The organism is Paenibacillus alvei DSM 29, from assembly GCF_000293805.1.
In the GTDB taxonomy this organism is placed as follows: Bacteria; Bacillota; Bacilli; order Paenibacillales; family Paenibacillaceae; genus Paenibacillus_B; species Paenibacillus_B alvei.
This window is the reverse complement of record NZ_AMBZ01000002.1, coordinates 652,501-710,171: the sequence shown is the minus strand read 5'-3', so window position 1 is coordinate 710,171 and position 57,671 is coordinate 652,501. Positions and strand designations below refer to the sequence as shown.

58 protein-coding genes, 2 rRNA genes, 2 pseudogenes and 2 riboswitches (2 of these 64 only partly in view) are annotated in these 57,671 nt (G+C 47.6%); of the genes and pseudogenes, 2 read left to right on the top strand and 60 right to left on the bottom strand.

Features of this window, described 5'->3' with window-relative positions; genetic code table 11:
• The 48 genes from folP to PAV_RS09415 form a co-directional block, all read right to left on the bottom strand.
• Positions 1 to 322 carry the beginning of a dihydropteroate synthase gene (gene folP / locus PAV_RS09635; protein ID WP_005545591.1) on the bottom strand. The gene continues 545 nt to the left of window position 1, outside the view, so 322 of the gene's 867 nt are visible here — the first part of the coding sequence; the start codon lies at positions 320 to 322; its stop codon lies beyond the left edge, outside the window.
• A 110-nt stretch (positions 323 to 432) separates the two neighbouring features.
• On the bottom strand, positions 433 to 1,326 hold the full coding sequence (locus PAV_RS09630; protein WP_005545589.1) for an aminotransferase class IV: 894 nt from the start codon (positions 1,324 to 1,326) through the stop codon (positions 433 to 435).
• Entirely contained in the window at positions 1,327 to 1,902 is a 576-nt protein-coding gene (gene pabA, locus PAV_RS09625; RefSeq protein WP_005545587.1) for an aminodeoxychorismate/anthranilate synthase component II, read from the bottom strand. It abuts the gene before it with no gap.
• 49 nt (positions 1,903 to 1,951) lie between these two features.
• Positions 1,952 to 3,592 carry an anthranilate synthase component I family protein gene (locus tag PAV_RS09620; protein ID WP_005545582.1) on the bottom strand — a complete coding sequence of 547 codons (1,641 nt, stop codon included), beginning with the start codon at positions 3,590 to 3,592 and terminating at the stop codon, positions 1,952 to 1,954.
• A 227-nt stretch (positions 3,593 to 3,819) separates the two neighbouring features.
• The gene (gene cysK / locus PAV_RS09615) at positions 3,820 to 4,758 is read right to left on the bottom strand and encodes a cysteine synthase A (RefSeq protein WP_005545580.1); all 939 of its coding nucleotides are present in this window, start codon (positions 4,756 to 4,758) and stop codon (positions 3,820 to 3,822) included.
• A 200-nt stretch (positions 4,759 to 4,958) separates the two neighbouring features.
• Positions 4,959 to 5,900: a SurA N-terminal domain-containing protein gene (locus tag PAV_RS09610; protein WP_005545578.1), complete on the bottom strand. Its 942-nt coding sequence runs from the start codon at positions 5,898 to 5,900 to the stop codon at positions 4,959 to 4,961.
• A gap of 56 nt (positions 5,901 to 5,956) precedes the next feature.
• A complete protein-coding gene (gene hslO / locus PAV_RS09605; protein WP_005545576.1) occupies positions 5,957 to 6,886 on the bottom strand; it encodes an Hsp33 family molecular chaperone HslO in 930 nt (309 codons plus the stop codon).
• A 61-nt stretch (positions 6,887 to 6,947) separates the two neighbouring features.
• A complete protein-coding gene (locus PAV_RS09600; RefSeq protein ID WP_005545574.1) occupies positions 6,948 to 7,718 on the bottom strand; it encodes a type III pantothenate kinase in 771 nt (256 codons plus the stop codon).
• A 4-nt stretch (positions 7,719 to 7,722) separates the two neighbouring features.
• On the bottom strand, positions 7,723 to 7,860 hold the full coding sequence (locus tag PAV_RS34560) for a hypothetical protein (protein ID WP_157266715.1): 138 nt from the start codon (positions 7,858 to 7,860) through the stop codon (positions 7,723 to 7,725).
• Between the two features lie 365 nt (positions 7,861 to 8,225).
• Positions 8,226 to 10,379 (bottom strand): ATP-dependent zinc metalloprotease FtsH, encoded by a 2,154-nt coding sequence (gene ftsH, locus PAV_RS09595; RefSeq protein ID WP_005545572.1) that lies wholly within the window; start codon positions 10,377 to 10,379, stop codon positions 8,226 to 8,228.
• Positions 10,380 to 10,470: 91 nt separating this feature from the next.
• On the bottom strand, positions 10,471 to 11,016 hold the full coding sequence (hpt, locus tag PAV_RS09590; RefSeq protein ID WP_005545570.1) for a hypoxanthine phosphoribosyltransferase: 546 nt from the start codon (positions 11,014 to 11,016) through the stop codon (positions 10,471 to 10,473).
• A gap of 90 nt (positions 11,017 to 11,106) precedes the next feature.
• Positions 11,107 to 12,702 (bottom strand): tRNA lysidine(34) synthetase TilS, encoded by a 1,596-nt coding sequence (gene tilS, locus PAV_RS09585; RefSeq protein ID WP_005545569.1) that lies wholly within the window; start codon positions 12,700 to 12,702, stop codon positions 11,107 to 11,109.
• 312 nt (positions 12,703 to 13,014) lie between these two features.
• On the bottom strand, positions 13,015 to 13,734 hold the full coding sequence (locus PAV_RS09580; RefSeq protein ID WP_005545568.1) for a serine/threonine-protein kinase: 720 nt from the start codon (positions 13,732 to 13,734) through the stop codon (positions 13,015 to 13,017).
• 83 nt (positions 13,735 to 13,817) lie between these two features.
• The gene (locus PAV_RS36075; RefSeq protein WP_238555790.1) at positions 13,818 to 14,042 is read right to left on the bottom strand and encodes a hypothetical protein; all 225 of its coding nucleotides are present in this window, start codon (positions 14,040 to 14,042) and stop codon (positions 13,818 to 13,820) included.
• A complete protein-coding gene (locus tag PAV_RS09575; RefSeq protein ID WP_040735748.1) occupies positions 14,026 to 14,793 on the bottom strand; it encodes a vWA domain-containing protein in 768 nt (255 codons plus the stop codon). Before PAV_RS09575 ends, PAV_RS36075 begins: the two co-directional genes overlap by 17 nt.
• A gap of 216 nt (positions 14,794 to 15,009) precedes the next feature.
• Positions 15,010 to 17,523, bottom strand: a complete 2,514-nt coding sequence (gene spoIIE / locus PAV_RS09570; protein ID WP_040735646.1) for a stage II sporulation protein E — start codon at positions 17,521 to 17,523, stop codon at positions 15,010 to 15,012.
• A 432-nt stretch (positions 17,524 to 17,955) separates the two neighbouring features.
• The gene (locus PAV_RS09565) at positions 17,956 to 18,429 is read right to left on the bottom strand and encodes a S1 domain-containing RNA-binding protein (RefSeq protein ID WP_005545561.1); all 474 of its coding nucleotides are present in this window, start codon (positions 18,427 to 18,429) and stop codon (positions 17,956 to 17,958) included.
• A 130-nt stretch (positions 18,430 to 18,559) separates the two neighbouring features.
• Complete coding sequence (locus tag PAV_RS09560; protein ID WP_005545559.1) at positions 18,560 to 18,892, bottom strand: FtsB family cell division protein; 333 nt, start codon at positions 18,890 to 18,892, stop codon at positions 18,560 to 18,562.
• A gap of 166 nt (positions 18,893 to 19,058) precedes the next feature.
• A complete protein-coding gene (yabQ, locus tag PAV_RS09555) occupies positions 19,059 to 19,550 on the bottom strand; it encodes a spore cortex biosynthesis protein YabQ (protein ID WP_238555789.1) in 492 nt (163 codons plus the stop codon).
• A 26-nt stretch (positions 19,551 to 19,576) separates the two neighbouring features.
• The gene (gene yabP / locus PAV_RS09550) at positions 19,577 to 19,864 is read right to left on the bottom strand and encodes a sporulation protein YabP (protein WP_005545555.1); all 288 of its coding nucleotides are present in this window, start codon (positions 19,862 to 19,864) and stop codon (positions 19,577 to 19,579) included.
• A gap of 166 nt (positions 19,865 to 20,030) precedes the next feature.
• Complete coding sequence (gene queF / locus PAV_RS09545; RefSeq protein WP_005545552.1) at positions 20,031 to 20,522, bottom strand: preQ(1) synthase; 492 nt, start codon at positions 20,520 to 20,522, stop codon at positions 20,031 to 20,033.
• 93 nt (positions 20,523 to 20,615) lie between these two features.
• Entirely contained in the window at positions 20,616 to 21,341 is a 726-nt protein-coding gene (queE, locus tag PAV_RS09540) for a 7-carboxy-7-deazaguanine synthase QueE (RefSeq protein ID WP_005545551.1), read from the bottom strand.
• The gene (gene queD / locus PAV_RS09535; RefSeq protein WP_005545550.1) at positions 21,338 to 21,826 is read right to left on the bottom strand and encodes a 6-carboxytetrahydropterin synthase QueD; all 489 of its coding nucleotides are present in this window, start codon (positions 21,824 to 21,826) and stop codon (positions 21,338 to 21,340) included. The genes queE and queD overlap by 4 nt, the downstream gene beginning before the upstream one ends.
• The gene (gene queC / locus PAV_RS09530; RefSeq protein WP_005545549.1) at positions 21,826 to 22,590 is read right to left on the bottom strand and encodes a 7-cyano-7-deazaguanine synthase QueC; all 765 of its coding nucleotides are present in this window, start codon (positions 22,588 to 22,590) and stop codon (positions 21,826 to 21,828) included. Before queC ends, queD begins: the two co-directional genes overlap by 1 nt.
• Positions 22,591 to 22,751: 161 nt before the next feature.
• Positions 22,752 to 22,795: riboswitch (PreQ1 riboswitch) on the bottom strand.
• A 265-nt stretch (positions 22,796 to 23,060) separates the two neighbouring features.
• The gene (locus tag PAV_RS09525; RefSeq protein ID WP_005545548.1) at positions 23,061 to 23,339 is read right to left on the bottom strand and encodes an RNA-binding S4 domain-containing protein; all 279 of its coding nucleotides are present in this window, start codon (positions 23,337 to 23,339) and stop codon (positions 23,061 to 23,063) included.
• Positions 23,339 to 23,611, bottom strand: a complete 273-nt coding sequence (locus tag PAV_RS09520; protein WP_005545547.1) for an HU family DNA-binding protein — start codon at positions 23,609 to 23,611, stop codon at positions 23,339 to 23,341. Before PAV_RS09520 ends, PAV_RS09525 begins: the two co-directional genes overlap by 1 nt.
• A 187-nt stretch (positions 23,612 to 23,798) precedes the next feature.
• Entirely contained in the window at positions 23,799 to 25,319 is a 1,521-nt protein-coding gene (yabN, locus tag PAV_RS09515) for a bifunctional methyltransferase/pyrophosphohydrolase YabN (protein WP_005545546.1), read from the bottom strand.
• A gap of 63 nt (positions 25,320 to 25,382) precedes the next feature.
• A complete protein-coding gene (locus tag PAV_RS36860) occupies positions 25,383 to 26,696 on the bottom strand; it encodes an oligosaccharide flippase family protein (RefSeq protein WP_005545544.1) in 1,314 nt (437 codons plus the stop codon).
• The gene (locus PAV_RS36855) at positions 26,690 to 27,019 is read right to left on the bottom strand and encodes an oligosaccharide flippase family protein (protein WP_005545541.1); all 330 of its coding nucleotides are present in this window, start codon (positions 27,017 to 27,019) and stop codon (positions 26,690 to 26,692) included. The genes PAV_RS36860 and PAV_RS36855 overlap by 7 nt, the downstream gene beginning before the upstream one ends.
• A 313-nt stretch (positions 27,020 to 27,332) precedes the next feature.
• Positions 27,333 to 27,875, bottom strand: a complete 543-nt coding sequence (gene spoVT, locus PAV_RS09505; RefSeq protein WP_005545540.1) for a stage V sporulation protein T — start codon at positions 27,873 to 27,875, stop codon at positions 27,333 to 27,335.
• Positions 27,876 to 28,503: 628 nt separating this feature from the next.
• Positions 28,504 to 29,574 (bottom strand): peptidylprolyl isomerase, encoded by a 1,071-nt coding sequence (locus PAV_RS09500; RefSeq protein WP_005545538.1) that lies wholly within the window; start codon positions 29,572 to 29,574, stop codon positions 28,504 to 28,506.
• Positions 29,561 to 33,091 carry a transcription-repair coupling factor gene (mfd, locus tag PAV_RS09495; RefSeq protein ID WP_005545537.1) on the bottom strand — a complete coding sequence of 1,177 codons (3,531 nt, stop codon included), beginning with the start codon at positions 33,089 to 33,091 and terminating at the stop codon, positions 29,561 to 29,563. Before mfd ends, PAV_RS09500 begins: the two co-directional genes overlap by 14 nt.
• A 137-nt stretch (positions 33,092 to 33,228) precedes the next feature.
• Positions 33,229 to 33,459 carry an anti-sigma-F factor Fin gene (locus PAV_RS09490; RefSeq protein ID WP_005545535.1) on the bottom strand — a complete coding sequence of 77 codons (231 nt, stop codon included), beginning with the start codon at positions 33,457 to 33,459 and terminating at the stop codon, positions 33,229 to 33,231.
• 307 nt (positions 33,460 to 33,766) lie between these two features.
• Positions 33,767 to 34,327: an aminoacyl-tRNA hydrolase gene (pth, locus tag PAV_RS09485; RefSeq protein ID WP_005545533.1), complete on the bottom strand. Its 561-nt coding sequence runs from the start codon at positions 34,325 to 34,327 to the stop codon at positions 33,767 to 33,769.
• A gap of 181 nt (positions 34,328 to 34,508) precedes the next feature.
• Positions 34,509 to 35,462, bottom strand: coding sequence for a ribose-phosphate diphosphokinase (locus PAV_RS09480; protein ID WP_005545532.1), 954 nt, complete (start codon positions 35,460 to 35,462; stop codon positions 34,509 to 34,511).
• 151 nt (positions 35,463 to 35,613) lie between these two features.
• Positions 35,614 to 37,008, bottom strand: coding sequence for a bifunctional UDP-N-acetylglucosamine diphosphorylase/glucosamine-1-phosphate N-acetyltransferase GlmU (gene glmU / locus PAV_RS09475; RefSeq protein ID WP_005545530.1), 1,395 nt, complete (start codon positions 37,006 to 37,008; stop codon positions 35,614 to 35,616).
• Between the two features lie 123 nt (positions 37,009 to 37,131).
• Positions 37,132 to 37,416 (bottom strand): septation regulator SpoVG, encoded by a 285-nt coding sequence (spoVG, locus tag PAV_RS09470; protein WP_005545528.1) that lies wholly within the window; start codon positions 37,414 to 37,416, stop codon positions 37,132 to 37,134.
• 136 nt (positions 37,417 to 37,552) lie between these two features.
• Positions 37,553 to 37,936, bottom strand: a complete 384-nt coding sequence (locus PAV_RS09465) for a RidA family protein (RefSeq protein WP_005545526.1) — start codon at positions 37,934 to 37,936, stop codon at positions 37,553 to 37,555.
• Positions 37,937 to 37,973: 37 nt separating this feature from the next.
• Complete coding sequence (gene purR / locus PAV_RS09460) at positions 37,974 to 38,804, bottom strand: pur operon repressor (RefSeq protein ID WP_005545524.1); 831 nt, start codon at positions 38,802 to 38,804, stop codon at positions 37,974 to 37,976.
• Positions 38,805 to 38,952: 148 nt separating this feature from the next.
• Entirely contained in the window at positions 38,953 to 39,807 is an 855-nt protein-coding gene (gene ispE / locus PAV_RS09455) for a 4-(cytidine 5'-diphospho)-2-C-methyl-D-erythritol kinase (protein WP_005545523.1), read from the bottom strand.
• Between the two features lie 167 nt (positions 39,808 to 39,974).
• On the bottom strand, positions 39,975 to 40,151 hold the full coding sequence (locus PAV_RS09450) for a hypothetical protein (RefSeq protein WP_005545522.1): 177 nt from the start codon (positions 40,149 to 40,151) through the stop codon (positions 39,975 to 39,977).
• A 229-nt stretch (positions 40,152 to 40,380) separates the two neighbouring features.
• Complete coding sequence (gene veg, locus PAV_RS09445) at positions 40,381 to 40,656, bottom strand: biofilm formation stimulator Veg (RefSeq protein WP_005545521.1); 276 nt, start codon at positions 40,654 to 40,656, stop codon at positions 40,381 to 40,383.
• A 157-nt stretch (positions 40,657 to 40,813) separates the two neighbouring features.
• Complete coding sequence (gene yabG, locus PAV_RS09440) at positions 40,814 to 41,719, bottom strand: sporulation peptidase YabG (protein WP_005545520.1); 906 nt, start codon at positions 41,717 to 41,719, stop codon at positions 40,814 to 40,816.
• A gap of 73 nt (positions 41,720 to 41,792) precedes the next feature.
• Positions 41,793 to 42,704: a 16S rRNA (adenine(1518)-N(6)/adenine(1519)-N(6))-dimethyltransferase RsmA gene (rsmA, locus tag PAV_RS09435; protein WP_005545519.1), complete on the bottom strand. Its 912-nt coding sequence runs from the start codon at positions 42,702 to 42,704 to the stop codon at positions 41,793 to 41,795.
• Positions 42,705 to 42,709: 5 nt separating this feature from the next.
• Positions 42,710 to 43,276: a ribonuclease M5 gene (gene rnmV, locus PAV_RS09430; RefSeq protein WP_005545518.1), complete on the bottom strand. Its 567-nt coding sequence runs from the start codon at positions 43,274 to 43,276 to the stop codon at positions 42,710 to 42,712.
• Positions 43,277 to 43,442: 166 nt separating this feature from the next.
• Positions 43,443 to 44,570, bottom strand: coding sequence for a 3D domain-containing protein (locus PAV_RS09425; RefSeq protein ID WP_005545517.1), 1,128 nt, complete (start codon positions 44,568 to 44,570; stop codon positions 43,443 to 43,445).
• A gap of 318 nt (positions 44,571 to 44,888) precedes the next feature.
• A riboswitch (cyclic di-AMP (ydaO/yuaA leader) is annotated at positions 44,889 to 45,085 on the bottom strand.
• 192 nt (positions 45,086 to 45,277) lie between these two features.
• The gene (locus PAV_RS09420; RefSeq protein WP_005545516.1) at positions 45,278 to 46,045 is read right to left on the bottom strand and encodes a TatD family hydrolase; all 768 of its coding nucleotides are present in this window, start codon (positions 46,043 to 46,045) and stop codon (positions 45,278 to 45,280) included.
• 28 nt (positions 46,046 to 46,073) lie between these two features.
• Positions 46,074 to 47,363, bottom strand: coding sequence for an HD domain-containing protein (locus tag PAV_RS09415; protein ID WP_005545515.1), 1,290 nt, complete (start codon positions 47,361 to 47,363; stop codon positions 46,074 to 46,076).
• A 307-nt stretch (positions 47,364 to 47,670) separates the two neighbouring features.
• On the opposite strand from PAV_RS09415, the gene PAV_RS09410 reads away from it, so the two are divergent.
• The gene (locus tag PAV_RS09410) at positions 47,671 to 47,925 is read left to right on the top strand and encodes an AbrB/MazE/SpoVT family DNA-binding domain-containing protein (protein ID WP_005545514.1); all 255 of its coding nucleotides are present in this window, start codon (positions 47,671 to 47,673) and stop codon (positions 47,923 to 47,925) included.
• A gap of 199 nt (positions 47,926 to 48,124) precedes the next feature.
• Here PAV_RS09410 and rsmI read toward each other — a convergent pair whose 3' ends face one another.
• The 10 genes and pseudogenes from rsmI to PAV_RS09360 all read right to left on the bottom strand — a co-directional run bounded on the left by rsmI (position 48,125) and on the right by PAV_RS09360 (position 55,786).
• Positions 48,125 to 49,015 carry a 16S rRNA (cytidine(1402)-2'-O)-methyltransferase gene (rsmI, locus tag PAV_RS09405; RefSeq protein ID WP_005545511.1) on the bottom strand — a complete coding sequence of 297 codons (891 nt, stop codon included), beginning with the start codon at positions 49,013 to 49,015 and terminating at the stop codon, positions 48,125 to 48,127.
• Between the two features lies 1 nt (position 49,016).
• Positions 49,017 to 49,790 (bottom strand): tRNA1(Val) (adenine(37)-N6)-methyltransferase, encoded by a 774-nt coding sequence (locus PAV_RS09400; RefSeq protein WP_005545509.1) that lies wholly within the window; start codon positions 49,788 to 49,790, stop codon positions 49,017 to 49,019.
• A gap of 161 nt (positions 49,791 to 49,951) precedes the next feature.
• Positions 49,952 to 50,335, bottom strand: coding sequence for a DNA replication initiation control protein YabA (gene yabA / locus PAV_RS09395; protein WP_005545507.1), 384 nt, complete (start codon positions 50,333 to 50,335; stop codon positions 49,952 to 49,954).
• A 33-nt stretch (positions 50,336 to 50,368) separates the two neighbouring features.
• On the bottom strand, positions 50,369 to 51,169 hold the full coding sequence (locus PAV_RS09390) for a PSP1 domain-containing protein (protein ID WP_005545505.1): 801 nt from the start codon (positions 51,167 to 51,169) through the stop codon (positions 50,369 to 50,371).
• Positions 51,170 to 52,149, bottom strand: a pseudogene (gene holB / locus PAV_RS09385) (DNA polymerase III subunit delta').
• 97 nt (positions 52,150 to 52,246) lie between these two features.
• Complete coding sequence (locus tag PAV_RS09380; RefSeq protein WP_005545499.1) at positions 52,247 to 52,690, bottom strand: YaaR family protein; 444 nt, start codon at positions 52,688 to 52,690, stop codon at positions 52,247 to 52,249.
• A 100-nt stretch (positions 52,691 to 52,790) separates the two neighbouring features.
• Positions 52,791 to 53,119 (bottom strand): annotated as a pseudogene (locus PAV_RS09375) (cyclic-di-AMP receptor).
• Positions 53,120 to 53,179: 60 nt separating this feature from the next.
• On the bottom strand, positions 53,180 to 53,854 hold the full coding sequence (gene tmk / locus PAV_RS09370) for a dTMP kinase (protein ID WP_005545488.1): 675 nt from the start codon (positions 53,852 to 53,854) through the stop codon (positions 53,180 to 53,182).
• A gap of 2 nt (positions 53,855 to 53,856) precedes the next feature.
• Entirely contained in the window at positions 53,857 to 55,470 is a 1,614-nt protein-coding gene (locus tag PAV_RS09365; protein WP_005545476.1) for an aminotransferase class I/II-fold pyridoxal phosphate-dependent enzyme, read from the bottom strand.
• 133 nt (positions 55,471 to 55,603) lie between these two features.
• Positions 55,604 to 55,786, bottom strand: coding sequence for a sigma factor G inhibitor Gin (locus PAV_RS09360; protein ID WP_005545475.1), 183 nt, complete (start codon positions 55,784 to 55,786; stop codon positions 55,604 to 55,606).
• A 255-nt stretch (positions 55,787 to 56,041) separates the two neighbouring features.
• Here PAV_RS09360 and PAV_RS09355 point away from each other — a divergent pair, with 255 nt between their 5' ends.
• A complete protein-coding gene (locus tag PAV_RS09355; protein ID WP_005545474.1) occupies positions 56,042 to 56,578 on the top strand; it encodes a hypothetical protein in 537 nt (178 codons plus the stop codon).
• Positions 56,579 to 56,718: 140 nt separating this feature from the next.
• On the opposite strand, the gene rrf is transcribed toward PAV_RS09355, so the two are convergent.
• Positions 56,719 to 56,835, bottom strand: a 5S ribosomal RNA gene (gene rrf / locus PAV_RS09350).
• A 77-nt stretch (positions 56,836 to 56,912) separates the two neighbouring features.
• Positions 56,913 to 57,671 (bottom strand): 23S ribosomal RNA (locus tag PAV_RS09345) (it continues 2,169 nt past the right edge of the window).

Here is a 57,671-nt window from a genome sequence, read left to right as displayed (position 1 = left end):
ACGTGTCAATAGACAATGGAATATGGGGCATCGCTTCTTGAAGCGCCTCAATCACGGGAATTACCCGCCGTAGCTCCTCTTCCTGCCCAACTGGTTCATGGCCGGGTCGCGTGGACTCTCCGCCAATATCGATAATGTCCGCTCCCTGCGCAACCATTTCCTTTGCGTGTGCCAACGCACGATCTATTCGATCATAACAGCCTCCGTCGGAAAAGGAATCTGGCGTTACATTTAATATACCTTGCACCAAGGTTCGCTTACCTAAAGTCAATTTAGCCTGATCCCATATATACGTGTGCTTCCAAAACGTCGGTTGCAACATACTTGCATCCCCTCTCTACCGTCCTGGATGGTCGGATTGGTACATGCAATCCAACTGCCTAGACACGGCATATTAAATCCCCTAAGGGCTCGTGTAATTCCTACTCCGGTCTATATGATGCGTACAGTGGTGGCGCGATACAAGCTCAACAGCATACGCGTGCAATCGCCCGCTTGCCCGCCGCCCAATTGCTTCGCCTGACCTTCCGTATCAATGAGGGAAGTAACCGGCACCAGCTCTTGCACCGAGGTTGTTAAAAACACCTCATCTGCATGCCAGAGCCGCTTCCATTCATACTTCCCTTCCTCTACATCGATATTCGCTTGTCCAGCAAGCTCAATAACCCACTGTCTTGTAATGCCCGGCAGTATGCCAGTCGATAAATCCGGTGTATATAGACGTCCATCCTGTACAAAGAACACATTGCTCACAATGCCTTCCGATATATGACCGTTCTGATCCAACATAAGACCTTCCGCTCCTTGCGCAGAGCTATTCAATCGCACCAGTTCGCGCTTAGCAACGATATTATTCATGTATTGGCCCGACTTAAAGCGAACATCTGCTTCTGGCCCGTTTCGTCTTGTATGAAGCAACTGCAGCGGCTTTCCCTGTTCATACAGTTCATCAAGGAATGCAGGCAACGGCTTCACTAGCACGAGCACATTTGGGCGTACATACTCTCCGATCGGCAGCCCAAACCCATTCTCGCCTGCACTCACGGTATAACGAACGTACGCTTCTTTCAAGCCATTCGCATCCATGACCTCTCGTATGTGGCGCTCTACCTGCTCTATCTGTATGGTATCCATCCTATAATCAATGCCAAGTATATTGCAAGCCGATGTCAGCCGTTCCATATGCCGTTCCAGCAAAAATGGCCTTCCTCCATATGTTCGCATCGTTTCAAACAAAGTCATTCCGTATAAAAAGCCGTGGTCCATTACCGAAACCGCGGCTTGATCAACTGGTACTACCTTCCCATTCCACCCGATAATATCCATTTAGCTGCCTACCCTCTTCTTCAAGAAGTTGCGCAGCATCTGATGTCCATGATCTGTAATTATGGACTCCGGATGGAATTGAACTCCCTCAATCGGATATTCCTTGTGTCGAAGACCCATAATTTCGCCTTCTTCCGTAGTAGCTGTAATCTCAAGGCAATCGGGCAGCGACCCCCGTTCCACCAGCAGTGAATGATATCGTGTTGCTGTAAATGGACTAGGAAGCCCTTCAAAAACAGACTGCTGCTCATGATAAATAGGGGATGTCTTTCCGTGCATCAATCGTTGTGCCCGTACAACCTTGCCGCCAAAAGCCTGTCCGATGGCCTGATGACCTAAGCATACGCCAAAGATAGGAATCTTGCCTTTAAAATGCACGATTACGTCCAATGTGATCCCCGCTTCATTTGGTGTGCATGGTCCAGGCGACAGCAGCAAATGATCGGGCTGAAGCTTCTCGATACCTTGAATGTCGATCTCGTCATTGCGATATACTTGTATCTCTTCTCCAAGCTCTCCTAAATACTGTACCAGGTTATACGTAAAAGAATCATAATTATCGATAACAAGTATCATGCTATGCTCATCCTCTCTCAGTCGTGCCAATCAGCACGCCTTCACTAATCTAGTCTCCCCGCTCCATCATGTCGCGTTCGCTCAGCTGCACAGCTTTCCACAAGGCCTTTGCCTTGTTCCAGCTCTCCTTATACTCGCGCTCTGGATTGGAATCGATAACGATACCCGCTCCCGCTTGAATATGTCCGACACCATCCTTCACTGTCATGGTACGGATAATTATATTAAATTCCATGTCGCCATTATAGTCAATCCAACCGAATGACCCTGTATACGGACCTCTGCGAACAGGCTCCAGTTCCTCAATGATTTCCATCGTGCGTACCTTGGGTGCTCCTGTAATCGTCCCCCCTGGAAATGTCGCACGAAGCACATCAAAGGCATCCTTGCCCGCCGCCAACTTTCCCTTCACTTCAGATACCAAATGCATCACATGCGAATAATACTCGATCGCCATCAGCTCTTCAACCCGTACAGATCCATACTCTGAAATACGACCAACATCGTTGCGCTCCAAATCAACGAGCATAATGTGCTCCGCCCGTTCCTTCTCGTTCGTACGCAGCTCCTCCGCCATACGCGCATCCTCTTCTAGATTATGCCCTCTGCGTCTCGTACCTGCGATTGGACGAGTGCTGATCTCACCTTGCTTCATGCTAACCAGCAGCTCTGGAGAACAGGATACGAGTTGGAAGTCTGGGAAACGGAGCAAGCCCATGTAGGGAGATGGGTTTAGCACCCTCAGCCATTCATAGAGCCGTTCCGGGGTTTCGCGCAGGGTTCGCGTCTGTCTCATGGAGAGGTTTACCTGAAATACATCGCCCTGACAAATATACTGTTGGATCTGCCTTACAGCCTTCTCGAAATTCTCCTTAGGGAATGCGGTCTGTACACCTTGCAGTGCATCCATTTCAAGATTATGGTCTTCTTTCAACCATCGTTGGCGACGCTCCACAGCCTCCTTCGTCTTCTCCGTATTACCAGCTTCCCACCATGTGTCCCACTGCTCCTTCATCTTGTACGCACGCTGTTCAGCAAGCGCATAGTGTACTGAAGCCCACTCAACATTTTCATCAAGAGATCCACATGCGGTCGAGCCATCCGCTGCTTGGCGCTTGGACATCGATATAGAAGACGAGTCGCATTCTGTCATGACTGCACAATACATTGCCTGTTCCTTATGATCAATGATCCAGAGCTCATTCATTTGCATAAATACAAAGTCCGGCAAATTCAGGTCATCCTCTGCTAGCTCGGGAAGCCGTTCGATCGATCTGGCAATATCATAGCTTATATAACCAACACATCCGCCAGTGAAATCGGGCAGTCCTGTGATTCGAGGCGCTCGATAAGGAGACATCCATTCCTTCAACATTTCTAACGGGGTCCCCTCATGCGTCAGCTCAGTTCCGTCTGACATAATAACCTGAGCCGTACGTCCCTTCCCCCTTATCATAGATGCAGGATTTATCCCTACAATTGTGTAGCGTCCACCCTTACCACTCTCAAGTACAAAAGTGTACGATCCAGCTCCCGCCCATGCAGACTCCCAGGAAGAGATATGCGTGCTTTCTGGCTCCAGATCATATTTGGTCACATAAGGAAGTATCGTATATTGATTATCGATAAAACGGTGCCATTGCTCCCGTGCAATAAGCGCCTGTCCATTTACCACTGCTGATTCAATCACATTTCCACCTCTTTATCCTAATCCATCATCCCTGTTTATCGATCCCAATTCCTCCTGGATGATAAACGTCATCAGATTACTGATTAGTATAAACAATGGGGCTTCGGATGAAAAGACGACCGTCTTACATTTTTTGCATTTTACCGGATATAAAAATCCCCTCATCACAGTCCTGCGCTCAGCAGCCTTCGCTACCGTACACGTTACCGGATAAGGGGATACATGCGTTAATCTTCGAAATTAAATAACGGTGTGCTCAAGTAACGCTCTCCGTTGCTTGGAACGACAGCGACAATGCGCTTGCCGGTTCCCAACTCCTTTGCAATCTGCAGGGCAGCATAGATCGCTGCACCAGAGGAAATGCCGACTAAGATGCCTTCCTCCTTCGCAATGCGACGCGCTGTTTCAAATGCATCTTCGTTTTCAACCGTAATAATCTGATCGTAGATATCGCGGTTTAAAATATCTGGTATGAAGTTAGCTCCAATTCCTTGGATTTTGTGCGGCCCCGGCTTGCCTCCAGACAATAATGGAGATGCCGCTGGTTCGACGGCCGCAATTCGGATTCCAGGGAAGTTCTCCTTCAGCACTTCACCTGCTCCCGAAATCGTTCCTCCGGTGCCAATTCCTGCGATAAACGCATCCAGCTTGCCATCCAACGATTGAATAGCTTCGACAATTTCCGGACCTGTCGTTTCTCGGTGAATCTTCACGTTCGCTTGGTTTTTAAATTGTTGAGGAATGAAATAAGTAGGGTTCTCTTGTGCTAGCTCTTCCGCCTTGCGAACCGCACCGTTCATCCCTTCTGCTCCCGGAGTCAAAACAAGCTCAGCTCCATAAGCTCGCAGGAGATTGCGGCGCTCGATGCTCATCGTCTCAGGCATAACCAGAATGGCCTTATATCCTTTCGCAGCAGCCACCATTGCAAGACCAATGCCTGTATTGCCGCTTGTTGGCTCTACAATTGTATCCCCAGGCTTCAAAATGCCTTCTTGCTCGGCAACCTCAATCATACTTATTGCTATCCGGTCTTTAACACTAGAGCCCGGATTCTGATATTCCAGCTTTACATAGATTTCCGCGCTATCTTCCGGTACAATTCGATTCAGACGTACAAGTGGAGTATCCCCGATTAGTTCGGTTACGCTATTGACGATTCTTGGCATAGAGAGCCCTCCCATAGGTTAATAGGAATTAAATTTATATTTCCGACTAATTCACTAGGTTTTAATCAATATTAGCAAGCCATTTGTCGAATGTCAATAGACCTCCCAAAATTATTCGCTATTCTCTCGATAAGAGGCAGAAAAAAAGCAGCCCGCCAGAATAAGTCATCTTATTCTGGCGGACCGCCATTCATGCCATCTCACTCAGTTGTAAATGCTGTGTCTGCAATGGCTGCGCCATACTTCTCACGTAATGCTTTTCGCCACTGCACCAATGGTGGAGTTTTCTCTAACGCGATTTCTTTACGAACACGCTCTCGCATTTCGTCATGCTGTTCAGGCCTAACTTCCCTCTTGCCAACCAAATTAATAATGGCATAGCCATCCTTAATCTTAACTGGCGGAGAAATGTCGCCGACATCCATCTGAGACACTTGATTCAGCTCCGCATGATCCAAGAATGGATCATCCTCATCGATCCAGCCCATTCGTCCACCTTGCTGTGATGAGAAGGAGTCAAGCGAGAGTTCTCCCGCGAGTGAAGGGAAATCTTCGCCTTGCTTAATACGATCAAGAATCGCTTCAGCATCGGTTTTGTTTGATACCGTAATATGTGCTACTTGATAGGAGTTTACAGGTTCATACTCGCCCTTATGTTCACGCATATACTCGTCGATATCAGCATCACCAATATCAATGCCGTACGTTGCGATTTTTTCCAATAGGAGTTGATTGCGCATGTCTTGACTCAATTGCTCTGGGCTCATTCCCAGTTGTTCTTTCATGGCTTGAAAGTAAGCTTCCTCACTCTCATAACCCTTCATTTGACGCTTAATCTCTCGGGTAACTTCTTCGGAAGTCACCTCAATACCTAACGACTTCGCCTCTTGGTCTGCCGCTCGGTTCGTCAGCATCTGCTCCAGCACTAACCCACCGTACTGCTGCTCCAATTCTCTATTCCATTGTGCACGCGTAATCTTATGCGTTCCTACTGACGCAACGACGGATGAGGAATCGGAGGAAGCAGCCTCGGGTGACTTGACCGGGACGTCAAGCCGTAAAATCAGAATGCCTGCAAGCACAATTACACAGGCAAACAGTACAATAATGCAGCCCCATAAGCTCTTGACTTCTCTCGTCATATCGCTTGCTTCCCTTACCTCGTATTTCCTTTAACGCGCCTGCGCTTACACTTCCCTTATGACTGCTTTTTCTTTGTCGCTGCCGCAACCAGTTTCTCTAAATCATCACGATTGAATTTGTATGACTCATTGCAGAAATGACATACAACTTCTGCCTTGTGATCTTCATCGATAATCGTCTGCAGTTCTTCCTGTCCCAAGCTGATAAGCGTACTCTCCACGCGTTCTCTTGAGCACTGGCATTGGAATACAATCGGCATCCGATCCATAATGTTTACGTCCTTCACGATCCATGTTACGAGCTCATCAAGCTCCATACCTTGATCAAGCAAAGCTGTTACCGGCGGCAGCATGCTTAATGATCGCTCAATTTCGGTAATCTCTCCATCAGACAAACCTGGAAGCAACTGGATAATAAAGCCACCTGCATGAAGTACCGAGCTGTCCGTATCGACAAGCACACCAAGTCCAACTGCGGATGGTGTCTGCTCTGATGTTGCGAAGTAATACGTAAAATCTTCTCCCAGTTCTCCCGAAATAATCGGGGAGCTTCCACGGTAAGGCTCCTTCAATCCTAAATCCTTCGTAATATGAATGAAACCGCTGCGGCCTACTGCTCCCGCAACATCCAGCTTGCCTTCAGCGTTGCTTGCCAAATGAACTTGGGGATGCGTAACGTAGCCCCGAACCTCTCCACGTGCATTGGCATCTGCAACGACTTGTCCGATAGGACCGTCTCCCTTTACCTGAACCGTGAGCTTCTCCTCACCCTTCAGCATAGCACCCATCATTGCTGCAGCAGTTACCGTACGTCCCAATGCTGCTGTTGCCGTTGGGTATGTACCATGACGACGTTGCAGCTCATTGACCAATCCTGTCGTGCGCGCCGCAAAAATACGAACCTTCCCACCCAGTCCAGTTCCACGGATAAGCATATCTTGAGCTGCACCTTGTGTGACGTTCTGTTGTTCCTTACTCTCTTCCATGAGTGCCTCCTGTTGCCTTGCATATTTTTAAACGAATGACAGTTTACAACGATTCTCTATATTATTGATTGCGATTGTAAATGAGACGCAGCCCTTCAAGCGTAAGCAGCGGATTCGTAGTGTCGATTGTGCGTGATTCACTTGCAATCAGATCTGCCAGACCGCCCGTAGCTACCACCTTAGGTTGTGCCCCTAATTCCTGACTTATGCGATCGACGATTCCATCAACCTGACCAGCATAACCAAAGATAATGCCTGCTTGCATGGAATGAACTGTATTGCGGCCGATAACAGACTTCGGCTTCGTCAGCTCAATGCGGGGCAGCTTCGCCGCACGTTGGTAGAGCGCTTCCGTCGAGATACCAATCCCCGGCACAATAGCACCGCCCAAATAATTGCCTTGCACATCAATGACATCAAATGTCGTTGCCGTCCCGAAATCCACAACAACAAGCGGCATCTCGCCGCCATACTGCTCAATGGCTGCTACCGCATTCACGATGCGATCGGCCCCTACCTCACGCGGATTCTCATAACGAATGTTCAAACCAGTTTTCACACCCGGACCAACGATAAGCGGTGTCTTGTATAAGTATGTTTCACACAATAATTCCATCGTAGACATAATTGGTGGAACGACAGACGATATAATAACCCCGTCGATATCCTTAACAGAAAGTCCTGCAAGTGAAAATAAGTTATGGATCATGACGCCATATTCATCAGCCGTGGCTTGGCGATTCGTTGACAGCCTCCAAAAATGCTGCAGCGTCTCCTGTTGATATACACCTAGAACAATATTTGTATTTCCTACATCGATAACGAGAATCACAGTTCTATCCCTCTTTCTTCGCATTCAAGTCAAGATTGATGTCGACCGTTATAAATATGGAAACGCTTGTAACGGAAATGACATCGACATCGATCAACGCTTTGCCGCGAACGGTAGAGCGCGAACTCGCCCGCTGCTTCAATCTTGATGTCTTCCTAATACGCAACTAGCAGGAATATGGATCCCTGCATGACGCATCATCAACGGTGACAACGTTGTACGATGACAGGTTATAATCGCACGACCTATAGAAACATCATAATTTCCATCAGGTACAAGCTCCCACACTCAAGTGAAAATTCTATCATGCCATGCGACGCGGCACGCCTTTGTCAACTGTATGCATGAGTTCCCTCTTAGTGTAGTCATTAACACTTAATTTACACAACGCCTATGGCTGTGTCAATTCACAATCGGGACGGCCCCCTATATTTCCACGATCATAAAAAAAGAGTGCACGCTAAGGTGCACTCTTCACAATCGCCGAATCGGCGAATGAGGGCTAATCTATTGGTTATTGTTCTTGTTATCATCTGTGCTGTCTTTCGTTTCTGTGTTCGCATCTGACTGCTCGGAAGGAGCATCTGGACGTTCAACGCTTGACGTCTCATTGCTGCGGAAATCCTCTGGCGAAGCTCCGTTCGGGATATCGCCTTCCGGCTTAGCTCCAGCTGTGGAGTCCCATTGCGAAGGGCCAAGCTTCTCCGGCTTGCCAACGAGGTTCACCTTCACATCACCAGTCGTTTCGATGATCGGCGTTGTGAAAGAAGTTTCAGCTGATCCCGTTGTGTTGCCAGAGTCGTCGCTATCCGATTTCGCTCCCGTAATATGGCCATTTTCAATCAATTGCTTGATTTGATCAAGCTCAAGTGTTTCCAATTCCAGCAACGTATTCGCAATAAGGTTCACTTCACGAGTATGCTTCGTGAGCAATGTTTTTGCACGCTCGTAGCACTCATTGATGATCCGCTGCATTTCTTGATCAATCTCATAAGCAATCGCATCAGAGTAGTTCTGTTCGTGTCCAAGATCACGACCGAGGAACACTTCGCCTTGGCGATTACCGAACTGCATTGGGCCAAGCTTGTCGCTCATGCCGTATTCCATAATCATACTGCGTACAATGCGAGTTGCTTGCTGGAAGTCGCTATATGCGCCTGTACCGATTTCGCCGATGAACAATTCCTCAGCTACACGGCCGCCTAACAAGCCGGTAATTCTGTCAAGAAGCTCTTGCTTCGTTGTAAGCATGCGATCTTCCTTCGGAAGCATAATGACGTATCCGCCTGCGCGTCCACGAGGAATAATTGTAACCTTATGCACCATATCTGCATGTTCCAAGAAGTATCCGATAATGGTATGACCGGCTTCGTGGAACGCGACAATTCGTTTTTCACGTTCGCTGATCATGCGGCTGCGCTTCTCTGTACCTACGATAACACGGTCGATCGCTTCGTCCACATCTGTCATCGTAATGTCTTTATGGTTCTTGCGAGCTGCAAGCAATGCCGCTTCATTCAGCAAATTCTCCAAGTCGGCACCCGTAAAGCCTGTTGTCCGCTTAGCAATTGTATTCAACTTCACGTCCTTGTTCAGCGGCTTGTTGCGCGCATGAACCTTCAACACAGCTTCCCGTCCCTTCAAGTCAGGGCGATCCACTGTAATTTGACGGTCGAAACGACCTGGACGGAGCAATGCTGGATCAAGAATATCTGGTCGGTTCGTTGCAGCTACAATGATAATTCCTTCATTGGCACCGAAACCGTCCATCTCAACGAGCAATTGGTTAAGAGTCTGTTCCCGCTCATCATGGCCACCGCCGAGACCGGCGCCGCGTTGACGACCGACAGCATCAATTTCATCAATAAAGATAATACAAGGAGCATTTTTCTTCGCATTTTCGAACAGGTCACGCACACGGGATGCGCCGACACCGACAAACATTTCAACGAAGTCGGAACCTGAAATGCTAAAGAATGGAACTCCTGCCTCACCTGCTACTGCGCGAGCAAGCAATGTTTTACCTGTACCCGGAGGGCCATTCAACAGAACACCCTTCGGAATACGTGCGCCAAGAGCAGCAAATTTGCGCGGATCCTTGAGGAATTCGACAACCTCGACCAATTCCTGCTTCTCTTCATCCGCCCCTGCTACATCTTCGAAGGTAACACGCTTCTTCTCTTCGTTATACAAGCGAGCGCGGCTTTTGCCGAAATTCATAACCTTGCCGCCGCCACCTTGAGCCTGATTAAAGAAGAAGAAGAACAGGATGAACATAATGACAAATGGAATGAAGGAAGTAAGAACAGTTAGCCAGAGACTTTGCTCCTCCATCTTCTTCCAAGTCAGCTTTAAGGAATCTTGAGCCGTATCGGCCTTCATAATCTCCTCAATAGCTGGTGAACTATCTGGAATATAAGTTACAAACTGCTGAGATTTCTGTCCATCTGGAATTTTCTTATATTTACCGATGACCAAATATGCTCGACCTTCATATTGAATCGTCATTTCGTCTATATTGTTGGCCGCTAGCTCTTTGCGAAACTGGTCATATCTCGGGGTTTCCGTGGTTTCTCCGCCGTTACCAATAAATTGGACAATGCCGACCACGACTAGAAAAAGAATCAGATAAAAACCAGAGTTCTTAAAAAAGCGATTCATCCCCAACCTCCTCTCAAAGACACGAAGTTATTGTATCATAGCACGTATTGCCATCACAACTTGACCATCCAAGCGATGAGAGTGAATGATTTTACACCTCGTCGGAATAAATCTCACGCTTCAATACGCCAATGTATGGTAGGTTGCGGTACTTCTCGGCAAAATCAAGTCCGTACCCAACGATAAACTCATCCGGCAGGACGAATCCTTTGTAGTCTGCTTCCATATTAGTGGTGCGTCGTGCAGGCTTATCGAACAGAGTAACTACACGGATCGAGTTCGCCTTACGACCCTGAAGTACCTCAATGAGGTAACTAAGTGTCAGCCCTGTATCAATAATATCCTCTACAATGAGGACATCGCGCCCTTCAACCGATACATCCAAGTCTTTCAAAATACGTACCACACCCGACGACTTCGTCGATGCCCCATAACTGGATACAGCCATGAAATCCAATTCCAATGGTACTGTAACATTTTTGACCAAATCGGCCATAAAGATGAACGCACCTTTGAGCACGCAAATAACGAGCGGACATTTACCCGCATAATCGCGGCTAATCTGTTCGCCCAGTTCCTTTACTCTTGCTTGAAGCTGCTCCTCACTAAATACTACCTTCTCAATGTCGTTCTGCAATGATGGGCCCTCCTATTGTGAATACTCAATCTTATGTGAACGTTATTCGTTCCATGCGGCATGCCAATGACCGGCAATGTCTTCGTTACCTCATGGATGGACAGATCGCTCATGGGCTCCGCCCTCCAGTGCAAAATGAATGACCGCCTGTGTCGAAGACTGCACGTATGCCGCATTAGAACGCCGTACCCCAGGTATCCACACAACGTGTCCGTTCGCGTCCGCAACAAGAGGAATCGAGTCGCGCAATGACGGCGCGATTTTCAAGTCAACGAACATATCTTGCACCTTTTTGCTGCCATTTAGTCCTTGTATCCGCATCCGATCTCCCGGCTGCCGAGTACGAACAACAAGCGGCCAGCACAGCCCATCCGCATCAAAAGAAGCTTCCCAAGCCTGTCCGTGATGATGTTGGCCCACAGAAATTTCTTCCATGGATCCGGAATTGCCGCAGCCCTTCAGTTCTTCTGAAGTCAGCCATCGTAACGTGCTGTTGTTGTCCGGTAAGAACAATTGCCCCATTGCATCGGTTCTATGTATCGTAAAGCTAGCCTTACAGTCTGCACCTTCTTTATGTTCATGGTGTATCCGAAGCCATAGCAAACGCCCATATTCACGCGCAAATACAATGTCCTGAGCAACATCCACCCTCCACGTAGTCGAACACTCGCCTGCTGCTCTCACTCTTGCTGAGTCAACGGCTTCAAAATCAATCTGATCCGAACCTCGTGTAAGATAATTTAATATTAGTTTAATCAACCTGCGTTGTAAAGCTACATGTAGTCCAAGAAAGGTGTTCCGATCAAGAATATATCCTGTCTGCACATGCGGGATAAAAGGAGCTGAATTGCTATCAACGGATTTATCACCGTTTACCGCCTTTACGTGGCGTTGAAACAGCTTTCGTGTCTCGTATTCCATATAATCGTCCTCATCACGTAGCGCGTCTGCCATTCTGCACATGGCCTCAACAAGTTTAGGGTTCTCCTCCTCTAGCTGAGGGATAATATCTAGCCTCATCCGATTGCGAAAATAACTACGTTTGGCATTACTGCTATCTGTCACGTAAGATATTCCCCGCTCGTCACACCGTTGCAGCACTTCCGCTTTGCGCAGATCGAGTAATGGCCGAATATAATGCAGTCCATCCTCCTCGCGGCTCCATGCCATTCCCGCCAATCCTGTGATGCCCGTTCCTCGGATCATACGCATGAGCACTGTTTCGGCTTGATCATCCGCATGGTGAGCAAGAGCTATATGGGTGGCCGCATAGCGATGTGCAATCTGGATAAGAAACTCGTATCGCAGCTGTCGCGCTGCCGCTTGTGGATTGAGCCCTTCCCGTTTCGATAGACCAGGCGCATCAACACGAATCATCTCAAATGGTAAGCCCAGTTTTACGGTTTCCTGCTCCACGAACTCGGCCTCTTCTTCCGATTCCTGACCGCGAAAGCCGTGATGCACGTGGGCAACAATAAGCTTGCCTGGTTTGCAGTCGCTGCGTTCATCCAGTGCAGTCAATGCATGAAGAAGCAGCATCGAATCCGGCCCACCGGATACAGCTACTACAATTACAGCACCTTGGCTCCACAACTTTTTCTTGCACCACTCAATTTCCCGCTGTGCGATCCATTTGTGCCAAGCATCAAATGGTCCACCACCTGTTGATTGTCCTGCTGTCATCATTCATCCCCGACTCCCGTCATAGCCTTCCTGCCTGCATCACTCTAACCTATTTCCGAGTGAAAGCAGTATCGTTTCCTTCTTAATTCATTATGTATGATGATACCAAATGTTTGAAGTCTGGCAAAAAGACACTATTTCTATCCCACCATGCTCTAGTGAGTTTGTTATTTTGCATTCTCTACTAAGACGATTGGAACTATTTGCTGTCCTTTTGAACACTTCTTAATAAGTAAGTATGTAAGTATAACTACGTTGTGTCGACGGATAAGATGCATATGATTGTTACCATGGGACCACAATTTAGAAATTCCATTATTCGAAGCTGCTCGTCCACCAAACGATACTAATCGTAAACAAAATAACGGATACGGCAAAAAACCACTTCATCCATAGTGGCGTAGGCCGGTGTGGCCTCATCCCCGATCGATGCAAGCGGCGACTTATATCATTCCACATTCGGCATGCTTCTTCTGAGCTTGCAAATGTCCCCTTAATTGCATGAATGAGCCATGGCTCATATAGCCGCAAAACAGGATGGGCGTGTATTATATCCAATAACTCCTTTGCTTCCCGCATTTGCGGCAGCGCTTTCTTCATGCGTTCACGAAGCCCCTTGCCTCCGAGCACATGAATCGTCAGTATCGCAAAAGAAAACAGATCATAGCCGTCATCAGCCGTCCGCGAGCCTGCATGCCAATACCCACGATCGTACATCTCCGTAAATTGTTTTACACTCTTCCCCTTGCCAGTCAGCCCCCCATAGTCAACAAGCTCTACTTCACCACCGTTTCCAACGATCACATTCTCAGCCTTCAGATCGCCGAATACCCATCCATGACGATGTACATTATGCAGCTTCGCCAGAAGCTTTCCTCCCACAATACCATACCACTTAGGCCCCTTCTTTCGAATATAAGCGGTAATGCTCTCACCGGGAACATAGCGCATCACATAAAAGGAAATACGTTCCCCATTCACATCTGCATCATCTACATCGACCAGGAAGGGTCGATTGTCTTGTCGATCTGACATTCGGGAGAGCGTTTTACGCTGCTTTTCGAGGCTGCCAAGCGCATTTACCTCCGATTGAAGGTCAACGGCATTGGCGCTAATTTTTAACGCAAAGGTTCCAACCGCCCCCCATGTCTGTCGTCAGAAGCCGACAACATCGTCACTAGATAGACAACTCCATTGGCACCGCGTCCAAGCAGACGTTCAATACGATAGACACGATGATTCCATACACCTTGCATCATCATGCCTGCTCGCAGCTGATGGCGAAGCTCCCTCTTATGGGATGCTGTATTGAGTTGTCGCCTTACTTTAAACGATGTAGTCACTCCATATCCCGTCCATTTCCATTCGTTCATGATGATCCACAGTCACTGTTTCCGCTTTCTGAGCTGCAGAGCGAGGTACCGTTCGGTAATAATCCACGACTTGTAGCAAAGCAGGACCTGTTGGCGTCGTCCCACGCATATTCAGCCGCTGGAACAACTTTTTCGCACGAGAAATCTCATCAGTCCACTCCAAATCCTGAACAGCTTCCTTTCCCCCATATGGGCCCGGAAAATGAAAAACGGATAGCTCGCTCTTGCCGCTTCTTGCTTGCAGGCTGAGCATTAAATCCCGTATCGCCTCCTCCACTGCGACCAGTTTCGGCTTCATGCTTGCACTAGCATCAATAAGCAGTGCAACCTTAAGTGGCGTATGTTCCGTCATCTCGTCCATGACACGAACAACTTCAGAGCGCTTTTCTAGAGGGAGAGCCTGTACGCCTTCCTCCGCAGTATCACCCAATATAAGCTTCAATTCCTTGTTCACAGCTTGCTGGATCGTCTGTACAACGGTCTTGCGCGTCATCATCTGAATCGTCTGAGACAACTCATGCGATTGCACAATGCGGCTAACCCCGCCGCCTGCACTAGCAATCTCCTCAATCTCGCAAGCCCCCAATTGTCCAATCGTACCATAATCTATAATGCCTACTACATTAACCGTTATCCCGTTGTCCCTTGCCTCCGCGGCGGCAATGGCGGGCTGAATCCCTACATTGGAGCATCCGTCCGTAATGAGAAGAATTTGCTTCATCATACTTCTTTCATCCCCCTATGGTCACTATGAATCTAGTTCTAGTGTTCCCCATGATAGGAGAGTTTAACCATAGTATGATGTAATTGCTTCATCCATAAAAATCATAGAAGAAAATTACAAAATCAGCAACCTCCTTCTATTTCAGTTTCTTTCTTCCTACCCTTCAACCTGTATGTGTAAATTTAAGCAGTCCTGTTGTCCGCAGTCCACGAATCAACTCACCGGCATCGGCCGTTCGACCTGATCACTCCCGCTCCAATGCAAAGTAGCCCATTGCGGTTGATGTCTCGTTACACGCGTGACAACAACGGTCATATCATCATCAATTCGTCCGCCCGAGTGCCGGATCACCGTCTCAAGCAGAAGATCAGCAACTTCCTGTGGATCGTCCGTCTCCAATTCCTGTATAAGCCGCTTCATCCACAATTCCTTATTTACAGCAGGCCCGGATGCATCGAACACCCCGTCAGTCATCATCACCACAATATCTCCAGGCGATAGAGAGGTGTCAACCAGTTCGATATCAATATCCTGTAATATACCTATCGGCAAATTATTCGATGAAACTAAGTGAACCTCATCCCCTCTCTTAATGAAGCTTGGTGTCGAGCCACTCTTTATGAGCATCGTCTTTGCCGAGAAAAGATCAATAATGGCTAAATCAAGAGTGGCATATACTTCATCCGGTGATCGCAGAGCCAGCACTGAGTTGACAGACTTGATGGCCAACTGCTCGTCAATTCCTGCCTGCAGAAGCTGTGCGAGCAGATGAAGCGCCGTGCTGCTTTCTAAGCGAGCCCGCTCTCCATTTCCCATGCCATCACTTAAGGCAACCGCGAATTTGCCGCTTCCAAGCTCAAGCGCACTGAAGCTATCCCCTGACAGCATTCCCCCTCCTTTAGCGGTGCCCGCCATACCTGTATCCACCTCGAAGGCTTTGGCCGTGACGAAGGTGACCGTGCCTTGACCTTCCGCACCGGTTATAGCTTCGTCACGTACCGCTATGTGCTCGCCTAATATATCAGACAGCAGCGGTGCGATCAGCTTCCTGCACTCATCATATCCTTCTGTAAAAGAATGCACCATCTCTATCTCTACGCGTCCAGGATCCAATGAAATGATATCGACACGATGTACCGATAGTCCGAGATCCTCAACGGCCTGCCTGATTTGCTCCTCCTGCATGAATAACTCTCGGCTTTCGCGTTGGATCTCCTTTGCCAAGTCCTCCATAACTTGCGATACTCCTAATAGCTGTTCCGCTACAAAATGTCGGCTGTCCTGCAACTGCTTGTGCAGATGCTCCTCATGAATATGCCGGATATGCTGATCGCGCAACACCGTCAGCATTTGATGCGCCCTTAGGCAATGATTCTTCCAGGAATGGGGAAGCTGCTTATCCTTCCAGGCGAACTCCGGATTCTCCCCTACCTTTACGAGCATTTGCTTCATCATAGTCATTGTCTGCACAGATTTTCGTCCCCAGCATGCTTGCCTTCGCGGACATGCCCCACAGGTTACAACGGTTGCAGCCTCAATGACCCCTTTCGATACCTCTTCTTCACTTGGCGGCATATCACTGGCAGCAGTAGGTGCTGCCTGCTTAAAGCTGTGTGACAGCTGATCGAATACCTTCGAGAACTGCTGTACTCGTTCTGCTGTCATGTCACGCATTCTCTTCGCATACTCATGCTGCGAATTCGTATGCTCTGTCGTTCCTGGGACATACTTTGCCAATGTGCGGCATATTGATTTTGGAGTAAGGAGAAATAGTGCTGCTGCTGCTATCGTTTCCCATGTCGACACCATTACCTGCTCAGGCGGGCCAATATAGACGGACAATATGGCAGTTCCCAGCAGCATGCCGAAGGCCACCGCCCATCGCTTGCCTTCTCGAAGCAGTCCTGCCAATAGACCAGAGAAGGCCAATACGCTCATCTGCGATAAGGAGCTCGGCTCTGCGAGACCAAGTATAAGGCCTAGCACAACGCCTACTGAAGCTCCAAGCGGCGCCCCTCCAACAAGGGCGAATAAGAGCACAAAATAGCGTGATAGGATATGGTCAAGCTGCATCCCTTGTACAGTCCAGCCGACAGCACCTGTCATCATAGATGCAAGTAAAATCATCAAACATATCATTTCATCAACTCGGAGCGTATAATTGCGCTTGCTCATCGTCAGTACAGGTAGGGCTTGTACAAATACGAGCGTTAAGACGAGGCCAAGTGTTGCATCTGTAACATCCATCGCTAGGGCATACCAGGTAAGGGAATTGGACATAAAGGTAACAAACAGCTTCACAATCAGGCTTGCCGAAAATACCATCAATGGAGCCACATTCATATCCGAACGCTTATCATAAGCCTTCCATCCGCGATACATGAGCACAATGAGCAGCAGTTGCATTCCCATCATCAGCGTGATCTGAGCGGGAGCGAACAGGCTCCCCGCGAGCAGGGCAGTTCCTACCCATGTAGCCAGCTCTCGGCGCGAAAAATAGACAACAGCGAAAAAGGCAGCCGCAAACGGAAATAATTCATTCAAAATCATGGCCCGTCCTAGCAAGAATCCGATCAGGACGAACATAATTGTCCATTTGCGCGTGCCCAACATGCGGTGGAATCGATCAAGCCGCCACTTGCTCGGAGTATCCATCCAGCCTGCACCCTCATCCTTGATTTCCTGCCAGCCTCTCTTGGGAAATGGAATGATCTTCGTCTTACTCATCATTTGGCACCACCTATTCTATGAATTGTGTGCCTCCCATTATAGAAAAGGTCTCAGAAATAGTTTGTCATAAAAAGGAAATGTGCCAAAAAAACTTTCCGACAACCGTCGCAAGTGTAACCAATGCAGGATATATACGGCGCAACAAGGGTTTTGGCGATTTTTACTTCGGCGGCTTCCAAGTGGAGATGTCATATTTTTGCCGCTTACCCGCAAGGGTCGACCTCCATTTGACAATAAAGCATACGGAAAGGCGTAAGAACCTGTCGTACAGGCAGTGCGGCACGACAAAAAAAGTTTTGCTGGCGCTTGCGTGGCAAGGAAACGGTGATCCCGTCATATTGTGGCGTCTTCATTTTCCCGAACAACGCAAAAAAACCGCAAAACCGGTTGCCCGGCTTGCGGCTTTATTTTCGTTGTCATCTTGGACGATTACATGCGGCGTGCTCCACGGCCTCCGCGCTTAGATTCCGTATTCTTCTTCAAAGAAGAAATGCGTTCTTCACTATCCTTAAGGAAGCGCGACATCTTATCCTCAAAAGAAGCGAAACTAGGCGACTTGCGTCCCCCTCGATCCCGGTTCCCGTGTCCATACCTGCTATTGCCCCCGTCTCTTCCTGGAGGACGGTCCGGACGAGGTCCTCTTGGAGGTCTCTGCTCCGATGCAGGTTTATCGACTGCTTGCTTAATAGACAAGCCGATCTTGCCGTCCTTGTCGACGTTAATAACTTTGACCGTGACGACATCGTCAATCTTCAAATGGTCATTCACGTCCTTGACATAGTTATCGGCAATTTCAGAGATGTGAACCAGTCCCGTGACACCTCCCGACAGATCAACGAACGCTCCAAAATGCGTAATCCCTGTCACCTTGCCTTCTAACTTGGTGCCCACTTCAATTGTCATAGAATAAAATGTTCCTCCCTTAAAATGTTAAACGGAACATTGCTCAAAAAGCAAAAAAGCAATGCTTATGTCGTGATTATACTGTAATGGCGCAACATTGGTCAACCGACGGTTGTCCTGATTTTACGCTCTATTCATCGTGTTTGCGGATGAGGAGTTCGTCCGGAAGCACCATACCTCGGCTTCGCGCCAATTGCAGTATGTATTCCGTTGTATTGAGCCTATCCACTTCTTGGCGGAGCTCATTGCGAACCTGTTCAACCTCGCTCTTCTCCTTCTCACGTGCCACCAAATCCGAGCGAAGTTCCTCCATCGTGTTCAATTGACTGAAGTACGTATATGTGCCCCACCCTATAAACAACGCCATGAAGATCAGCCATAAGCGCAATCTGCGCTTGGCTCCCGCTATTTTGTTATCTTGATTGCGGATTGGAGTATGTCTTCGGGATTTAGACACCGACATACATGCACCCCCTTGTATCAGTAGATCACGATACACCTTACCCGTTAGCGCTTACGTCTAAACAGGTCAAGGAACCGCCTCATCTGGCGACATACGCCAATGGGCCACGCGGAAATGCGCTTGCCGGCTGATATCATCCCACGCCAAGTGCTCTTGCACCGTTCCGTCATTCCGAATCGGTTCCATAGCGGCATGACAAGCGGCTTGAATAACCATGCGATGAGCATCCAGAGCGGTCGTAAACATTGTAGCACAATTTTGAGAAGGAACATAGCAGACGATATGAAAAAAATGTAAGTGCTTTTCCCCCTGTCAAAATCGCCTTCAGCGGCAGGACAACAAGCACATGCACACATCGCATGGCAAAACGCCACACTGCCTTTAGCGCCGTAACCAGCCATTTCACAATAGCTACAGTGATGCGACTAAGAAAGACGGCATACAGCCATGCTCCTGCAGCTAAGCCAAGCACTACATAAAACCTTAATTCTCCCTGATTGCCCTTAACGAGCATTTGGAACACGAATACAGTCGCAGCTAACCAATACAGCAGGTCAAATACCGGCAGCGTCCACCGTGGAAACTTGAATTGGCCTGCGACGACGCGATAGCTGTCGAACACCAGACCAAGCGCAAGTCCGCTCATCAGCATGAGCATTACGGTCATCCATTGGGTATGCAGGTTCACTTGAACAGCTTACCAAAAAAGCCTTTTGACTTGTCCTGTGCATTCGCATCCAAATAGGTCAGGGAGTTGACCATACCTTCAATGGCAACCAAGCCTTGTTCAAGGCTCAAATTTTTAATATGCAAATTGTGGCCGCGAATTGTCAAGAAGCCGCATTCCGTATCAAGCAGGAACTCCTCACTATCGAAGCTCTCTACCTTGCTCACTCCGCTAATTTCGAGGAGCTTGCGGTTCATCATTTTCACTTCTTGACGCTTGGCCGCTTGCTTATTGAAATCAACCATAGCATGTACCCCTCCTTCTCAACACTAGCATATGAAGGGGATTGCAGATTAGAACTGCAAAAATAGCAAAGAGAGAGAATCATTGAATCATACGATAGAACGATTACTCTCTCTTCCATTGCCTGCATGCCGTGATCTTTCCAGGCTATGAACAAATGCCTATTGCCTAGCGATTATCGACTTTCTCTGGATACATATCATGATTCATCAAGCGATGAGCGGCCATCTCCACATATTTCGTGCCTGGCTGACCGTAATTGCAGTACGGGTCGATTGAAATGCCACCGCGCGGCGTAAACTTACCCCATACCTCAATATATCTTGGATCAAGCAGCTTGATTAGGTCGTTCATAATGATATTTACACAATCTTCATGGAAATCGCCATGGTTGCGGAAGCTAAACAGGTAGAGCTTGAGTGATTTGCTCTCTACACATTTTACACCTGGAATATAGCTGATGTAGATAGTCGCAAAGTCCGGTTGTCCGGTTATCGGACAAAGACTCGTAAATTCCGGGCAATTGAATTTGACGAAATAATCCCGGTTCGGGTGCTTATTGTCGAATGATTCCAAAATATCTGGAGCGTAATCTGACGGATACTCCGTTTTTACTCCAAGCTGGGTTAAGTTCAATTCTGCTTCGTTTCTTCCTGCCATCGTTATCAGTTCTCCTTCTCTATCATGATCCTTATGAAGGGCTCTACCGTATTTCTAAGCCGCTAGTCTGTCCTGTGCAGATATGTGCCGTTGCTATACGCCGCGCTTGTTGCCCCATACTAAGGTGTGCAGTTGAGGCAGCACCCGTGTTCGATTTAGACGCGGTTCCAATGCCACTTGATCGATCAGCCATTCATATCGGCGAAGCAGCTTCTGTATAAGCTCCTGATCATCATTATTGTGAACATCTTCATTCCCAGTCTGCATGACAAAAGGAATCTCGGGGTAACGTTCATGGACGGCAATCGCATATCGCATGTCCTCTTCATTGAACACAACGACTTTCAAGCATAAGCCCTTACGCACAGAACGGTTCCACAGCTTCTCAGCAATTTCGTCCAAGCGCACAAAATCTGTATCCATTCCTGAGCTTGGCGGCTTCGGCGACAATGTAACATCGTCGATATCCAAGAGCCAGTTTTGCCAGCGCGAGCCTTGCGTCTCCACAGCCGTGCGGACTCCGCGCTTACTCAGTCGCTCAACCAGCTCGCCTATGCCTCCCAGCAGAGCTGGGTTGCCGCCAGATATCGTTACATGGGCATACCGGCCTTCAGCCAGTCGATCCAGTTCGGCGATTACTTCGTCAGCCGCCATCTGTTGGATGTCATCCTTGGCAGAACCATCCCAGGTGAAGGCGGAGTCGCACCAGGAGCAGCGGTAATCGCAGCCTGCTGTACGGACGAACATGGTCTTCTGCCCGACGAGGAGGCCCTCTCCCTGCACGGTAGGGCCAAATATTTCAAGGACGGGTATCGTCATTGCTCTATCCACTCCCGTCTTGCTTCCGCATAACTGGTTGGCGTCTCGTAAAGCCTCACAAATTCTACTCTTCCCCCTTCGCAGCATTCTGCGTAAGGCTCAGCTTGTAATGCAGCTTTCATTTGCTCATAGAGCCACACAACCATATTCTCTGCCGTTGTATTCATCGTTGGAAGTGTTTCATTCAAGTACCGGTGATCGAGAAAAGGCTCGATTCTATCCTTCCAAATTTCTTTTATATCTCCAAAGTCGAGCGCCAGCCCGATCTCATTTACAAATCCGCTTACTCCAAAAACAACTTTGTACGTGTGGCCGTGGAGGTTTTTACATTTGCCCTCGTAAGCATGCAAATGATGAGCAGCATCGAAGGTAAATTCTTTGCTTACAAGTACCCGGTGACGGTGATACCGCAGCGACTCCTGTGAAATGTCGGCTCCCAGTACTTGCAGCCTATCGACAATATGAAAGGGCCCTGGGGTACTCATCAGCTTATTCCTCCTTCTTGCTCGCGATCAGCCAAGTAGCGTTCCAATCCAGCCTGACGCAGCTTACAAGACGGACACTCTCCGCAGCCATCTCCCGGAAGCCCATTGTAGCAGGTTACCGTCTCTGTGCGAACGAAGTCGAAGGCTCCGAGCTGGTCAGCAAGCCGCCATGTATCTGCCTTGTCCAGCCACATAAGCGGGGTATGCAGCACAAATCCATAGTCCATCGCCAGATTAAGAGTTACATTGAGTGATTTGACGAATACGTCGCGGCAGTCCGGATAACCGCTGAAGTCCGTTTCGCAAACCCCTGTAACAATGTGGCGCGCGCCAATCTGCTTCGCATAGACAGCAGCGAAGGAAAAGAACAATAGGTTGCGGCCTTCAACAAAGGTGCTCGGAAGTTCGCCCTCTTCCTGTTCAATCGCGATGTCATCTCGCGTCAAAGCATTTGGAGCCAACTGATTGAGTAAGGACATATCAAGAATGCGGTGCGGCACTCCCAGCTTGCCGGCAATAGCCTTCGCATGCTCCAACTCCGACTTATGACGCTGACCATAGTCAAAGGTGATCGTTTCCACTTCCTCAAATCGCTGCAGCGCCCAAAATAAACAGGTCGTACTGTCCTGACCGCCGCTAAAAACAACGACTGCCTTGCCTTGCTTTCGTTCTGATTGGGCATGTCTGCGATTAGAAGCATCCCAATGACGCCCGTCAGCTGATGCTGCTTGGTTGTTGTTCATCTGTTCCTGATCTTTCTTCATGATTTTCATCCTTTCCTGTCCCCTCACAACCAGTGAATGGTTCTCCTAAGACAGAAGGCCTGTACTCCTCAGTTTCACGTAAAATCAGCGACTGCCAATCCACGGCTTCTGTAAGTACAAAAAAAGACAGCACTAAGGAAAGATAGCCCTGTAGAATGCTGTCAGCCTTAGTTTTTTATAGAGGGAGATTGCGAACCTCTCCCGTACCGTCTAGGCACGGAATGTTATGATGTTGAATCCCGTTGGGACGGGATTGCTTATCCCATTATAGCGCGTATCTCTCCACCATGACAGCTTTACACAAGATTACCCATAATGCTCCATGAATGGATAGAACGGATTTGAGTCGATATCATCGTGCAGATCTGTCGAATGCCCCGTGAAAATAAAAGAAGCGGCTCCGTCCTTATAGACGGATTACCGCTTCCTTGCTAATTGGAATGCGCATTTCTATCGCAATGGACTGGCTGTTACCAGTTCAATCCGTTGTCTCTCGGAATTGCTTCTTCCTTCAGCAGCGTATACATACCCGCCGCCTCTTCCTTCTTCGTCGTCTCTTGGAGACGCTCTACGCGGACGGTGACGAGTTTCTGTCCGAATTGAACCGTAATCTCGTCGCCGACCTTCACTGTCGTGCTCGGCTTCGCTTCACGGCCATTCAGTTCAACACGCCCCTGCTCGGACACATCCTTCGCGACAGTACGTCGCTTGATGAGCCGCGATACCTTCAGGAACTTGTCTAAACGCATTATTTTACAGCTTCTTTAAGCTTGTTGCCCGCTTTGAATGCAGGAACTGTAGATTCAGGAATCTCGATTGTGTTTCCTGTTTGTGGGTTGCGACCTGTGCGGCCAGCGCGTTTGCGTGTTTCGAATGTACCGAAGCCGATCAATTGAACTTTGTCGCCTTTAGACAATGCGTCTGTTACTTCACCGAAGAAGCCGTTCAATACGGATTCAACGTCCTTCTTAGTCAAACCGCTTTTTGTGGAAATGTTGTTGATCAAATCTGTTTTGTTCATGTGTATTGTCCTCCCAGTCCTCTTTTTCATAGTTGAAATGAATAATGGTCTACAGGCGCTTGCCCGAGCCTTGGAATGTTGATGCTTGTATGTATTCTTGCTCCATCACAAAATTCCTTCTCGGGTGCGGCATTTTTTCATATTTTGACGAAAAATAGAGAGCAGTAGTCCGCCATCACCCGGAGCTTTACGGCTCTAAGCGCTTCGCTTCCTGCCACCATTGCTCCATTTCTAGTAAATCAGTTTGGTCAAAAGATTTACCCTTTATACGAAGTTGTTCTTCGATGTATTGAAATCGGCGTACAAATTTACGGTTCGTGTGAGTCAACGACTCCTCCGGATCGGCCGCAATGAACCGAGATACATTCACAACTGCGAATAATAGATCGCCGAGCTCCTCGCGCGCATGATCCAGCTGTTCCATTTTCTCTGCATCATCTTGATTCGATCCCGCATCTCGTATCGCCTCTCGCAATTCTTGCAATTCTTCAGCCACTTTGTCAAGTACATCGTTGGCATTATCCCAGTCAAATCCGACTTTAGCCGCCTTTTTTTGCAGCTTATAGGCCTTCATCAATGCCGGCAAATCACGCGGGACACCGTCCAGCACAGAAGGTCTTGCGTCAGCAATTCCCTTTTTCTGCTGTTCTTCGGCCTTCATTTGCTCCCACGTGCCAAGTGCGGATTCAGCATCCTCCGCATGCTGATTTCCAAATACATGCGGGTGGCGGAATATCAATTTTTCATTCAACGACTGGATCACATCATACACGGTGAATGTTCCGACTTCTTCCTCCATTTGAGAATGAAGCATAATTTGCAGCAGCAGATCACCAAGCTCCTCCTGCATCGCTGTCGGATCATCGTCATCGATCGTTTCGAGCACCTCATAGGTTTCCTCGATTAGATTTTTGCGTATCGATTCATGCGTCTGCTCTTGATCCCAGGGACATCCTCCCGGGCTTCGCAGGATCGACACAATTTCATGCAGGCGACCGAATGTGCGCTTGCGCACCTCGTCGCTGTCGGAGCGTGGAACCCAAATTAACGACAGATTCCCGTAGCCCTCTAAGCGATCCAACTCATAAAGCGGAACGCGCTGTATGCGCTCCATGCCTTCTATACCGAGCGCATGGCCCACAACAACCTCGTAATCCTCAGGATATACTTCCATCAGGCCCAGCTTCACATCAGATGCTGTAAACGTATCATACACTTGCCCGATCACGGTGTGCAACCTTGGATTCAAGCCATCTGCCTGCAGTCCCGCCGCATCAAGCAGTTGGAAGCCCTCAATCGGATCAAAGCCGAAGCGGAGGAACGCTTGATCCAGGAAGCTTTCTCCACCAATAATGCGCAGCTCGATGCCCTGTTCTGCACTTTGCTCCCGCAGCAAGCGAACCGTAGATTCAGCCACCATCGGATGTCCAGGAACCGCGTATACAATCGAATCTTGCGGGCTGGTTGTGGCCGTTTCCATCAACTGGCGTACAATTTCTTCATACACCGATGGGAAATCATCTTGCATTTCATATACGGAATCGAATGAGCGGTATGTGACGTCATTCTGTTGCAAATAAGCGATTACCGGATGATCGGCTGTGCGCACGTACAGATACTTGGCCTCCCGCAATACGTTCCATACGGCCAGCGTCAATTGACTTTCATCGCCGGATCCGAGCCCGACGACAGTAATGGTTCCAGGCATGAGTGAATCTCCCTTCGATTGTTGCATTACTGTGTATTATTCCCCATACTTCTGCTCACAGAATCATGTGCGGGGCGAGAATCGCGCTGCGATCGAAGCTAGCTTCGATCCGATGCGCGGCAGCTGAGCCAGCTCCTGCGGCCTGACAGCGCCCAATACAATGGCAAGTAGGGCGAATATAGCCGCGCCAAGCGGCACGCCTATGGCTATGGCAAGCACAGCCGCTAAGCGGCCAGAAGCGCCAAGCCATGTCGGAACGGCTGCGGCTAGGCTCACGCCTGCAGCCATGCCGGCGAGCGCCAGCGCAAGGCGCGCGCTGCGAGCGCCCCAAGCGGCAAAGTGCACGCCGCTGGCAGCAGCGAGCGCGTGCGCATTCAAGGCTGCGGCCAGCCCGAGCGAGGCCGCAGCAGAGATGGCTGCCCCGGCAATGCCGTAGGCCGGGATCAGCCATATATTAAGCGCCGCCTTCGCAATTGCGGCGCACACGAGGTGCAGGGCCGGGGCACGCACCGCACCCATGCCCTGCAGCAGCGCAGCTGACACGGCATGGAATACGCCGCTGACTGCCGTAGACGCAACCAGCACGAACGTCAGCATTCCCGCGCTGTCCGTGTACAAAGCCACATTGAGCGGCTCTGCTAAGGCAACGAGCCCTATGGTGGCTGCCAGTCCAAGCACCCACGACCAGCGCAGTGCCGTCTCGATCATTGGTGCTATTCCAACTGTACCCTCTTTACGCATGACTGATGCAACTGTCGGAACGACGCCCACAGCCAGCGAGCTAGCAACCATTGTGACTAGCTGCACAAGTGGATACGCCCGGCTGTACACACCGAACTGAGCAAGAGCCTCCGCCTCATTCCATCCCTGATGCAACAGAAAGCGAGGTACAGTGAATACGTCTACTACATTTACGGCAGGCAGCACAATAGCCCCTAGACAAATCGGGAGCGCCGTCCAGGTCAGCCGACGAATCCAGCCCCATATCGCCCTTGCCTGCTGCCGTACTCCCAATGGTACCTGTCTCCGTTTCGGATACCGCCCTACCCGCTTCTCGCGTCTGCGGAAGAGCATCATGGATAACAAACCGCATACGCCGCCTGCGAACGAACCGAAGGTAGCGCCGGCAGCGATCGTCTCGTCTGCAGCACCCAGACGCGAATAATACAGCAAGAGCCCTATCATGACAGCAACGCGTCCCGTCTGTTCCACAACCTGCGATACAGCCGTTGAGGTCATCCGTCCCCTGCCTTGATCATAGCCGCGCAAGGCTGCAGCAAGCGGCATGACGAGCAGCGCATAGGCAGAACTTTGAATCGCCGCTTCTGTATGCTGGTTGCCAATCCAAGCCGCAATCTGTTCGGCACCATTCAGCATGGCAAAAAAACAGCAACCCCGGTTACAGTCATGAGGAGTCCTGACGCCAGCAGTACTTGCTCAGAACCTATCTCATCTCCTGCTGCCTCGCATTCGGCCACAAGTCGTGCCACCGCGACCGGTATCCCGGCACTTGCAATAGCAACAAGTAGGACATAGAACGGATACACCGCATTATATATGCCGAATACACCGTCTCCCCCGATATTTTGCAGCGGAATTTTTTGCAGTGTTCCGATCACCTTCGACACTATTGTCGCCATGCCTAACAATAAGGCACCGGACATAACTTGCCCCGCTACCCGGGGGGGTCGTTTATTCAAGCTTCATCCCGCCCATCTCTAACATTCGTATCGTATTATAGCATAATCGGACAGGCTAATTCCCCCTCCCCTATTAGCTCCGTACATACGGGCACAGCGGATCAGCACTGAAAGCAGCACATTTAACTGTATAACGTATCAACTAGCCTGAGCGAAGAAAACACGGATAGCTGTTCATTGTTCTAATTCTGCCAGGACATCAGAATGCAGGAAAAGCAGCAAGAACTCATAGCACAAAAAAGCCCCCTGTATCGTTCAGGCTGCGCATGCACGCATCCCGTAGACAGGGGGCTGTTCGTTGGCAAATATCGATTTACTGCTCCATTTGCTTGCCAAGGAAGCCAGCAGCCGTTTCCGACATTTTCACTTCCATTTGGCTCATTTTCACGCTGTCGTCTTTATTAAGCATAACGACTGTACCGATTGGATCGCCACCAGCAACGATCGGTGCAACAACGAAAGAAGAGAAAGCTTCTTGGCTGTCTTTTACAATTTCATAATTGCCTGCATTCGTTTCGATCATTGTCTTGCGGTTCTCCATACAGTTCTCAAGCAACATTCCGATTTGCTTGTCCATGTATTCTTTTTTCGATCCGCCAGCAACCGCGATCACTGTGTCACGGTCGGAGATAATTGTGATATGTCCTGTGCTTTCATACAAGGATTCCGCATATTCCTTAGCGAAGTCGCCCAATTCGCCGATTGGGGAGTACTTCTTCAAAATCACTTCTCCATCACGATCAACGAAAATTTCAAGAGGATCTCCCTCACGAATGCGCAATGTGCGACGAATTTCCTTAGGGATTACAACACGACCGAGGTCATCGATACGACGAACAATTCCAGTAGCTTTCATTATGAGTTGCCCCGCTTTCAGTAAGTATTTTGATCTACTGTATTATTGTTAATTAGGAGAGATGCGGAATGGTTTGTAATACTGACCATAGTATTCATCTGCTCCCAAGTTCTTATACATAAACATCATACGTAGGTAATGCCATCCAAGTTGCAAAAAAAATCACATTTTTCGACACTAAACGACATTTTTTTGTTGTGAATTCTTAAAATTTTCACATTTTGCATCAATATGGAGAGATTTTTCAGTGTTTTCCTCTGATTTTGTCGAAACTGAGGGGAACTTCTTCGACAGCGATGCGAAATGTTGGATTTGACTTTTGATTCAAACACATCTATGCGGGCTTAGCTTCGAAAGTTGCTTTTGTGCACAAGGCAACAAGCTCGTTCGTTCAAATTATAACCGGTAATGAATTTGAACAGCCACTAATATAGTATGTCTAATTCTTACCCATGCCATGACAAATTGTAAATAAACGTATAACCTGAGGATGAAACAGGAAATGAAAACTTTTTTATTTTTATGAATATTTCATTCCGTTTCCATACCTGCCGCAAAAAATAGCCCCTTCCCCTTGTGGGGAAAGGGCTGCACACGAGATGATGAGTCATCATCTCGTTACAAGCCATTACTTGCCGGATTCTGTTTTAGGTGCTTCTGTTTTAGGAGTCTCTGTTTTCTCATCTTTCTTTTCGTCCTTCTTCTCTTCCGGCTTTGTTTCCGTCTTAGGAAGGTCGATTTTCTTGATCAGCTTGTCCAGATCCTTCTGCATGAAGTTGTTCATCAACTCAGAAGCTGCACGTGTGCGCAAGGATTCCTTCTCTTCCTCTGTCAACTTGCTGTATTCCTTCTCCTTGCGATTTTCCACACGCATAACGTGGTAGCCGTAGCTTGTCTCTACCGGATCACTGACTTGGTTAAGCGGCAATGTCAGAGCTGCTTCCTTAAATTCTGGAACCCATTGGCCTACAGCAGCATCCTTGTACAGACCGCCTTCTTTCGCCGAGCCCGGATCTTCGGACAACTGTTCAGCCAGCTTTGCGAAGTCTTCACCCTTCTTCAGACGGGCTTGTATTTCCTTCGCCTTTTTCAAAGCATCTTCTTTTTTGCGCTCTTTGCCTTCTTTATCCTTGAATCCAATCAAAATATGGCGAACCGAAGCAGTTGTCATATCCTTCTTGTTCTTCTCGAATTCAGCCTTGAGCTGATCCTCGGTTACTTTGCCGTTGTAATCTTGTACAACCGTCAAGATGCGAGCCATATACTCGGTGATTTCATCTTCTGTCAGCTTACGCTTGTCCAGCATTTCCTTGAACTGCTTGTCCCCAATCTGTTTCTTCATGACGCCAATTTGTTCTTTGGCTTTATCTTTACCGGTTTGCTTCGCTTTCTCCGGCGCTTTTCCATCCAAATAGCGATACGCGATTTGCTGTTTTACGAAGTAGTCGCGGAATTGATCCATGCTAATAATTTGCTCGTATTCCGGGTAGAAGAACAGCATGTTCGAGATTTCTTTGTCGAACTCGTTCTGCGTAATTTGTCCTCCCTCATACGTAGCCACGACTTTACTGTTGTCGGTAGCTTTGCCCGCTGACTTGTCCTCTTTGTTGCCACATCCGGCTAACACGGATATAGCGAGCACCGCAGACAATGCCAGTAACAACCACTTCTTGGAACGCGTCTTGTTATTTTGCAACATTCTGCAATTCTCCCTTCGATTTGATGGCACCTTTAGCTTCCTGCATGAATTGTTCCAATATCATTAATAGCTGCAGAGCATCGACACCACGTGCATTAAACTTCACTGCACCGGAAGCCTCCTGATCGACACTGATGCGTCGATCGAGCTTAGAAGCAACAGCAGCCATCTTCTTGCGGTCTAACCACGGCTCCGCCGAAGAATGGACCTTGATCGTGACCATATCTCCACGCTGTACAATCGATTCCCATCCATACTGCTTCGCATAAAGCTTCAGCCTAGCGACGGCAAGCAATTGGAGGACAGCAAGTGGTGGTTCACCGAAGCGGTCGATGAGTTCGTCCCGCAATTCTTCGACTTCATCCAATGTAGCAAGTCCCGCTACCTTTTTGTAAATCTCAATCTTCTGAATACTATCATAAATATAATTCGGCGGCAAATACGCGTCCACGTTCAGGTCGATAAGTGTTGTCAGTTCTTGCTGATCCTCGATGGCAACTCCATCGATCTCCGCTTTACGTTTGTTCACTTCATCCGCCAGCATCTGCGAATACAGATCGAATCCAACTGACGCAATAAATCCATGCTGCTCTGCACCCAACAGATTACCGGCTCCTCGAATAGATAAATCACGCATTGCAATTTTGAAGCCGGAACCAAGCTCGGTAAATTCCTTGATCGCCTGAAGACGCTTCTCAGCCACTTCATTCAATACCTTATCGCGCTGATAAGTGAAATAAGCATAAGCGATCCGGTTCGAACGGCCAACTCGCCCACGCAGTTGATACAACTGTGACAGACCCATCTTGTCCGCATCATGCACAATAAGCGTGTTCACGTTCGGTATATCTACTCCTGTCTCAATAATGCTGGTGCTTACAAGGACATCATATTCCCCATCCAAGAAGTCAAGAATCGTCTTCTCCAGCTCTGTCTCAGACATTTGACCATGACTCACCGTTACGCGGGCATCAGGTACAAGCATCTTAATATGATCGGCCATCTGATGAATTCCTTGAACACGGTTGAACAGGAAGTACACCTGGCCTCCCCTTGCCAGTTCTCGCTCTATCGCCTCACGCACCAGATTGTCACTGTACTCCAACACGTAAGTCTGCACTGGGAAGCGATTCTCCGGCGGTGTTTCAATTACCGACAAATCTCGAACACCGAGCATGGACATATGCAAGGTTCGAGGAATAGGTGTTGCTGTTAACGTCAGTACATCAACATTCATTTTCAGCTTCTTTAGCTTCTCTTTATGCGTTACACCGAAGCGCTGCTCTTCATCGACAATCAGCAAGCCTAAATCTTTGAAAACAACATCCTGAGAGAGCAGGCGGTGAGTTCCGATAATGATGTCGACAACGCCCGATTTCAGCCCCTTCATTGATTCGTTTTGCTCTTTACGTGAGCGGAATCGGCTGAGCACTTGGATATTAAAAGGATAATCTGCAAACCGTTCGCGGAATGTCTCATAGTGCTGCTGCGCCAATATCGTCGTTGGTACAAGTATCGCTACCTGCTTGCCCTCAATAGCTGCTTTGAAAGCGGCGCGGACAGCGACCTCTGTTTTGCCGTAGCCAACATCACCACACAACAGACGATCCATCGGACTTGGCTTCTCCATGTCCTGCTTAATCTCCTCGATGGCACGCAGTTGATCCCGCGTTTCATCATAAGGGAACATATCTTCAAACTCTCGCTGCTCTGGCGTATCCTTTTCAAAAGCATAACCGCTAGATGCTTGTCTTGCTGCATACAGCTTAATCAAGTCATCCGCAATGTCCTTCACGGATGAACGAACTTTATTTTTAACCTTCGTCCACTCGGTTCCACCAAGCTTATAAATTTTCGGCTCTTTTTCTTCAGAGCTTACATAACGCTGAATGAGATGCAACTGATCAACCGGAACAGATAGTTTATCCCCGCCTGCATATAAAATATGCAAGTAGTCCTTATGGATGCCGTTAATCTCCAACGTTCCGATCCCAATATATTTGCCGATACCGTGATTCTGATGAACGACATAATCGCCCACCTTCAATTCAGTGTAGCTGCGAATCCGTTCTGCATTGTCAACTTTTGCACTCAATTCCGTACGGCGCGTCTTCCGCTGCTTGCCGGAGAACATCTCACCTTCGGTAATGACTACTAAGTGGATCGATGGAAGCTCGAATCCAGTCTGCAGGTTACCCTTTAGGATCGTAGGCTCTGGAATGTCGTAATCTTGCAGCACGCGACGCATGCGTTCAATACGCTCATCTCCATTAGCCAGCATAATGACGTTGGCACCAGTCTTTTTCCACCGTTCCATTTCTGCCTTCAATACATTCATTTGCCCATGGAAATTTTGCATCGAGCGGCACATGACGTTCACGATGTTTTGCGGCTGCGTGTGTGGAACCTGGCGCAGGAACAATGCCATGAAAACCGTTTGGAACGGACGCTTGCCCATTGCTACATCAGAAGATACCCCCAGTGGCAGAGAAGGCAGGGTTTTACCATTAGAAAGCAGATGTGTGCTCCACTCTAACTCGTCCCGTTCAAGCTGTTTGGCTGTTTCCATTACTCTAGCAGGCTCATCTACGACAAGCAGCGTATCCTTTGGCATATAATTATATAAGGTATGCTTCTCCGGATAGAGTAGCGCCACATATTTATAGAGCTCCGTGAAATAGACAGAACCTCTCATTCGTTCGATATCATGACCGATTTCTCGCTCAAGCTTTTCTTTTACTTGGCGATCGGTCATTTTGCCGAGTTGCTCCTCTAGGCGTGCAAAAGTCGCCTCAGCCGCAGCGGCGAAGCGTGTCTCATCGGCAATTAAATCCTTGCATGGCAATATCGTCAGTTGCTTCAGCTTTTCAATGGAACGTTGATCCTGCGTATCGAACGAACGAATCGAGTCAATTTCATCATCGAACCATTCAATTCGATATGGATATGAAGCTGTAATCGGATATATATCGACAATACCCCCACGAACACTCATCTCGCCCTTGGCTTCTACTCGTTCTGTACGCTCATAACCACACGCAACCATTTCTGCCAAAAATGTATTCAACGGAAGATCGTCACCTAACGATAAGGTTATTCCTGCCTCAGCCATCATCTCGCAAGCAGGCAAATAACGCCGTAATCCTGCATACGGCGTTACAACGATCCCACGGAATCCACGTGCGCACCGGGTGAGCACCTCGATGCGCTGTGCTATCACTTCTGGGCTTGATATCGCTGCCTCTGCAGCAACCAACTCATTGGCTGGATATAATAGCACTTGGTCAGGAGACAAGCATTCTTGCAGGTCATCAGCTACTTTTTGTGCAGAGAACATGTTGTGTGTGACGACGAGCACTGGGCGATCCAGCTGCTGCTGAAGCGCGGCCATCATTACCTGCCGAGCTGAACCCGACAAGCCGGATACTAATTGCTCCTTCATTCCTGCGCGGACGCCTGCAGCAATCGATTCGATATCACGCTCTTCTGATAAAGCTTGCATGAGTGCATTCAACAAAAGATAGGCACCTCTTTCTCACCCACAATAAATATTACATGGTATAGCTAGTAAGGTTATATGCTCTAAAATCATCCAAAATAAGCCTCGGCTGACAAGCCAAGGCTGACGCTAACCTATCATTGTCTCTTCTACCCTCATTGCAAGGGTGAGGAAAGCAAAGATAATTCGGGGTGCATCTGAATCGCTTCTGTGCAATATTCACACGTCATCCGAACTGTTACGTCTCCATTGGAATGAACAACAATATATTGTTGGCGCTCGTCTGGGGTAAGTAGGTGAAAACCGAGACGTTCCTCATCTATCCCATTCCCGTCGATACGCCCAATCATCGTATGACAATGTTTGCACACATAGTTCACAGACATGTATATGCCTCCCACTAATGGATTATACCGTTCAGTATGTCCAAAAGAAAGGCACATTAGCCCATATCGGTTTTGATCACGAAGTTTCTCAGAATGTAATTCGACAGCGAATCTTATACTCACCCTCGAACAGCGTATGCTTCCGACAGTATGTTCCCTGCAGAAACATTTCAGCTATTCATGTAGTCCCAACTACACTCCGTTTCTCCTTACAAGTTTTACAAAGCAAAACTCGCTACGAAAGCTGTACTTCGGGTTCCCGCAACCTTCTTGGTGCTGAAAACCGATATTTTTCGATCAATTCATTTTATCCGTTGTATTTCGCCATCGTTTGTTCGAACGAATGCTTAAGCGAGAATTCGACAGCGTCGCAAGTACGCTCGATTGTCTGCCTCAAGTCATCCGCACCCGCTTTTGGAAACGTGGACAACACGTAATCTACAATAGAACGACCAGGTTCTGGACGGGAAATCCCCATCCGAATTCGATTGAAAGATTGTGTTCCTAGATGCTGAATGAGCGACTTAATTCCGTTGTGTCCGCCCGCACTTCCTTGATAGCGCAAGCGTATCTTCCCAAGCTCTGTATCCATATCATCATATAGAACGATAAAATCCTCAATATCCGCCTTATAGTAATCCATATATGCGCGAACAGCCTCTCCAGACAGATTCATATACGTCATGGGCTTGATAAGGACGATCTTCTCTGTTCCAACGCGTCCCTCTCCGATTAACGCCTTACATTTGCTCTCACGTACTTGAATGCCGAAGCGATCCGCAAGAGAGTCAATTGCCATAAAGCCGATATTGTGGCGGGTTGCGGCATATTCGGTTCCTGGGTTACCTAATCCTACAATCCACTTCAAGAGCGATACATCCTTCCTATTACATCCTGATCCAGACGAACAAAGCTGCAAATGATGCGCGAACTCACATTAAATGTAGTGCAATAGTCGCACTTCAAATGCCGATAAGGGTTACTTCTTCGGCGAAGACCGAAGACGTAACCCTTCCGTAATGTGCAGCTAAGGTCATATGACCAATGCTTTATTCAATCTCAAACAATTTACTGATGGACAATTCTTCGTGAACACGAATAATCGCCTCACCCATTAACGGTGCAACCGACAGCACGTGTAACTTGCTAGATGGGTTTTCGTGAGTAATCGGAATCGTATCCGTTACGACAACTTCTTTAAATGGCGATTTCTCCAATCGATCCATCGCAGGTCCGGACAATACTGGATGCGTGCAGCATGCATATACTTCCTTTACTCCTGCTTCAACCAATGCGTTCGCACCAAGCACGATTGTACCCGCTGTATCGATAATGTCATCGATGATGATCGCTGTCTTGCCTTTAATATCCCCGATAATATTCATAACTTCACTAACGTTTGGCTCTGGACGGCGTTTATCGATAATGGCAAGCGGCGCATTCAGGAAGTCAGCCAATTTGCGTGCACGAACTACACCGCCGTGGTCAGGCGAAACGACAACAACGTTTTCGAGCTGTTTGGAGCGGAAATATTGAGCCAAAATCGGAACACCCAGCATATGATCCACAGGAATATCAAAGAAGCCTTGAATTTGCGTGGCATGCAAGTCCATCGTAATCACACGATGAGCCCCTGCTGTTTCGATCAGGTTCGCTACAAGCTTCGCCGTAATTGGATCGCGCGAACGCGCCTTACGGTCTTGACGAGCGTAGCCATAGTAAGGAATAACTACATTAATGCTCTTTGCCGATGCACGCTTCAATGCGTCCACCATTACCAGCAACTCCATCAAGTTGTCATTGACTGGATCACACGTCGATTGAACGACATAAACGTCACAACCGCGTACACTTTCAGACAATTTAACTTGAATCTCACCATCACTAAAGCTCTTCGTTTCTGCATCTCCCATCGGAATCCCGATGTATTCTGCAATCTTGTTCGCTAAATTAGGATTGGAGTTGCAAGTGAAAATTTTCAACTTGGAATCACAATACGTCATGATATTAAAAACCCTCCGTGCCGGTTCTTGTTCATCGTTGTTTTATACTGTCCGTTAATGGTGCTGCTTAGTCTATCCCTACATGGTCTCAACTAAAAAGGCTCTCAATACCATGCTAAACGATATTGAATGAAAAGTGCAACCTTATCGATCACTTTTCTCGTTCTTTTTTTGCTTTTGCGCGGTTGCGAATCTTCTCCGCGTACCCCGGCTTGTTCACTTGACGTTCTCGAGCGATAGCCAAGTCGTTATCTGGCACAGGATGCGTAATGGTTGATCCGGCAACTACATAAGCGCCATTACCTACTTTGACAGGTGCAATCAAGTTGACATTGCTGCCAATGAACGCATCGTCTCCAATCTGGGTAACCGACTTATTAAACCCATCATAATTGACCGTAATCGCACCGCATCCAATATTTACATTCTTACCCACTTCAGCATCGCCAATATAACTGAGATGCGAAACCTTTGTATGATCATCGAGCGACGCATTTTTAATTTCAACAAAGTCGCCAACTTTCACCTGCTTACCAAGACGAGCGCCTGGACGCAAATAAGCGAACGGCCCTACTGTGCTCTCATCGCCTACAAAAGCTTCGGACAACACAGATTGCTTAATATGAACGCCATTCCCGATTGTAGAATCGACAATCTCGCTGTTTGGCCCAATAACACACTCGCTGCCGATTGTCGTTGTCCCACGTAAGCTTGTCCCAGGTTCAATAACCGTATCTGAACCGATGATAACACCGGATTCAATATACGTATTGGCAGGGTCAATAATCGTTACACCATTCAGCATATGACGCTTGTTGATGCGTTCCCGCATGAAGCGTTCCGCCTCCGACAGCACCATACGATCATTTACCCCGATCGCTTCACTGATATCGGGCGTGCAATATGCTTGCACGATATCCCCTTGTGTCTTCATGATGCCGATTACGTCAGTTAAATAATACTCCTGCTGGGCATTATCATTTCTGATTTGCTCCAGCGCCGCGAACAGCTTCCGATTATCGAAGCAATACGTGCCCGTATTGATTTCCTTAACGAGCTGTTCCTCGGGCGTACAATCCTTTTGTTCGACAATTTTCAAGACCGAACCGTCTTCTGCGCGAATGACTCTACCATATCCTGTTGGATCATTCAGTTCAGCCGTCAAAATCGTCGCTGACGCCTGAGCGCGGTTGTGCAGTTCCATCAACTGTGCCAACGTTTCTGGTGTCACAAGCGGTGTATCGCCGCAAATGACAAGTGTCGTTCCTTCCTCACCATCAAGAAGCGCCTTCGCTTGCTTAACCGCATGTCCTGTTCCAAGCTGTTCAGCCTGTAAGGCATACTCAGCTCGCTCCCCCAGGAATTTCTGTACGGCTTCTGCTCCGTGTCCTACAATAACGACAGTGCGTTCGCAATCTACACTTTCGACTGCGTCAAGAACATGCCCTACCATTGGTTTCCCGCATACGGGATGAAGCACCTTGTACAATTTTGACTTCATGCGTTTGCCTTGTCCGGCAGCAAGCACAATGGCCATTCTTTTCAAAGCGTCCGACCTCCTGCTCTACCTTTACTCCATAGAAGAATATATCTCATTATGGAGAAAAAGAAAAGAGAGCCCCTATGATTGGCTCCCTTTCTTTGCAACCCCAATTATAAAATCATAAAACTACGCGCCCTCTTCGATAACTTCCTCTTCCGTAGCAGCGCGCTCGTATTCAGCCAATACTGCAGCTTGAATCTTCTCACGAGTCGCCGAAGAAATTGGATGAGCAATGTCGCGGAATTCGCCATCTGGAGTCCGCTTGCTCGGCATCGCTACAAACATGCCATTGTTGCCGTCGATTACACGAATGTCATGAACGACAAACTCGTTATCGATCGTAATCGACGCGATTGCCTTCATTCTCCCCTCTGTGTTGACGCGGCGGAGTCTTACATCAGTAATTTGCACGTGTGTTCACCACCTTTTTCCATCGAGACTTGGTGTATAATTCCACACGCGCATGAAAAATCCTTCTTAATTTTGCCAAGAATATTATTTTTTTAAAAAATTATTCCCATCTTTAGCTGATTCGACAAGCTTCGATTTATATCGCTGCGATCAGTTCAATTTCGACAAGTACGTCTTTCGGAAGCCTTGCTACCTCTACACAAGATCGTGCAGGCTTATGATTTCCGAAGTAAGATTCATAGATTGCATTGATTTGTGCAAATTGGTTCATGTCCTTAATAAACACAGTGGCCTTTATGACCTTGTCCAAAGAACTACCCGCTTCAGCAAGTACCGCCTTCAAGTTGGAGAACACTTGGTGGGTCTGTTCCTCAATTCCACCCTCTACAAGTACTCCTTGTGCGGTTAATGGAATTTGGCCCGAAGTGAACAAGAGATTGCCCAGCTTCATTGCTTGCGAGTATGGGCCAATGGCCGCAGGCGCTTGATTCGTTGCAATTGCTTCTAATCCATGAGACATATGAACACCCTCCCAAATCAATGTTGTTCCCTATCGCTTATTCCTTATCGAAGTAGTTCCCCGGCTTCACCATAATTTGGCGAGTTCGCGCATCTACAGTCCCAACACGCACAAGGGACACGTAGTCTGTCAGCAGCCGTTCTTCATTTGATACATCTTCCGATTCTACCAATACCCCAACACCCGCTACCGTAGCATCGAATTCCTTCAGTAAGTCCATCATGCCATGCACCGTACCGCCAGCCCGCATGAAATCATCCACGATCAATACACGCGAACGCTCCTTCAAAGCACGCCGTGCAAGAGTCATTGTATGAATGCTCTTCTGTGATCCCGATACATAGTTGATGCTGACGGCTGATCCCTCAGTAACGACATGATCTCGTCGTACAAGCACTACAGGCAGGTTTAAATGGGCTGCCGTGGCATAGGCAATTGGAATACCTTTTGTTTCAACCGTCATTACGACGTCAATATCACAATCTGCAAAGGCAGATGCGAACATTCGCCCTACGTCATTCATAAGGGCTGGTTGGCCCAAAATATCAGTAATATAGAAATATCCCCCAGGCAGCACCCGATCCGGATGCTCCATTGATGTGCATAAAGACTCAATTACAGGAAGTGCAACAGTAGGCGCGCATTTTGGGATAAATTTGACCCCGCCAGCAGCACCGGCAAGTGTCAGCAAATCCCCCGTTCCTTCGCTCTCGAACACCTCTTTAATAATAGCCAAATCCTCACTGATGGAAGACTTGGCTGCTCCGTAACGTTCTGCAAATGTCGTGAGCGGTATGAGCGTATGCGGCTTAGACATCAGATATTGGGTCATCTCGACCAGACGGGCGCTTCGCTTCAATTTTTTCATGATAACTCCTCGCTCAAAACCGAATATTATATTGTAGATATTACATGAATGTACGCTAGTTAGCAAGATAAAGGCCGCTTGTCAAGAAAAAGGTTCTGCAAATTGTAACCATATCGCCTTCTTATTCAAGGGGAACATCATGAACCTGTTATCCTAACAGACGTACAGCATACACTTCCTTACAAAATCCTCGAAGTCCATTATAGATTCTTGCTATTTTAGACTCCTTGGACACCAAGCCGAACACAGTCGGCCCACTACCTGACATAAGTACTCCCTCAGCTCCAAGTCGCAGCATGGATTCCTTCAACTGCTGCACCTCTGGATAGAGCGGCAGTGTAACATCCTCGAGTACATTTCCAAGCGATTCGCATACCCCTTGGAAGCTTTGACCTTCAATAGCTCTCATCATATCTTTTAATGATGGATGCTTGACGATTTGATTCGCTTTCAGCCGTCCATACACATCTGCGGTCGATACATTAATCGGCGGCTTAGCAAGCACTACCCAACATTGAGGCGGCTGATGAACCATCTCCAGTTCCTCCCCACGCCCACGGGCGATGGCTGTCCCTCCTGTAACACAGAAAGGGACGTCGGATCCAAGCTCTGTACCGAGAACCTGCAGTTCCTTATCAGAAATACCCAGTTTCCACAGTCGATTCAGACCACGCAAAGTTGCAGCAGCATCACTGCTTCCACCAGCAAGTCCAGCAGCAACCGGTATTTTTTTATCTAAATGAATATATACGCCTTGCTTTACTTCATAACGTTCTTTAATCAACTTTGCCGCTTGGAACGCTAAGTTCTTCTCATCTAACGGTATGTAACCTGCTTGGCTGGAGATGATAATCGTATCTCGAGGAAGCTCCTCCATCTCGAGACGGTCCGCTAAGTCTACCATCGTCATGACCATTTCCACGTCATGATATCCATCCTCACGCTTACGCAGCACGTCCAACAGCAAATTTATTTTGGCAGGCGCCTTCTCGTACACTTTCACTCGCGTTCACCCTTCTTTATCCTACGGATCGCTTACGTTATTATAACAGACTCTATGGTGCAAGTCATTTGTGTACGCACATAGGCAATTGGAATGATTTCGTAATAAAAAAGCGAACAGAGCGGACACAGATCCGATGCTCGCTGGACAGGAGGTTTTTTGGCTCATTATTTTTTTGAGGCAGCCTCTTCAGCAAGTTGAATTGCCCGCTTGACCATATCGCCGGCATCTTTTGCACGAATGGCGCCCCATCCGTATTTGGATACCGTATCATAAAAGCCAAGATCCTTAGCCAATTCCACCTTCAGTTCCTCAGACATGAAGTTGCGCTTTCTTCGGCTCATCACTGCACCTCCCGTGCTTACCATAATGATCAGAAATTGTTGTAGCAAGCACGATGCATTCATCGGCTTACCGTTAATGTAAGTAGAAGCGGCCGTGGTTATACGCCGATCCATGTTCCGATTTGTGGAGGGGATGACTATGTAGGAAGGACTGGCTATACCTGGTTTGTACTTCACAGACTGAAAAACCCAAACAAAAGGCAGCCATAAATGGCTGCCGTCATGTCGCTTAACCGCGAACATATTCAATCTTCATCTCGCCGTTATCGGCGCATACGGTCACTTGGACCGACTCTGTTAATATATCTGCATAGCTGTAGGATACCCGCTTGAACGCGTTCTGATCCTGGTCCAACTTAACAATAAATACAGAAGGGTAGGTTTCTTCCAACACGCCCGTACGCTCAATCGTTTTCCGACGACCGCCATTGGCGCGGAGCAGAATCTTCTGACCGACATGTGCTTCAAGACAACGACGAATTTCAAACAAAGCGTTTTTCGCCATTACAGCTACCACCTCTTTCCTTGTCCATTATAACCAATTCAAGAGGTTTTGTCAAATTAACAAATAATTATAACAATAAGACTGTTTTCATGTCAATATATTTTTTATCCAAATTTATTAAGTTGCTACTTTTTGCTGTATTTTATACATAGGCCGCTTATATGACCGTAGGTGTAACGTTCAGTGTCGATAAATCTTTCAGCTTCGGCATGCCAAATCGATAGCTCCCTTTTGTCTCAATCCCGCCTACCCCGTCAATTCCACTGACCATATGAGGGGCAATATCCCCAATCTGTACAGTATCACGAATCGAGGTATATGCTGCTTTTACCGCTACATAGGCTGGGTCAAGCGCATGAATCATAATGCGGCCCGGTGAGCTTGCAAAATTAGCTCCAGCTTGGAGCAGTGCCTCGAAGTGAGATTGGCATGCTCCTGCAATAATCGTCATTAGGTCAAGATGCCGCTCATACTGCCGAGCGGTCTGTACTGCATTCACAAAGTTTTGCGAGTTTTTATAATTTTGCAGGTTGATCAGGTCGCGATGCCTGCCGTTCTTCAATACCCCATCATGCCCTGTAATCACGATAATATTAGGCTTCACCCGCGGCAACAGACGATACAGTGTATCCGCCATATTTCTCTCGTTCACATAATGTCCTTCCGCTGGCACACGGAGCTGATTATAAATCGCCATGCTCTTCTGCAAATATCCTGGATCCCCATCAAGATGAAGCACCGTTCCCGGCATATCAAATGTTGAGCTTCCATTCGGCATCTCAGCAAAAGGAAGCTCCATCTGTCTACGCTCATACTGCTCTCTGCGCTGCTGCTCCAATACTTCTACAGACTGCAGCATCTTGATGTGAGCCTGTTCAGAGCGTCGTGCAATCGTTGCCTTCGGAATACTTACCAAATCTCGAACATGGGAGTCCGCAAGCAAGCGATAATCTGTCCCTTTTATAATCGCTGTCTGTTGGAAGACCTGTTCTACACGAAATGTAATATCGCCACCGTACGACTTGCGTACGACCAAATCCCCTTGCTTCACTGGCTCGTTCATAGGATCGATCACCTCTCCGACTATCCTATGGGCGATTACATGGATTGGTGATGCCTAGTGCACAAATTTAATCTTATTCCGCTTGATTCTCTTCTTCCGCCTGAGCAATTGCGTGCCCGATTGCGTCGGATAAAGCAGCGAACTCCTCAATCGACAATGTCTCACCTCTGCGGTTCGGCTCAATATGGGCTGCTTCAAGCGCTCCTGTTAGCTTGTCCACTCCGCATTTGCTGGAGTAGCGTGCCTTCAGATTATTCCATATCGTCTTGCGGCGCTGAGCGAAAGAAGCCTGTACGACATCGAATAACAAAGCCTCATCCTTTACTTGTACAGGTGGAGTCGTTCTAACCTTCAAACGGATAACTGCAGATTCTACGTTAGGCTGTGGGATAAATACCGTATGAGGCACTGTACATACCAGCTCAGGTTCCGCAAAATATTGTACAGCCACACTCAGACTGCCGTAATCCTTGCCTCCTGGCTTCGCAGCCATTCGTTCCGCTACTTCCTTCTGGATCATCACGACGATGTTCTTGAGCGGCAGACGCTCCTCCAGAAGCTTCATCATAATCGGTGTCGTCACATAATACGGAAGGTTAGCCACAACACTCACTCGTTCAACATCCTGAAACTGCTCACGGAACAATTCATGCAAGTCGACTTTTAATACATCACCGTGTACAATACGGACGTGCTCATACGGCTCCAGCACCTCTCCTAATATCGGAAGCAAGCGCTGATCGATTTCAATAGCTGTCACATGACGGGCAAGCTTGGCCAACTGTTCAGTAAGCGCTCCAATTCCAGGGCCGATTTCCAAAGCGCCTGTCATATCGTCCAGCTCCGCCGCATCTACAATACGCCGCAAAATGTTCATATCGATTAAAAAATTCTGTCCTAAGCTCTTCTTAAAAGAGAATCCATGTTTGCGTATAATGTCCTTCGTTCGGTTCGGTGTCGCTATTTCCACTCTCGATTGCGTCATTCCCTCTATTCTCCTTCTACTCGATGGTGCTGTTCTTCTTGATTTAGCTGCCGTAAGGCATCCTCAAACTCAATCCTGCCAATTTGGAATACACCACAGCGCTTGAGCAACTGCTTTGCATTGCAATATCCAATGCCCAAAATTTCCCCTAGCCGCTGTCTTCGTTCAGCAGAGCCTGAATGCGTTGTTAAGCCTGCTACTACAAGATCCATCCATGTCAACTCCGACATCATGCTGGGCATCTCCGTACGGACCTGCTCCAATGCACGGCGTATCGCCTCTGGTTTCGCGTTCTCTACCCCTAAATCCCCCTTGGCTATCGCCTCATGTCTAGGAAGGAAAGCGTGCTTGCACCCAGGTACACGCTCTGCAATCGTCTTTCGAATTTTCTCTCCCGCATGATCCGGATCCGTAAAAATAATTACGCCTCGGCGCTCCTGCGCCAATGCGATGCGTTTTATAGTTGTATCGTTAATTGCCGATCCACCTGTTTCAATCGTGTCTGCTTCTACAGCACGCTGAATGGCAACGGTATCATCCTTACCTTCTACGACTATCACTTCACGTATCAATTCTCGTACTCCTCTCACCACAAGATCACTTCGTACAACCACTATTTCTTACTTGCTCCCGATTCGCAAATAAACAACAAAAGAAGAGGGTGTCCCCTCTTCTTAGCATGACATAAATCGTTATTCATTACTATATCCTAATTACACATGGCTGCATACCTGTGTGCTAGTTCACTTCCGGCTTGACTGGGCCAACCACATATACGGTATACCCCTTCTTGCGTCCGAACTTGCTAACAGTCTTTTTACTGTCGAAGTATACATCGATAATTTTCCCTTTGACTGCGCCGCCTGTATCTTCGGCACGTCGGAATCCAATCCCTTCGATGTATACCCACCAGCCAAGTGGTATAACTTTCGGATCAACAGCGATCGTACGGCCTTCCGATACCATCGCACCTGATGCCGTCTTCGCACCAGAGGAACCTTCCGCTTCGGTGTAAGCTGTCAGTTGAACATTCTTCAACACTTTTTTATATCTAAAATCTTTGTCTCCGCTGGAACCATTGTCATCAGAATCATCGTCCGTGTTCACTGAGAGAACAGCAACCTCCGGCTTCTTCTTCGTTCCATAGGCAATAACTTGATTGACTTGTTTCGTATGAACGGATTTATCCACCAGTTGGGAATATACAAGCTTACCGTCTTCATAGGTATTTTGAACCTTCTGAACGACTAAACCTTCTTTTCCGCCTTGAACCATTTTAGTCTTACCCTTAAGAAGGGTGGCATCAGCCTGCTTCACAACTTGATAAGGAACTTTAACCTTGCGTTCTTCCATCTTTTTGCTGACCCGAACAATTCGGATGTTCATGTCCTTTGCAATCGATGCACGCTTAGCAGGGAATACCTTATCATCTGGATTCAGCGGGATTTCCAGCGCAGCCAATGCATTATGCACTGATTTCTCCGTTGTATACTGCGTTTCCTTCTTCCCATCCGCAGTAATTTGGATAGGCAAAGCGCGTTCAATAATAACTCGATCCCCATCTGCAATCTCTTCATCGAGCGGCTTTGATACAGCATCGTATGCCCCAAGTGCTATCGCATGCTCATCCAAAACATTGCGAAGCGTATCAAGGCGAGTTTCGACTGAACGCTCTTGTCCATCAACGAGCACAGCCACTGTCTTCTTTGTTGCATTATACCAAGTTAAGACTGCTATTAATGTGATCACGATTGCTACAGCTGCAATAACGGTGATAACACGTACATTTTCACGCTTCCATCGCAATGCGAGTGACATGCTGGATGATCGGGGTTCATGGGTTTCGTTGTTCACGATCTGTCCCATTTCTCGGTCCTCCTTACATAGTCCCGCCGTCGAGTGTTGCGCATGATTTCATCTGACGCGACTATTTCAAGAATGTTTACGAGAGAATTGGTTTTGTCTGGAACGAGCGTGTATTCGTTCTCCACATTTCCGAATTCTCCGTACCAACGATCCAGTATTGGCTGCTCCCACCTCCTATTTCTTACACCCTATGACGTCTTTATTCTCATTATTCAAAAAAGAATATTTGAGAGTAAAACAAAAGAAGCCCTTCGTAAGAGGAGACTCTTTCGCGGCTTCTATAATAGAAACCCAAACGTCAACAGTGTAGGACGCGAGGAACCCTCTCTGTACGCTGACGAGGTTAGCTGTCGGGTTCGGGCTTGAGAGTCGCCCTATCGGAACCAACCGGCTCATGGCTCGGTTGTCCCTAATTCACCCCAAGGAATTGATCCATGTGATTGAACATGTACTCATGTCAATCCCACTCTGGTTCCCCCGTTCTCCACAACCTGGAGATTAAGCGATACTGAATTAGTTGGAACAATATTGAATTGTGTAATAACATCTGTGAGAAATCATATCGTGTTTGCAATCTTCTTGTAAAGACAGTAGCAATTTCGTTTTTCGCGAAAAATGGTTAAAAAATGTAACTAAATCCGTTTTTCATAACAAAATCCACTTATTTTGTGGCCGATATCTTTATTTCACTTGTTTTTATCATGTTTTCACCTGATGTCAAAACATGTCATAGCATTTTTGGTCGTCATTCTGCAAAATTCTTCAAATTCCATTCCTTTCAGCTCGGCTGCGACTTCTGCCACAAGACGTACATAAGCGGACTCATTGCGCTTGCCTCGGAACGGATGCGGCGTCAAATAAGGGGAGTCTGTCTCCACGAGCAATCGGTCGTTTGGAACCTGAACGAGCACTTCCTTCGGCTGTCTCGCATTTTTAAACGTGACAGGTCCTCCAAATGAGATGTAGAAGCCCATATCCAGACACATCTTCGCTGTTTCCCAACTGCCTGAGAAGGAATGCATAATACCTCCAACTTCATGTGCCTTCTCTTCGCGCAAAATGCGGATTACATCTTCATGTGCCTCGCGATTATGAATAATGATCGGCATCTTCAACTCACGGGCCAAGCCAATTTGTTCACGAAATACACGATGCTGAACATCCTTCGGAGATGTATCCCAATGATAGTCCAGTCCAATTTCGCCAATCGCCACAACCTTCTCATGTTCGGTAAGCTTTGCAATCCAGTCCATATCCTCTGGTTTCATCGTAATTGCATCTACAGGATGCCAGCCTACAGCTGCATAAATGAAGTCATATTTTTCCGCCAAGGCCATCGTCGTCGGAATTGTTTCCCGATTGAATCCAATGTTCACCATACGGGTTACCCCTTGTTCGACGGCTCTGGCGATGACCTGATCGCGATCCTCATCAAAATTGCTGCTGTCTAAATGCGTATGCGTATCAAATAACACGTCCAAGCGCTCCTTTTCTATCATCCAATTATGTCAGGTGATTGCGGCGAATGAACATCCGCCGTGTGTCTGCCGTAAGCTGATGTGAAACGGTCAATAGCCTGTCCATCGGAAAATAAATATATTGCTTCCCGTTGCGAATCCCACTAATGGTGCGAACGATATCTGATTTTTTGGACAGCTCCACGATTTGCTGATCCCGTCCCCACAGCATAATATGCTGCTGCGATCGTGCATCCCCTTTTCGATATACATCATAAGGTCTATCAAAAGGGGAATCGAACATCAAATCATAATTGGGATCAAGCCCAACTTGTGACCACTCCATCCGCAATCGTTCCTGCAATTCCTCATTCATCTGCTCGACTTCAATATATTTATATAGTTTACGCTCCATAAATCGCTGGCACAAGTCAGCAAGCCGTTCATCCTTCTCTCTCGACCACTGCATAAATGCGGTCTGCACAAATGCCTCATCCATCTGTACATACTGCTCAGTTGTAATCGTTCCTTCAAATAAAGAGTCAAGCGGAGATAGAAAATATCGAAATTCATACCCACTCAAATATAGTTCCTTTGCACGCTTGAAAATATGGCGCAACACCATTTCTGAACTGCGTGTTACCGGATGGAAATAAACCTGCCAGTACATTTCATATCGAGCTAGCAAATAATGCTCCACTGCGTGCATACCGCTCTCCTTAACCACAATGCGATCCTTATGGGGGCGCAGCACTCTTAGAATACGATCAATATCAAATGTTCCATAATTTACACCTGTAAAGTAGGCATCTCGCAGCAAGTAGTCCATTCGATCCGCATCCAGCGAACCGGATACTAAGTTAACAACGATCGGACGTTCATACGTTTTGCGAATCACAGACGCTACCTTCTCAGGGAAATGCGGATCAACCTGCTTCAATACACGACGGATATCGGTATCTTCTACTATAATGCGGTATGTCCAATCCTCATGAAACATATCAAAGGCCTCTTCTATGGAATGGGAAAATGGCCCATGACCCACATCATGAAGCAGTGCTGCACACAAAGCGACCAGCCTTTCTTCCTCTGGCCAGTCCTCATACTGATTCCGCTCAAATTGAGAGATGATGCGCCGCGTAATTTCATACACGCCAAGGGAATGGGAAAAACGACTATGCTCTGCTCCATGGAACGTTAAATAGGAAGTTCCCAATTGACGAATGCGGCGAAGCCTCTGGAATTCCTTAGTATTAATCAAATCCCATATCGTTCGGTCTTGGACATGTACATAATTGTGAACCGGATCCTTGAACACTTTTTCCTCTAATAACATTGAAAATCACTCCTTTCGATTCGAACCTTTTCGACATAGTCTGCCTTCTTGTCGAAAAGATTTGGTTTATTCTTGTTTCTGTTTATTTTTACATAAAAAATACCATACGAGTGTAAAAGTGTAGGCCACACCGTTAAAAACAGCTAAATATACGCTAAAAAAACCTAAAATCCATAAATTAGCACGCTATGTATGGATTTTGTAGGTTGACTAATTTGGGAATGGTTGGTACGATAAGAATCAGCCAATAAAGAATTTTGTCGAATTATGACATTTCATGCTAAAGTAAAGAGGAGAGCGTTGAACTATGATGAAGTCCACTGGTATCGTCCGTAAAGTAGATGAACTGGGTCGTGTCGTCATTCCGATCGAGCTTCGCCGCACCCTTGGTATCGGTGAAAAGGATGCGCTAGAAATTTACGTTGACGGAGAACGCATCATGCTTAAGAAATACGAACCAGCATGCATCTTCTGCGGCAATGCAGAGAACGTTACATACTTTAAAGGAAAAATTGTTTGCCACGAATGTATATCAGAAATACCTCAACCTGTGACAAAATAAAAAAATAGGTTATAATAGCTCTAATCACATATGTTAATTCTAACCTTTTTATATCTTCCTTGATGCCTCCATGGTTTTGAACCCAACCATGGAGGTCTTTTTTTGCCTTTCTAGCAAGGGATTTTGCCGATTACACTACTATTAATGAGATCTTTAAAGATCCATTATCTTCATAAGATTCATTGCATCCAAGCGTCCCTTATAGTAAAGCCTGATAAATGTCTCGTTTGGATACACCGCGATCTTTTGCTGCAAGCTTCATCGCATCTTTACGGGATACCCCTTGTTCACGCTCATAATGTGCAACATGTTCTTCTTCAGTCAGTTCATGCCACCATGCTTGTCCCGCTCCTTCAGACGATTGATTCTCGTCAGCGCTCTCGACCACGATGCAGCATTCCCCAAGAGGCGGATGCTCCGCTATATAGGCAATACATTCGCCGACGGTTCCACGTATGAAATGTTCGTACCGCTTCGTCAGTTCGCGTGCAATTGTAATGCGCCGGCTGTCTCCGAATGCCGTGACGAATCGATCAAGTGTCTTCGCAATACGGTGCGGAGACTCATAAAATAACAATGTACCTGCTTCCACACGTAGCGAAGCAAGCACAGCATCCGCATGTTTCTTCTCACGTGGAAGAAAACCAACAAATGTGAAGCGATCCGTAGGAAGTCCTGAAGCAATCAAGGCTGAAAGGGCCGCATTCGGGCCAGGTATCGGTATAACCGGTATGCCGGCCTCTACAGTCAACTGCACCAAATCTGCGCCTGGATCTGAAATAGCGGGTAACCCAGCGTCGCTCACGAGGGCGATACGTTTCCCCTCTTCCATAATACGGACAAGCTCCGGTCCGCTTGCTTGCTTATTATGCTCATGATAGCTATACAGCGTCTTCCCCGTAATTTCAAAATGACTCAGCAATTTCCTCGTCTCGCGCGTATCTTCGGCTGCAATAATATCTGCTTCCCGCAGGATACGAACCGCTCGAAATGTCATATCCTCCAGATTTCCGATCGGTGTGCCGACAAGATATAATGCGCCTGCATTTTCCGCCTGTTGCTGGTAGCTATATTGTTCCGTCAATTGCATATTATCCATCCTTCAGCTGCGAAGCTTTCCCATAATAGATATCCATTAATTCCTCACGATATTCATTCTCTTCATTATATACGATCAGCGGCGGTAATAGCCGTACATCTGGCTTCCCGTCACGCGCAGACTCAATAAGCACCATATTGGCCTCATCCTCCTCACGAGGATGAACGAAGCGGATTCGCTTAGGCTCTAGTCGATAAGCTCTCATCAACGATAAAATATCTGTTAATCGGCTAGGACGATGAACCATGGCTAGCTTCCCACCCGTTCGCAGTAGCTTCGCACTCGTACGAATGACATCCTCAAGCGTACAGGCAACTTCACTGCGCGCTAACGCATAATGTTTGTTTTCCTTAATGTCGCCTGCTGTTAATGGCATATAAGGCGGGTTCACGGTCACCATTTCGTAGAACGGGCGCTCTGGATTCGGCTCGAATGATTTTAAATCCCCCTCGATAATGCGAATTCGTTCTTCCAGTCCATTCAGCCTGATGCTGCGGCTCGCCATATCCGCGAGTCTTGATTGTATCTCTAACCCATCGATCTGTGCATTCGTCCGTGTGGACATGAGCAGAGGAACCACCCCATTGCCCGTACATAAATCCATTATGCGCCCACGCATTGGTACAGAAGCAAATCGAGCAAGCAGAACCGCATCCATGGAGAAGCTGAATACCTCCGAGCTCTGTATAATCTGTAATTGATGAGTGAGCAAGTCGTCGAGCCTCTCAGACGGATGCAGCTCGATCGCATCATTTCTATTCTCCATATCGTTCCTGCCTTTACTTCATTCATTCGTGTAAGTAAACTACGCCATATTCCATATCTTTGTGAAAGAACTTTCTGATGAAGCATCTAACTATCCTTATTATGATGAAAAAGCCGCAGGTCGGGAACCCTCTTTCCGGTTCCACTGACCTACGGCCGCGGTTATTTATTGAGGAAGGACAGACAGAACAAACAGTCACCTTCCGTCCGCAAATGTCCATAATACACGTTGCAAATGTGAAACCCTTCATGATACAGCCGCGCTAGATTATCGTACCCTTCGCCTACCACGTTCTCTTTGGAATCTCCATTTGGATCAGGATGAACTGCGGGTGTAGAGTCTCCCTTCACCTCTGGTTCAACTTCCAAGTGCTCGTGATGCTCGTGGTGCAGTACTTTGCGCAGCTGCTGATTCTCCATCCACAAGCGTTGATTCTCTTCCAGCAGCTCTTTGACGACGAGTTTCAGCGCACCAAGCTCTTGATGAAGGTCTCCCATATGCGTTTCCAATTCATGAATCTGCGCAAAAATGTCTTTCTTCTCCAAGTTCCCACCCCAGAGCGTGAAAATGTCCGCTATTTATTTTACGACAACGTCGTCGAAAGGAAAATCTTTTACTTTGCCGATTTCAGCCAGTTGGACGTGCACTTTACGTTCTCCGGCATTTATACCGACGACTTTGCCCTCTCCTATCGAAGTAACAACCCACTTGCCGACTGTAGGAAGCTCTTCTTTCACGCTTTCATAATTGTCATGCTCGTATTTCAGGCAGCACATCAAGCGACCGCACAAACCGGATATTTTCGTAGGATTCAGCGATAAGTTCTGGTCTTTTGCCATTTTAATGGATACCGGTTCAAAATCACCTAACCAGGAGGAGCAGCATAGCACTCGCCCGCAAGGCCCGATGCCGCCAAGCATCTTAGCCTCGTCACGCACACCAATCTGCCGCAGCTCAATCCGTGTCCGGAACACGCTGGCCAAGTCCTTGACCAGCTCGCGGAAGTCCACGCGTCCTTCTGCCGTAAAGTAAAAGATGATTTTGTTCCGATCAAACGTATATTCAACATCTACAAGCTTCATTTTCAACTGATGCGCTCTAATTTTGTCCATACAAGTTGCGAACGCATCTTTTGTTGCTTGTCGATTCGCTTCTACCAGTGTTGCGTCTGCTTCATTGGCGATGCGAATGACTTTCTTTAAGGGAAGCACCACATCGTTCTCACCGACGGTCTTCGGACCAATCACGACTTTGCCGTACTCGATGCCGCGCGCCGTTTCGACGATCACATGCTGGTCCCTCTGGACCGGCCATTCGACCGGGTCGAAATAGTATATTTTGCCCGCTCTCTTAAAACGGACGCCGACTACATTATACAATCAAGTACCTCCTTGGATTCCAACCAGAAACTGCTCGCAAGCAAGCTGCGGGCTGACATTGGCGCGCACCCGCTTTTGCGCCTCCGTTGCCGCATCCATGCACCGAATCCATCCTTCAGCTGATTTCGTCCAAGCCAGCTTGCTGATTGTATCAAGCTGATCGATAAAGACGAGACTCTCCTGCCGGTTGTATTGGTAATTCAACATATCTCGAAACCAGAGATGGAACAAACGGAACAGCATGTCCGTATGTTCGGCAAGCTCGGTCTTAAACAACTTCTGCTGTGCGGTTAGAAGTGCGGAAGGCAGTCTTGCTTCGCACTCCTTTCCTAATTGTAACATTACGTTTCTTACTTCTGCAAACCAATTCTGTCCACACAACTCGCGCCCTGCTTCAAGGCCATTTACAAGATAGACAGCAGCACGAGCCAATACAACTGGGCAGCCTTCTGCCACAAGCGTTTGGCAAATAAGGTGCGGATCTTGGGGCGTGAATGGGACGAGCTGCGAACGGGATTGAATGGTTGGCAGCATCGCTTGTCCATTCTCTGTTATTAGGATAGCCACTGCGGGGCTTGTCGGCTCCTCCAAAAATTTAAGCAGGCTGTTGGCCGCTTGAACGGTCATCTTCTCCGCCTGCTCCATAATGTATACCTTACGGCCTGTAGCTTGGGTCCGATAGGAAAATTCGCGCTGCAGCTCACGAATTTGATCGATTTTAATCGACTGTCCCTCTGGTGCGATAAGATGCACGTCAGGATGGTTCCCATGCTCAATTTTCCGACAAGAAAGACATTCCCCACATGCATCATCTGTCATACGTTCACAGAACAGCGCCTTGGTAAAGGTTAACGCAGCAGCCATGCGGCCTGTTCCTTTCGGTCCACTGAATAGGTAGGCATGAGATACTTTGTCAGCGCGCAATCCATTTTGCAATATTTTTTTGCTCGATCCTGACCGAGAATTTGTTCAAACGACATGGTATACGTGTTCCTTCCATATATATAACCAGAATGCGATACCGAGCAAGCTGCTCGCTCCAAGTTAAATGATAGGGGAGGAATCAGCCTCGTCTATCTAGAAACAAAGGTTAATCAGCATTCCACGTATTTCTCCTACTTTATGAAGCAGTTCAATCTTGCCTTGCTCCGACTCCAACAGATGATCTGCCAGCTCAATGAGAGCACTATCAATCTCATCGACGATTTGATACCGTTTGCTTTTGCCGCGCCGATCCCATCCGCGTGTTTCTTTTATTTTTAGATTCCGTCTTACTGTATCCTCTAAAAATCGCTTCACCATCATCCGATACATGCGAAGCTCACGAATCGTCATTGACTTCGCTAGTCGTTCCCCTTGACGGTATATATCCTGCAGCCGCTGCTGCAGTTCGTCATTGCTGGCTTGATCGTGACGATTGTTCATCATATCAGCAAAAGACTTGTGCTGAACGGGCTTCGTTACCGTTTCGCCCATTCGCACATCAGTACCGAGGGGACGAAATCCAGGATTAATTTTCACTCTATATCACCTGCAATTTCTCACTTCATAGTCATGCTCTGATCGAACTCACTTACCTTACTGGTTCTTACTATTATATCGTAATATCGAAAACGAATGATTAAAAATGCTCGAACCGCTCGACCGGAAGCACGAATACCGTTGCTCCCCCACCTGTACCTCAACAGGAAGCGGCATATAAGAATCTGATGTTCCACTTAGTGGCGTTACCGGAGTTACGAGTTGGTCTCTTACCTTGCAGTTGTTTCGGATGACATTCAGGACGGTGCTCACTTGATCATCCTCCACACCTATCATGAACGTCGTATTGCCTGCACGCAAAAATCCACCCGTACTCGCCAGCTTGGTTGCTCTTAAATTCGCCTTTACTAATGCACCAGAGAGTCGATTGCTGTCTTTGTCTTGTACAATGGCTACAACCATTTTCATGCCTGGTCATCCTCCCTAAAATATAATATTCTTGTCCATTCATATATGGAATGATGTTATTTATTTATACATCCGTACTGCAAAATCCTGCGTTCGTTCACATAAAATGTCGTACATTTGCTTACTTATTTCTGTTAGCGTCTGTGTTGCATCCAACTGTACAATCCGTTCAGGATGCTGTTTCGCAATTTGATCATATCCCTCGCGCACCGCTTCATGGAATGCAAGCTGCTCTTGATCGAGCCGATTAACCTCGCGGTTCTGATTCGCCGCGATCCGATTCAATCCTGCCTGCGGATCAATATCTAACCAGAACGTAATATCCGGCATCATATCGTGTATGGCAAAACGATTGATCTCCCACACATCCTCCATGCCGAGTCTACGTGCATAACCCTGATAGGCGAGTGAGCTATCGACGAAGCGGTCACACAGGACGATCGCCCCTCGCTCTATAGCCGGAACGACAACCTCCACCAAATGTTGTCTGCGCGCCGCTGCATATAGCAGCGCTTCTGTTCGTGCATCCATTTCCGTATGCTCAGGGTTCAGAATGATGCTGCGAATCTTCTCCGCAATTCGGACTCCTCCTGGTTCCCGCGTTACCACGACATCAAGCTCTTGCTGCTTCAGCTTATTCGTTAACAGCTCAATCGCAGATGACTTGCCGGCTCCTTCCCCACCTTCCAGTGTTATGAACCATCCTGAACGCTCTATTTGTTGCTGCTTCACCATTGTTAATCCTCAATCCCCTTCTCATCTTCTGTAACGACAACACGAACCGTCAGCAAGGATTCATCTTCTGCATCATGACACTTGGCCCCGGCGTGTGCAAGCATTATCAGCTCCTGTGCAGCAGCCTCAGTAATGATTTCACCCGGATACAGTAATGGAATACCTGGAGGATACGGAACAACAGATTCCGCAGCCTTATGACCTACAGCCTCATGTACAGATACTCGCTTCGTTCGAACACTCTCTTGTTCATATATCGAGAAGGATACTGGCTCAGAATACATGCGCTGACCGTCAGCGAACGTAATGGAGCGCCCTGGTGTATCAATATTTTCTGTATAGGTGGCTACCTGTATCTTAGTATATGGAGTGTTGTCGTCCAATGTCACCGCAACCGCTTGCAGCGCTGTAATTAATCGCTGTGCATCCTCTAACGAGCTGCCAAGGCTGAACGAAAGCACCACATGCTGCAAATCCGCCATTTCAGCAGTACACCCATACTCTGAAAGCCGTTCAAGCAGCTCATATCCGCTTAATTGTCCATTTGTACATCGAATCGTTACTTTGAACGGATCAAGGCTGCAATATGCTGATTGCGGTTTAGCAGTTTGTATCTCTATAACCTCATATACGGTCAAATTAACCAAAGCGGCACGTACATGCTGTACCGCCTTGAGTCCTTCCTCAAACGCCTCTCGTCCATTACGTGCTAAATAATAACGGCTTATATCAAGGGAAGCCATTAACGGATAAGAAGGACTTGAACTTTGCAGCATCGTAAGCAGCTTCTTCAGCCTGGTTCGATTAAGCCTCGCTCCTTGAACGTGAAGCATCGCGCTCATCGTCATACCTCCAAGCATCTTATGCGTGGATTGAACAACCCCATCTGCACCTGCCTGAAGAGCGGATTCCGGGAAAGCTGGATGGAGGCCATAATGTGCACCATGTGCTTCATCCACCAGCAATGGAATATCATATCGATGAACCATTTCTGCTAACTCGCACAGATTAATCCCCATCCCATAGTAATTGGGATTTGTTACAAACAAGGCTTTCGCATTAGGATAAGCCTGGAGTGCTTGTTCCACCGTATCATTGTTGGGGGCAGTTGCGAGACCACTACCCTTGTCCATTTGCGGCGCAAGGAAGACGGCTCTTGCTCCAGCCATCATAAGCCCGTGTAAGACCGATTTATGGACATTCCGCTGTACAAGGACTACATCATTCGGCTGAATACAGCAACTCATCAGGAGGGCTATATTTCCGACCGTACTTCCTCCGACAAGAAAATGTGTTTCCTCTGCACCGAAGCACTGAGCAGCTAACTGCTGCGCCTCCGCGATAGCTTCTGTTGGATGATGCAAATCATCTGTACCTTCTACCTCTGTCACATCTATCGTCAAAAGCAGTGACATTTTGTGCAAAAGTGTATTCCAATCTTCTCGGCCAGATAGAGACAGCGATTCATGTGCATACCACTTTCCATCCTTATGTCCAGGCACATGGAAGGAAGCATGCTGATTTTGATTATATTTAAGTAAAGCTTCCACTAGTGGCGCCCGCACATGCTCCTGTCCAGCAAGCGCCAACTGAGAAGTCTCCTTATGTTTATCCATTAAGGTTACCCCTTTTTCATTGCTTCATTTATTGTAACTTATATTGTGAACTTCTTCATCAGTTGACCAATAAAAAGCAAAAAGAGCCCCCTGAATCGGGCTCTGGCGATTAAGCATATCAAGTTGTTTCTCCTTACACATGTGTGTGCAGCCATAATCGTTTTAGCTTATGAATAAAAAATGAATATTTTAAATCCTGCACATCGGTCTTCACCATTTCTTGCTCACATGCTGTACAAATAAATTGATTGACGACCATTATGCCGTCATTCGTCGCTTCACCGCACACAATGCAGTGTGTATCCTGACGTTCCATGTCAATCCCACCTTTAGAGGTTATATGATAAGTATGCCCGCAACTCTATGGATATATACCAGTTTCATAGCTGGTTTCAAATGTTTTTATATATGTATGATCGAATGGCCTTATTGGTGTTTGTACGGTTTGCACCCTTTTTTGCAGGCTTGATCCTTTTACGTATCTTTTTCATTTTCTCTTCCTTCTACATTTTCATAGAATAAATACCGATATATAACTTATTGTTCAACTTGAAAAAGGAGGGTTCGCTCAATGTCAACCATACGTAATGAAGAAATGGAGCGAACATTTTATAACTACCAGCTGCTAAAAAAAGTTCGGTTAACGAAGCCTTTCACCGTCCCCTATGTCACGCTATCATTGCTGTGCATTGCAGCAGCCCTTTATCAAAACGGACTGATCGGTATTGCTTATATCGCAGCCTCCTGGGTATTAATTGCATGGCTGCACTACGTGATAGGCAGATCCATCTTTATCGTCGACAGGTATACATATAAGGGCAGATGGGCATGGAGGTGGCGTATGCCATGGATCGGTTATTTACCGCTTCCACAACAGTTCATTAGTCTGCGATACATTACGAAAATTATGCTGCACACGACGTCCATTACGTTTCTAGTCATACTTATCTTATGTCCGTGGCTCCCATTGGAACTCACCTTATTGCATGTGTTCTGGCACATTTGGCTTATCTCGCCGCGTTGGTATTGCATATTGACACTACGTGCTGCAGACTCAAGCGGCCTTGTCAAAGTAAATGAAGTGGATTTCTGCTTATATAAAGCGTAACTTTTTAAAAAAAGCCAAAAGAGCTGGTCTTTGACACAGGGGATGTGTGCTAAAGGCCAGCTCTTTTGATTCGACCACATTCGACCACATATAAAAATAAAAAAACCACCATCGAGTAATCTCAACAGTGGTTTTTGTGTGCTTGGCGACGTCCTACTCTCCCGGGACCCTGCGATCCAAGTACCATCGGCGCTGGAGGGCTTAACGGTCGTGTTCGGTATGGGTACGTGTGGAACCCCTCCGCCATCGCCACCAAACAGCATTGGCTTAGTGCCAATATAAAGTTCAAGGTCATACCTTGAAAACTGAATGCGAAAGTTCGTGTTGAATCAAATAGGATAAGCCCTCGACCGATTAGTATTGGTCAGCTCCACACATTGCTGTGCTTCCACCTCCAACCTATCTACCTCGTCGTCTTCAAGGGGTCTTACTAATTGGGAAATCTCATCTTGAGGGGGGCTTCACGCTTAGATGCTTTCAGCGCTTATCCCTTCCGCACATAGCTACCCAGCTATGCTCCTGGCGGAACAACTGGTACACCAGCGGTGCGTCCATCCCGGTCCTCTCGTACTAAGGACAGCTCCTCTCAAATTTCCTACGCCCGCGACAGATAGGGACCGAACTGTCTCACGACGTTCTGAACCCAGCTCGCGTACCGCTTTAATGGGCGAACAGCCCAACCCTTGGGACCTACTTCAGCCCCAGGATGCGATGAGCCGACATCGAGGTGCCAAACCTCCCCGTCGATGTGGACTCTTGGGGGAGATAAGCCTGTTATCCCCAGGGTAGCTTTTATCCGTTGAGCGATGGCCCTTCCATGCGGAACCACCGGATCACTAAGCCCGACTTTCGTCCCTGCTCGACTTGTAGGTCTCGCAGTCAAGCTCCCTTATGCCTTTGCACTCTTCGAATGATTTCCAACCATTCTGAGGGAACCTTGGGGCGCCTCCGTTACTCTTTAGGAGGCGACCGCCCCAGTCAAACTACCCACCTGACACTGTCCCCGAACCGGATCACGGTCCTAGGTTAGAACTCCGATACGAACAGGGTGGTATCCCAACGGCGCCTCCACCTAAGCTGGCGCTCAGGCTTC

Excerpts from the sequence above, each read along its gene's own strand:
- PAV_RS09630 (WP_005545589.1), bottom strand. The coding sequence starts at position 1,326 with ATGGATATTATCGGGTGGAATGGGAAGGTAGTACCAGTTGATCAAGCC.
- pabA (WP_005545587.1), bottom strand. The coding sequence starts at position 1,902 with ATGATACTTGTTATCGATAATTATGATTCTTTTACGTATAACCTGGTA.
- cysK (WP_005545580.1), bottom strand. The coding sequence starts at position 4,758 with ATGCCAAGAATCGTCAATAGCGTAACCGAACTAATCGGGGATACTCCA.
- PAV_RS09610 (WP_005545578.1), bottom strand. The coding sequence starts at position 5,900 with ATGACGAGAGAAGTCAAGAGCTTATGGGGCTGCATTATTGTACTGTTT.
- hslO (WP_005545576.1), bottom strand. The coding sequence starts at position 6,886 with ATGGAAGAGAGTAAGGAACAACAGAACGTCACACAAGGTGCAGCTCAA.
- ftsH (WP_005545572.1), bottom strand. The coding sequence starts at position 10,379 with ATGAATCGCTTTTTTAAGAACTCTGGTTTTTATCTGATTCTTTTTCTA.
- tilS (WP_005545569.1), bottom strand. The coding sequence starts at position 12,702 with ATGATGACAGCAGGACAATCAACAGGTGGTGGACCATTTGATGCTTGG.
- PAV_RS09580 (WP_005545568.1), bottom strand. The coding sequence starts at position 13,734 with ATGTCAGATCGACAAGACAATCGACCCTTCCTGGTCGATGTAGATGAT.
- PAV_RS09575 (WP_040735748.1), bottom strand. The coding sequence starts at position 14,793 with ATGAAGCAAATTCTTCTCATTACGGACGGATGCTCCAATGTAGGGATT.
- spoIIE (WP_040735646.1), bottom strand. The coding sequence starts at position 17,523 with ATGAGTAAGACGAAGATCATTCCATTTCCCAAGAGAGGCTGGCAGGAA.
- PAV_RS09565 (WP_005545561.1), bottom strand. The coding sequence starts at position 18,429 with ATGACAATTGAAGTGGGCACCAAGTTAGAAGGCAAGGTGACAGGGATT.
- PAV_RS09560 (WP_005545559.1), bottom strand. The coding sequence starts at position 18,892 with ATGTCGGTGTCTAAATCCCGAAGACATACTCCAATCCGCAATCAAGAT.
- yabQ (WP_238555789.1), bottom strand. The coding sequence starts at position 19,550 with ATGCTCATGCTGATGAGCGGACTTGCGCTTGGTCTGGTGTTCGACAGC.
- yabP (WP_005545555.1), bottom strand. The coding sequence starts at position 19,864 with ATGGTTGATTTCAATAAGCAAGCGGCCAAGCGTCAAGAAGTGAAAATG.
- queF (WP_005545552.1), bottom strand. The coding sequence starts at position 20,522 with ATGGCAGGAAGAAACGAAGCAGAATTGAACTTAACCCAGCTTGGAGTA.
- queE (WP_005545551.1), bottom strand. The coding sequence starts at position 21,341 with ATGACGATACCCGTCCTTGAAATATTTGGCCCTACCGTGCAGGGAGAG.
- queD (WP_005545550.1), bottom strand. The coding sequence starts at position 21,826 with ATGAGTACCCCAGGGCCCTTTCATATTGTCGATAGGCTGCAAGTACTG.
- queC (WP_005545549.1), bottom strand. The coding sequence starts at position 22,590 with ATGAAGAAAGATCAGGAACAGATGAACAACAACCAAGCAGCATCAGCT.
- PAV_RS09525 (WP_005545548.1), bottom strand. The coding sequence starts at position 23,339 with ATGCGTTTAGACAAGTTCCTGAAGGTATCGCGGCTCATCAAGCGACGT.
- PAV_RS09520 (WP_005545547.1), bottom strand. The coding sequence starts at position 23,611 with ATGAACAAAACAGATTTGATCAACAACATTTCCACAAAAAGCGGTTTG.
- yabN (WP_005545546.1), bottom strand. The coding sequence starts at position 25,319 with ATGCCTGGAACCATTACTGTCGTCGGGCTCGGATCCGGCGATGAAAGT.
- PAV_RS36860 (WP_005545544.1), bottom strand. The coding sequence starts at position 26,696 with ATGCTGAATGGTGCCGAACAGATTGCGGCTTGGATTGGCAACCAGCAT.
- spoVT (WP_005545540.1), bottom strand. The coding sequence starts at position 27,875 with ATGAAAGCTACTGGAATTGTTCGTCGTATCGATGACCTCGGTCGTGTT.
- PAV_RS09500 (WP_005545538.1), bottom strand. The coding sequence starts at position 29,574 with ATGTTGCAAAATAACAAGACGCGTTCCAAGAAGTGGTTGTTACTGGCA.
- PAV_RS09490 (WP_005545535.1), bottom strand. The coding sequence starts at position 33,459 with ATGTCTGTGAACTATGTGTGCAAACATTGTCATACGATGATTGGGCGT.
- PAV_RS09480 (WP_005545532.1), bottom strand. The coding sequence starts at position 35,462 with ATGACGTATTGTGATTCCAAGTTGAAAATTTTCACTTGCAACTCCAAT.
- PAV_RS09465 (WP_005545526.1), bottom strand. The coding sequence starts at position 37,936 with ATGTCTCATGGATTAGAAGCAATTGCAACGAATCAAGCGCCTGCGGCC.
- purR (WP_005545524.1), bottom strand. The coding sequence starts at position 38,804 with ATGAAAAAATTGAAGCGAAGCGCCCGTCTGGTCGAGATGACCCAATAT.
- PAV_RS09450 (WP_005545522.1), bottom strand. The coding sequence starts at position 40,151 with ATGAGCCGAAGAAAGCGCAACTTCATGTCTGAGGAACTGAAGGTGGAA.
- veg (WP_005545521.1), bottom strand. The coding sequence starts at position 40,656 with ATGGCGAAAAACGCTTTGTTTGAAATTCGTCGTTGTCTTGAAGCACAT.
- yabG (WP_005545520.1), bottom strand. The coding sequence starts at position 41,719 with ATGAACGAGCCAGTGAAGCAAGGGGATTTGGTCGTACGCAAGTCGTAC.
- rsmA (WP_005545519.1), bottom strand. The coding sequence starts at position 42,704 with ATGACGCAATCGAGAGTGGAAATAGCGACACCGAACCGAACGAAGGAC.
- PAV_RS09425 (WP_005545517.1), bottom strand. The coding sequence starts at position 44,570 with ATGGGACAGATCGTGAACAACGAAACCCATGAACCCCGATCATCCAGC.
- PAV_RS09415 (WP_005545515.1), bottom strand. The coding sequence starts at position 47,363 with ATGTTATTAGAGGAAAAAGTGTTCAAGGATCCGGTTCACAATTATGTA.
- PAV_RS09410 (WP_005545514.1), top strand. The coding sequence starts at position 47,671 with ATGATGAAGTCCACTGGTATCGTCCGTAAAGTAGATGAACTGGGTCGT.
- rsmI (WP_005545511.1), bottom strand. The coding sequence starts at position 49,015 with ATGCAATTGACGGAACAATATAGCTACCAGCAACAGGCGGAAAATGCA.
- PAV_RS09400 (WP_005545509.1), bottom strand. The coding sequence starts at position 49,790 with ATGGAGAATAGAAATGATGCGATCGAGCTGCATCCGTCTGAGAGGCTC.
- tmk (WP_005545488.1), bottom strand. The coding sequence starts at position 53,854 with ATGGTGAAGCAGCAACAAATAGAGCGTTCAGGATGGTTCATAACACTG.
- PAV_RS09365 (WP_005545476.1), bottom strand. The coding sequence starts at position 55,470 with ATGGATAAACATAAGGAGACTTCTCAGTTGGCGCTTGCTGGACAGGAG.
- PAV_RS09360 (WP_005545475.1), bottom strand. The coding sequence starts at position 55,786 with ATGGAACGTCAGGATACACACTGCATTGTGTGCGGTGAAGCGACGAAT.
- PAV_RS09355 (WP_005545474.1), top strand. The coding sequence starts at position 56,042 with ATGTCAACCATACGTAATGAAGAAATGGAGCGAACATTTTATAACTAC.